Raw genomic sequence first — 54,154 nt, forward strand, 5'->3', positions numbered from 1 at the left:
TCCGCGAAAGGGCGCAGCATGTTGTCGATGTACAGGTCGGTCAGCGTGCGCACGTAGTCGAAGCGCACCTTCTCGACGTCGACACGGTGCGCCTCGTCGGGCTCATACGTGTAGACCGTGGTCGCGACGAACATCCCCGTCTGCCGGATGAGGAACGGCAGCCAGGGCGCGATGTCGTAGCCGCGGCGGGTGCGGAACTCGTCGGCGACCGTGTCTCCCCAGAACATGCCGCCCGCTCCCCAGAGGGTGAGCTCGAGCGAGTCCATGTACATCTGCGCGCGCGGGTTCTTCGCGATGTCGGCCTTCAGCTCGTCGGTGAGCACGACATCGCGCCAGTAGTCGATGACCGCGTCGACGCCGGCGCGGTCGAGGTAGTTCACGGTGTAGTTGACGGATGCCGAGGGCGACGCGGTCTGCCCGGTGCCGTGCGACCAGAACACGAAGAGGCGCCAGTCGCGGGTATCCGGAGCGGTCCAGTCGAGCGTCTCGCCCTCGACCTGCGCGGTGAGATCGACGATCGCGCCGGCGTCGATCGCGGCGCCGTCGTCGGTGAGCGCGGGTGCGGCGACGACCGCGACCAGGTGCTGCTCGCGCGGCGCCACGCGGTGCCCGGGGAGGTTCGACCCGCGGCGCTCCGCGTTCAGGTCGACGCGGGGGAGTGCGCCCTGGCGGCGGGCGCCGGGGCCGACCTCCTCGACCTCGACGTTGAGCTCCTTGGCGGCTGCGGGGTGATCGGGATCGATGGTGGGCAGGTTCGCGTTCGACCAGTTCGTGCCGGAGGTGAAGCTCACCGACATGTTCCGTGCGGTCGTCTCGGCCACCACGATGGCGGAGTCGTGCACCCATTCCTCCGAGCCCCAGCCGTAACGAGCGTGGTCGATGTCGCCCTCGTCCATGGCGAGGAACTCCATCCCGCCGAAGCCGAGACGGTGCGCGGTGTCGATCTCGTCGCGCAGCGTGGCGTCGGTGTGCAGGCCTTCGGCCAGCCACCAGCGCAGCTCCGGACGGTACTCGATCGGGGGATGCGCGAGAGCGTCACGGTGGTCGTCGAGCGATGTCATGGGTTCTCCTTCGAACGGAACGGCGGGGGGACGGGCCCCCGGCTCGATGAAGGACACCCTACGCGATTTAGTTAACTGGCGACACTAGATAGTGTCACCAGCTCCTATCGCGAGAGGGGGTTCCGTCTCGCGATACTCTCGGCGCATGCCTGAGTTCAAGGATCATTACGACGTCGCCGTGATCGGAGCGGGGCCTGCCGGCACGGCCGCCGCGCTGCGCGCATCCGAACTGGGTGCGACCGTGGTCGTGCTCGAGGCCGGACGCACCGGCGGAACCTGCGTCAATACCGGGTGCGTTCCGACCCGCGTGCTGGCAAAGACCGCGCGGCTTCTCCGCGAGTCCCGTCACGCCGACGACTACGGGGTGCGCGTCGGTGCCCCGGAGATCGACTGGGCCATCTCGGTCGCGCGCGTGCACGAACGTGTCGACCGGGTGCGATCGATCAAGCGGGAGGCGGCGCGCTTCGCGGCGGCCGGCGCCGACCTGATCCACGAGGGGCGAGCGCGCTTCGCCGACGACCACACGCTCGTGCTGGACAGCGGCCGACGTCTCACGGCTGATTCGATCCTCATCTGCGTCGGCGGTCACTCGAAGCGGCTGCCGGTCCCCGGGGCCGAGCTCGCCACGGTCCCCGAAGACGTGCTGTCGCTCCCGGCCCTGCCCCGCCGGGTCGCGGTGATCGGGGCGGGGAACACGGGCGCGCAGCTCGTCACCGTCTTCTCGTCCTTCGGCTCCGAGGTCACGCTCCTCGACGCCGCACCGCGGGTGCTGATGGCGTCGGATGCCGCGATCGCCGCGACCGTCGAGGCGGCGTTCTCCGAACAGGGCATCGATGTGCGCACCGGGATCGAGACCGTCACCCGTCTCGAGCGCGCGGACGACGACGCGATCCGGCTCGTGTGGGGCGAGGCGGGCGAGGAGCGCTCGTCGATCTTCGACGCGGTCATCATGGCGACGGGCTGGCCGGCCGACGTCGAGGATCTCGGCCTGGAGAACGCGGGGATCGAGATCGCGCGCTCCGCGATCCCCGCGGACCGGTACTTCCGCACCGTCGTGCCGCACATCTTCGCGGTCGGCGACGCGAACGGGCGGGACATGCTGGTGCAGGCCGCGCAGTTCGAGGGCGAGGCTGCGGCGGAGAACGCCGTGCTGGGTGCCAACCGTCGCACCCCCCACCATCTGCTCCCGGCCGGCGGGTTCACCGATCCCGACTACGCGGGAGTGGGGCTCACCGAGGATCAGGCGCGCGAGCGAGACACCGACTGCGTCGTCGTCTCGGTGCCGTATGCGAGCCTCGAGCGCGCGGTGATCGACGACCGGGAGATCGGCTTCCTGAAGCTCATCGCCGATCGACGCCGCCAGCTCATCCTCGGCGCCCATGCGGTGGGGGAGAACGCGATCGAGGTCATCCAGTCGGTCACGACGGCGATGGCTGCCGGGGTGGATGTGTCGACGCTCGCGGGTGTGCGGTTCGCCTATCCGACCTACAGCGCGATCATCGGACTCGCGGCCCGGGCTGTGCTCGCGGAGCCGGGATCCCCTCGCGAGTAGCGTTCCGCAGAGCGGCATCGCGTCGGGGCGGGGGGTCAGTTCGTCACGACGGGGATGACGAGGAACTCGCCGTTGTTTCCGGTGATGTCGTCGCCCGCGATCGTCACCGTCACCGTCGCGTCGTCGTCGCGATTGTAGATGGGAACCCACTCAGACGTCTCGAAGGCAGCATCCGGTTGTAGTGCGACGCCGAGATCGATCGTCAGCGAGGCTCCTGCCGTGATCGCCGGAAGCGTGAGGACGAGGCTGCCGGCCGTCCCGGACGCGGTGACACCGGTGCCGCTCGGGGTGAGCGCCCAGAGCCACCCGTCGTAAGCGAGGGTGGCGGTGGTGCCGGCGACGGAATCGATCGTCCCGTTGTTGGCGATGGTCAGCTGCGTCGGCATCGAGAACGTCAAGATCGGGCCGAACCCGGTGTCGAAGACGGTGTCCACCGGCGTGCCGAGGGTGGAGGCGAGGTCGGCGCCGCCGACGGACGCGGCGGCGAGGGGAGCGGCGGCGGCGACGGCGATCAGGGGGATCGACCAGGCCGCACTCGTCACGACGGTGCGTCGCGAGATCGGGGCGCGAGAGATGGTGGTGCGGTCATCGGTCATGGCCGAGAGGCTACTCGGAGATCGTAAGTCGAGCGATATTCTAGGGTCACTCGTGCTCCGGCAGCAGCGGAGCGGACCAGCCCGGATCGCGCCCGAGCTGCGCGGCGCGGGCGACCGAGGTCGCCCCGTAGCGGTCGCGGACCGCGTCGAGCACCGTGTCGAGGCGCTCGCCGTCGCTGAATCCGAGTTCATCGAGCGGTAGCTCCGGCTGCACCCGGTCGGCACGGTCGAGCTGCGACAGCGAGACGCCGATGAGGGTGATGCCGCGCTCGGCGATCTCGGACTGCGCCGCGACGAGGAGCATCCGTGCCACGGTGAGCAATCGGTTCGTGCGATCGGTCGGCGCACCGAGTGAGCGCGATCGGGTCGCCTTCGTGAAGTCGCCGAAGCGCAGACGCAGCACCACGGTGCGGCAGACACGGTCGCCGTCGCGCAGGCGGCGGCCGAGCCGATCGATGATCTGGGTGAGGATGACGTCGAGCTCCTCGGCCGATCGCGGGCGGGTGCCCAGGGCGCGCTGCGAGCCGATGGAGCCGCGGCGTCGGGTCGCGTCGACCGGGCGGGGGTCTCGCAGCCGGGCCAGCGCATGCACATGGGCGCCGGTCGCCTTGCCGAGGAGTCTCTCGGCCGCGGACGCCTCGAGCTCGGCGAGCTGTCCGACCGTGCGGATGCCGAGCCGGTGCAGCTTTTCGGCGGTCACGGCGCCGACTCCCCAGAGCCGCTCGACCGGCAGGGGGAGCAGGAACTCCTCCTCGCGGTCGGGCTCGACCACGAGGAGTCCGTCGGGTTTGCTGACCGCGCTCGCGACCTTGGCCAGGAACTTGGTCCTCGCGACGCCGACCGAGATGGCCAGGCCGACCTCGGCGCGCACGCGCTCCCTGAGCTGCTCGGCGATCTGCTCGGGTGTGCCCGCGATGCGCCGGAGCCCGCCGACCTCGAGGAACGCCTCGTCGATCGAGAGGCCCTCGACGAGCGGGGTCGTGTCGCGGAAGATCGCGAACACGTCCTTGCTCGCCGTGGAGTAGGCGTCCATCCGCGGCGGGACGACGACGGCATCCGGACAGAGCCGCAGCGCCTGCCGTCCGCCCATCGCGGTGCGCACGCCGCGGGCCTTCGCCTCGTAGCTCGCCGCCAGGACCACGCCGCCCCCGACGATCACCGGCCTCCCGCGCAGGGCCGGTGCGTCTCGCTGCTCGACCGACGCGAAGAAGGCGTCGAGATCGGCGTGCAGCACGGTGGCTTCGTCCCGCATCCCGTCTCCTGTCGACGGGGAGATCGTCGCACGCACCGGGGACATCGGCGCCTCTCGGCATCCGGTCGATCGTTGCCCCAGGTCGATAGTTGCACTTTCGCAACTAAGAGGCGTATAGTTGACCCTTGTCAACTTTCAATTCAGGAGCATTCACCCCGTGACAAACGCCTCACCTTCCTCCGCAGCCGAGGCCGTGCGCTCACCGCGCGAGGTCTTCACCGCGATATCCGGCCTCGTCGTCGGCATGTTCGTCGCCGTGCTCTCGGGCACCGTGGTGTCGACCTCGATGCCGGTGATCATCGCCGACCTCGGCGGCACCCAGTCCCAGTACACCTGGGTCATCACCGCGAGCCTGCTGGCGACCGCCGTCTCCACGCCCATCTGGGGCAAGCTCGCCGACCTGGTCGACCGCAAGATCCTCGTCCAGATCTCCCTGATCCTCTTCACCGTGGGCACCGTGATCGCCGGATTCTCCACCGACACGAACATGCTCATCGCCGTCCGCGTCGTGCAGGGCATCGGCGTCGGCGGCCTCATGTCGCTGGTCATGATCGCCGTCGCGCTGATCATCTCCCCGCGTGAACGCGGCAAGTACATGGGCGTCGTCGGCGGCATCATGGCCCTCGGCACCATCGGCGGCCCGCTGCTCGGCGGACTCCTCACGGACGTCTGGGGGTGGCGCTCCAACTTCTTCGTCGGTGTGCCGTTCGCGATCCTGGCGCTCGTGCTGCTGCAGTTCACGCTGCATCTGCCGAAGCCCCAGCGCGACACCAAGGTGTCGATCGACTACTTCGGCATCGTGCTTCTCGCAGTCGGCGTCTCGACGCTCCTCATCTGGGTGTCGATGGGCGGCAGCCAGTTCGACTGGGACTCCTCGACGAGCATCATGCTCGCCGTGACCGCCGGTGTCGCGATCGCCGCGTTCATCACGGTCGAGTTCTTCGTCAAGGAGCCGATCGTGCCGATGTCGCTGTTCCGCAACCGCACCTTCACGCTCTCGGTCATCGCGTCGATCGCCATCGGCGTCTCGATGTTCGCGACGTCCGTGTTCCTCGCGCAGTACTTCCAGCTCGCCCGCGGCGCCACGCCCACCGAGTCCGGCCTCATGACCATCCCGATGATCATCGGCCAGATGGGTGCGTCGATCGTCATCGGCCAGCTCGTGAGCCGCTTCGGCAAGTGGAAGGGCTGGATGCTGACCGGCTCGGTCCTGACCACGGTCGGCGTGAGCCTCATGGCGACCCTGCGCTACGACACCCCGTTCCCGCTCGTGGCCGTCTACATGTTCGTCCTCGGCGCCGGTCTCGGCATGGTCATGCAGAACCTCACCCTGATCGTGCAGAACGACACCGCCCCGCAGCAGCTGGGTGCCGCCTCGTCGAACGTCAACTTCTTCCGCACGATCGCCGGCACCATCGGTGTGACCGTGATGGGCTCGCTCCTGTCGACCAGCGTCGCCAGCTACATCACCGACGGCCTCGACGGCTTCGTGCCGACGACGCCCGACGAGGTCAGCGCGCTGGAGCACCTCGCTTCGGGCGACGTCCCGAAGGTCGGCCAGCTCCCTGACACGATCCGCGCGATCGTCGAAGGCGCCTACGGTCACGGCATCGCCGATGCGTTCATCATCGCGATCCCGCTCGCCGTGATCGCCGTCATCGCGATCGCGTTCATCAGGAACAAGCCGCTCTCGACGAAGAACGCCGCCGAGCAGCTCCGCGACCAGGCCGAGGAATCGGTCATCGAGGTCGCCGAGGCCGAGGTGGGCGCATCGCTCTCGACCGGAACCATCCGGATCGCGAGCGCCGAGCCCACGTCGCCGAGCACTGCGCCGGTGACCGTGCTCGAGCGCGAGGATCGGGAGCAGAGGCGCTGACGTGGTCACCTCGGTCACCTCGGAAGCGACGGCGTCTCGCGACGTGGACAGTGCGCTCGGAGACCTCCAGACGCATCTGAGCCTCATCTTCGCGAGGACCCGGACGCTCTGGAAGGAATCCGCAGCGCGCATCGACCCGGAGCTGCAGGTCGGCGGCTACAAGCTGCTGACGTTCATCGAGCGGGCCGAGACGGCGAACGCGCACGAGCTCGCCGAGCGCTTCGAGATGGACAAGTCGGTGATCAGCCGTCAGGTGCGGATGCTGGAGGATCTCGGTCTGATCGAGTCCCGCCCCGACGAGCGCGATGGGCGGCTGCGGGTCCTGACGGCGACGCCGTCGGCCCGCGCCGCTCTCGCCGAGCTGCGCCGTGACCATGCCACACGCCTGCGCACGGTCGTGGCGGAGCTGACGCAGGACGAGGTCGATGCGGCATCCAAGGTCTTCCGGCTGCTCGCCGAGATCTGACGCCCGCAGGATCAGGCGATCACGGGGGATCAGGCCGAAACGGGGCGGACTCGCCTGATCCCTCGGGTTCGCCTGATCTCGCGAGGCGGGGCCGCGCCGTAAGCTGGCGGTCATGAGCGCCTCGCCCGACGAACCCGCCGGAACCGGTGCATCCGCGGCCGCTCCTGACGACGCGGGAAGCAGCGAGGTCGGAAGCGCCGAGCTCGATCAGGCCATCTCGCGCGTGGAGCACGAGCTCGGGCGGCTCTTCGCCCGCATCCGCGTGAGCTGGCGTGAAGCCGCGACGACCGTGCATCCGGATCTGCAGCCGCTCGGCTACCAGGTGCTGACGTCGATCGCGACGGGCAAGGCCACATCGGCCGGCGCCATCATCGAGCGCCTGCAGACCGACAAATCGGCCGTGAGCCGACAGGTGCGTCAGCTCGAGGAGCTGGGGCTCGTGGAGAGCGTCCGCGACCCGGATGACCGCCGGGCGCGCGTGCTCGTCGCGACCGACCTCGCCCAGGAGCGTGTGGCGCTGGCCCGCTCGCGGTACGAGGCGCGCCTGGGGGAGCGGCTGCGCCGCTGGTCGGCCGAGGACCTCGACCACTTCACCGAACTGCTCGCCGCGTTCGGCGACTGATCCGGGGCTTCGACACTCAGGCTTCGAGCTGCGCCCGTATCCGCAGGTGCGGTTCCGAGTCCGCGTGCTCCACGATGCGCCCGCCCGCGATGCGGTAGATGCCGAACTCGGCGACGTTCACGTGACGACGGGTCGCTGAGAGGCCGTGGAAGACCCCGGAGTGCGTGCCGCTGCCGCGCAGATGGGCGGCGATGCGATCATCCTCGATGACGAGCTGGATGCGCCGCCAGCGCCAGTCCGGGAACGCATGGAACAGGTCGGCCATGTCGTCGATCCACGCGTCCGCCCCGCCGGGCAGGTGCGCACGTCGCACCTGCGGATCGACGAACTCGCGGAGGGCATCCAGATCGTGGGCGTTGCAGACGTCCAGGTACTCGGCGAACCACTCTCTCGACTCCCACGGCTCCACCCGTCCATTATTCCGGGTGCCGGGTTCGGTCGAGGGCATAGCCTGAACCTCATGACGCTCGAGAACGCCCGCGCCGCCGCCGAGGTCGTCGACTGGCGACGCCGGGTCTTCGCCCTGTACGCCGCCGTCCGCGATGCCGAGTCCCCCGAGGATGCGCACGAGCTCTGGCGGATCGAGCGCGACGAGCTGCTGCTGCACCACCCGGCGACTCCGCTGCTGTCGGAGGATCGGCTGCTGTTCGACGGGCTGCCGATCGCCTCCTACGACCCGCAGTGGCGCTTCGAGCTGCCCATCCTCCCCGCCGAGCCCGGCGGCTTCGAGTTCGCGACCGGTACCGACGGCGTCGTGCCGTTCGAGCGGATCGGCATGGTCGAGATCCCCGACACCGGGACGCTCGACATCTGGCGTCTGACCTCGTACGGCGGGGGACTCTTCATCCCCGTGCGCGACGCCCTCGCCGGTCGTCCCGGCGGCACATACGGCGGCGGGCGCTACCTGATCGACACGATCAAGGGCGCCGATCTCGGCTCGGATGCGGCGCGCGGCACGATCGTGCTGGACTTCAACTTCGCGTACAACCCGTCGTGCGCGTACGACCCCGCGTGGGCCTGCCCGCTCGCCCAGCCGGGCAACGTGCTCTCCGTCGCGGTCCCGGTCGGCGAGATGTACGCCGGCGCGCCGAGCTGACGCTCGAGGGACGCGGCATCCGTCAGCGGCGCGTCCGCGCCCGCGCCCTGCTCACGCTCCCGAGCGTCGCCCGCACCGGAGTGCCCAAGTAGAGCCCCAACGAGGCGCCCGACGCGAGCCCGACCCCGATCACGGCGGCGTAGATCAGCGAGCTTCCGGCCACGACGACATCCGATGCCGAGCCCCCGGTGTGGACCATCTCGAGCAGCCCCTGGAACACCGCCACACCCGGGACGAGCGGCACGATCGCGGCGGTCGTCACCGCCACCGATGGCACGTGCAGGTTGTGCGCGATCATCACCCCGACGAAGCTCGCGAGCAGGGCGCCGAGGGCGCTCGCCGCGGCGGGATGCAGCTGCACCGCGGACGCGAGTGTGTAGCCCGCGATCGTGATGGCGCTGAGCAGAGCGCTCACGAGGATGATCCGGATGCCGGCGCCGTTGAAGACCGCCACCGCGACCGCGATGATGATCGCGCCCGCGAACACGCTCGGCAGCGGGCCGAAGGGTGCAGGGTCGTCGGGAAGGTCCATCGTGAACCCGAGCACGCTGCCGAGCTCGAGGCCCACCAGGATGCCGATCACCACGCCGAGCGTCTGCATCGTGAGGTCGAGGATGCGTCCGCCCGCGGTGAGCGCGAAGCCGTCGATGGCATCCTGCGCCGCACCGACCACGGTGAGGCCGGCGAGCATGAGCACGATGCCGGACGCCACGATGATCGACGGGCGGATGCCGACGAACGGCTCGATGCCCGCGGCTCCCAGCGCCGACACGGCCACGGCGACCACCGTCGTGACGAAGCCCCCGGCGATCTGATTGAAGAACAGCGGCACCTGCACGCGGGAGAGCCCTGCCTGGGTGATCGCCGCGGCCAGAGCCGCGAGGAACGTGAGACCGACGATGATCGGCGACGCGCCGAGGAGGATGCTGACGCCGACCGCGAGCATGGCGCGGGCGACCACGACGATCGGCTGCTGGTAGCGGAACGGCATCCGACGGATCGCGCGGAACGCGGTGCGGGCCGACTCCAGATCGAGCCCGCCTCGGATGTCGGAGACCAGCGCCTGCACCCGTTGGAGCTTCGCGTGATCGGGTGCTGCGACGCGCACCACGCGCACGAGGGTCTCGGGCCAGACCTCGCCGCTGAGGTGGAACGAGACCGTGATGGAGTTGTAGGTGACGTCGACCTGCACGCCGCGAAGCCCGTAGGCGTCGCAGACGCGCATGATGGCGAGCGTGACCTCGTGCGCGGAGGCTCCGATCGCGAACATGGACTCGCCGATGCGGGTCGAGAGGTCGAGGACCTTCGGCACCGTGCGCTCGTCGATCACCGGCATGACCTCGGTGGCCGCGACGCTCGCGGGGTCGGTGTGCACGAGTCTGCGCGCGGCGGCGAGCAGACGCCGAGGGGACTTCGGGGACATGCCTCCATTCTCCGGCGCCGGGTCGTCGGCGCAGGCGGCGCCGCGCCCTACCTCAGGTACGCGTCGACCATCAGCGCCCCGCGGATCTCGCGCAGCCTGTCGATCAGGAGCGCGACGCCGCGAGTCCCGACGGATGCCAGCTGCAGGTCGTACGGACCGAGCGGCTCGAGCTTCCCGGTGCGCACGCGCACGACCTCCCATCCGGCGCTCCGCACCGCGCGATCCTTCCGGCGATCGGTCTCCTCGCGTCTGCCGACATGCTCGAGGCCGTGTCGACCGACCGTGTCGTACTCGACGGCGATGCGCAGCTCGGGCAACAGGATGTCGGGCCACACCTCGGTGTGACGGAAGAACGGGCGCGTCACCTTGATCGCGTTGACCTCGCCGGTGAACACCAGGCGCGCGGTGAGCGCCGCGCGCAGCTTCTCCTCGGCAGCCGACGCCGGCTTCGGTGCGCACGCGCTGAGGAAGGCCGTCCCCTTCGGCAGATCCGGGGTCTTCGTGCACACGGCCGGAGCCGGTTTCCGCGGTCGTGCGGGGATCGCGCGGGCCTCGCCCAGCACGACGGGCTGCGGCCGGGCGAGGGCCGAGCACTCCGGGCACCACGCCGAGCGTCGGCGGACCCGCCCCGGCCGCTCGCGCTGCTCGGTCGGGGTCGCGGCGAAGCGATGGCCGACCGCGCACTCCCAGCAGAGCAGCACGTCGGCCGCCAGCGGCACCTGCGAGAGGGCGACGCCGTGGTTGAGCTCCGGGTGGTACTGCCGGATCAGCTCCGGGTACGCCGCCCACCCGCTGCGGAACGCGCCCACCTCATAGGGCACGGCGGCGCCGCGCGAGAACTGCCTCCTCGCCCACCACTGCTGCACTGGCTCCGGCACGAGGGCGACGATAGCCGTGCCGACCGACATCGAGATCCGCTTCGCGGGGATACTTGACCCTGACACTGTGGCAGACGGGAGAACAGAGACATGTTGTCCATCGGAGCCTTCGCGCAGATCGGCCAGGTGACCCATCGGATGCTGCGGCATTGGGACACCTCCGGCCTGCTCGAGCCCGCCCACGTGGACGAGTTCAGCGGCTACCGCTCGTACGATCCCTCGCAACTGGAGCGCCTGCACCGGATCGTCGCCCTGCGTCAGCTCGGCTTCGGGCTCGATGACATCGCGTCGATCCTCGATCAGGGGGTCGATGCGGATCGCATCGCGGCGCTGCTGCGGATCCGCCGCGCGGAGGTCGAGGAAGAGCATCGGGTGGCCGCGGGAAGACTCGTCGACGTGGAGCGGCGGCTCCACCTCATCGAAAGAGAGAACCACATGTCCCAGATCGAGATCATCGAGAAGCCCCTCCCGGCCCTCCGCCTCGCGGCGAGCCGCACGGTCGTCGCGGATCAGCCCGAAGTCGCAGGCGTCGTGGGACCGGCCTTCGACGCCATCGCCGAGATCATCGGGGACGAGAGCGGCGCACTCACGACGCCGATCGCGCAGTACGAGACGATCGACGACGGACTGGAGATCATCGTCGGCTACGCGTACAGCGGACCCGCTCGCGACGGCTTCGACATCATCGAGCTCCCCGCGGCGGAGACCGCCGTGTGCGGCATCCACCTCGGTGCGATGGAGCGCATCGCCGAGAGCTGGCAGGCGATCCACGCCGAGGTCTTCGCGCGCGGCCTGGTGCACGACGGCCCGTGCCGCGAGCTGTACGTGCGCGCGGTCTCGGACGACCAGTCCGACTGGGTGACCGAGCTGCAGCAGCCCGTCCGCCGCGGGTAGGCGCCGGCCGGCCCGGCGCAATGGCCGCGCGCGATCGTCGAATCGGACGATCATGCGCGGTCGTTCCTGTCCGAAGCGCCGATGCGGCGCCGATCGCAGACGATCAGAGTGATCCCATGCGGGCTGCGCGAGAGGATGTGGAATGAGAGTCTTCGTCTCTGTCGACATGGAGGGCGTCGCCGGGGTCTCCACCCCGGATCAGGCTTACCGCGGCGGTCACAATTACGCCGCGTCGCAGCGCCTCATGACCGAGGAGGCCAATGCGGCCATCGCGGGCGCGTTCGACGCCGGCGCGACGTCGGTCGTGGTGAACGACGCCCACGGGACGATGGACAATCTGCTCCCGGAGCAGCTGGACGAACGTGCCGAGCTCGTCAACGGACGACCCAAGGCGCAGTGCATGATCCAGGGGCTGACCCGCGAGCACGATGTCGCGCTCTTCGTCGGATTCCATGCCCCGGCCGGTTCCCCCGGGGTGTTCTCGCACACGCTGTCGTCTCTCGCGTTCACCCGATTCCGCGTGAACGGGGAGACGGCGTCGGAGACCGATCTCGGCGTTCTCCAGGCGGCGGCTCTCGGGGTGCCGGTGGGGCTGGTCACCGGCGACGACCAGATCTGCGGGCTCACGCGCACCGCGTACCCGTGGATCCGCACGGCCCAGGTGAAGCAGGCGGTCGGGCAGTTCTCCGCGCACTCGGTGCATCCGCTCCGCGCACGGGAGGCGATCCGCGCCGAGGCCCGCGCCGCGGTCGAGAACGCCGGGCGGATGCCGGTGCCCGCGGTGCCCGACCGGCTCGTGCTCACCGTCGACCTGAAGACCCCGTTGCACGCCGAGATCGGGGCGCTGATCCCGGGGATGCGGCAGATCGATCGTCTGCAGCTCTCGTTCGACGCGGAGTCCCCGCAGCAGCTGCTCGACGTCTGCGCGCTGCTCTGGGAGACCGCGGGCTGACGATCCGCGGTGCGGGCCGCGCCCGGCCGTCAGGCGGGGGCGAGGCGGGCGACGAACCCGCGGATGCGTCGGTGCAGGGTCTCGAGCGCGGCGTCGAACGCGGCGGCCGTCCCGATCCGAGCAGGGTCGCGGATCGACCAGTGCAGGTCGTCGCGGGTCAGGAGCCGCTCGTGCGCGTCGTCGCAGACAGTGATGACCAGGTCGCCCGGGGTGCGGACATCGTCGATGTGGCGGGGAGGGCGTCGCTCGTCGATCGCCAGGCCATGCCTCTCGGCCGAGGCGACGGCGCCGGGGTTCACCGCATCCGCCGGCCGGGTGCCCGCGGAAGCGACCGGGATGGCGCTCATGTCCTGCCAGACGACTTCCGCGAGCTGCGATCGCGCGGAGTTGGCCGTGCAGACGAACACGACGCGGTCCGGGGGCGGCACGCTGGGCGGAGCGAGCGTGTCGAAGACCTCGGGCCGCAGGCCGATGTAGCTGCGCCGCTGATCGAACTCCGAGCGCGCCCGCGCGATGATCTGGGCCGATTCGAGAACGCCGAGGTGGTGGGCGACGAGATTGGATCGGAGCCCGAGCTGCGCGCCGATCTCCGACGATGACAGGTCGCCGAGAGTGAGGAGATCGACCATGCGCAGGCGCGTCTGATCCGCGAGTGCGGCGAAGATGCCGGCGCGGCGTTCGAGATCGGTCATCGCCTTCATCCATACCACGGTCGCGAGGCTGTGTCCATGAGGGTTGACTCAACGGTCATTGACCCTATTCTCGTACTGCGCATCGCACGTGCGGTCGCAGAGAGGCATGGCAATCATGGGAATCGGAAGCGGTATCGCGCTCTTCGTCATCGGCATCATCCTCGCGTTCGCGGTCAACATCGACACCGGCGGATTCGTCGACCTCGACCTGATCGGCTACATCCTCATGGGTGCAGGCGTCGTGGTGTTCCTCATCAGCCTCGTCCTGACCATGCGGAGCCGTCGCACCGAGACCGTCGCACGCACCTCGGTCGACCCCGTCAGCGGCGAGCAGGTGACCCGGCGGAGCCGCCGCGACACCGACCCCGTCGTCTGAGTCGTGGCGTCGCCTCGCTCCGGTGACCTGACCGGCCGTCTCCTCGGTGATCGGTACGAGCTCGCAACCCGACTGGGTGAGGGCGGGATGGGGGTGGTCTATCGCGGTCACGACACCATGCTGCGCCGTGACGTCGCCGTGAAGGTGTTCCGTGAGGGAACCACGGAGATCGCGAGGACAGCCTCCGAGTCGCAGCTGCTGGCCGCACTCAACCACCCGTCCCTCGTGACCCTCTACGACGCCCATCTGGGCACGGAGGACCCGCGATATCTGGTGATGGAGTACGTCGAGGGCCCCACGCTCGACGAGCGGCTCCGCCGGGGACCTCTGCCGGAGGCCGCGGTGTCGCGGCTCGCCGAGGATCTCGCCGACGCGCTCGACGCCGTGCACCGGGCGGGCATCGTGCATCGAGACGTCAAGCCCGCGAACGTGCTGCTGCGTTCGCCCGGGGTCTCGGGGGAGGAGTTCTCCGCCAAGCTCGCCGATTTCGGGATCGCCTATCTAGTCGATGCCACGCGGCTGACGACGCCCGGAACGGTCATCGGGTCGGCCGCGTACCTGAGCCCGGAGCAGATCACCGGGGCGGATCCGCGGGCCTCGACGGATGTCTACTCCCTCGGCCTCGTGCTGCTCGAAGCGCTCACGGGACGACGGGCGTTCGCCCAGAACGACCTGCGAGAGGCCGTGCTCGCACGCCTCTCGCAGGACCCGGTCATCCCGTCCGAGGTCGGCCACGAGTGGGGTGCCCTGCTCACGGCCATGACCGCACGGGATCCTGCCGATCGACCCACCGCTCGGGAGGTCGTCGCCGCGGCGCGGAACCTGCGTGCGGGCGGCGGAGCCGCCGTCGCCTCGTCGGCCACCGTGGCTATCCCGCCCGATTCCGGGATGACCCGCACGGCTGTGCTGACGACGGAGACAGCGGCGCTTCCGCCGGACACCGCCGACGGGGCGCCGCGACGACGACGCCGATGGCTGGCCGGCGCGGCACTGGCCGCGGTCGTCGTCGCCGGGGTGATCACGGGGATCTCGCTCGGGGGTGCAGGCGATCAGCCCGGCCCTCCGCCCGAGCTTCCCGCGCTCGAGGAGCCGCTCGCTGCACACCTGCAGCAGCTGATGGACGCGGTGTCGCCGTGAACCGCCGTCTTCGCCTCGGCTGCGCGGCCGCCGTCATCGCCGCGGCCCTCGCGGTCGCCGGCTGCTCGGCCACGGCGTCGGGGCTCGACACGCAGACGAGTGCGGAGTGGCAGTCGCGCGTGCTGGCGATCGCCGAGAGCGCCGAGGCCGGCGACATCCCGACGGCTCTGCTCGACCTCGATGCCCTCGAGACGGAGACGACGCAGGCCCGCGCGGACGGGGAGATCAGCGCCGAGCGGGCGGCGATCATCCAGCAGTCCATCGCCGTGGTGCGCTCGGACCTCGAAGCGGATGTCGCCGTCACGCCCTCACCCGAGGAGACCACCACCGACGACACCACGGACACCGACAAGGGCGACAAGGGCAACAGCGAGAACAAGAGCGACAACGGCAAGAAGAACGACGACAACGGCAACGGGAACAACGGCAAGGACGACGATGACTGAGGATGCCGCGTGAACCCTGACCGCGTCTCCCGGCCGAGAGATCGCGCCGTCGCGCTCATCGTGGGCGTCTCGGCCACCGTCGCCTTCGTCGTGCTCCGCGTCTTCGTTGCGGCGGGCGGCCACGAACCCCTGGATGTCGACATCCGCTGGCACGATCTGATGACCGCGTCGCGGAGCGACGTGGGCGTGATCATCGCGTGGGTGCCGGCCATCGTCGGCGGCACGGTCGGCATGATCGTCGTCGGAGCCCTCCTGGTCGCGCTGTTCGTGTGGCGTCGGAGAAGGGCGGATGCCGCGACCCTGGCGACCGCGATGATCGTGGTCGTCGCCGTGGGCGCGACGATGGCCGCCGTCATCGGACGCACTCGGCCCGCCGACTCTCTCGCGGAGCGCATGGCCACGTCGTTCCCGTCCGGCCACACGGCGGTCGCGACGACCGTGGTGGTGATCCTCGCCCTCGCGCTCCGACGCTGGTACGTCTGGCTGCTCGGCGCCGGGTGGGTGTTCACGATGATGTGGAGTCGCACCTACCTCAACGCCCATTGGCTCAGCGACGTCGTCGCGGGCATGCTCGAGGGCGTCGCCGTGGCCTCGCTCGTCTGGATCGCCGCCGAAGCGGTACGGGACCGCCGTGCCCTGCGTCGAACCGAGAGCTCCATCGCACCACCGATCGAAGGACCTCGACCCCATGAACTCCACTGATTCCGCCGCCTCAGCGGCTCGGGCCGCACAGGACTCCACCGTCTTCCGCACCCTCGCCCGCGTCGGCTACGTGGTCCTCGGCATCCTCCATCTCCTGATCGGCGGCATCGCGATCTCGATCGCGACCGGCGGCGGCGGCGAAGCGGACCAGGGCGGGGCGATGCAGCAGATCCAGCAGGCCCCGGCGGGCATGGTCCTGCTGTGGGTCATCGCGCTGGGACTCGTGGCGCTGGCGATCTGGCAGATCGCCGAGGCCGTCCTCGAACGCGATCCCGACGCCAAGAAGAAGTGGGGCCATCGGGTCAAGTTCCTCGGCACCGCCGCCGCGTACGTCGCGATCGCCGGGACGGCGCTCGTGTACGCGTTGGGCGGCCGGTCGCAGTCGTCCGACTCCTCGCAGTCGCTCAGCGCCCGTCTGCTGGCGGCACCGGCGGGCGTCGTGCTGCTCGTGCTGGTCGGGCTGATCGTCGTCGCCGTCGGTGCGGCGTTCGTCGTGCGCGGCATCACCCGCGCCTTCACGAAGCGCCTCGATCTGCCTGCGGGACCGGCACGAAAGGGAATCACCGCCTTCGGCATCGTCGGCTACATCGCGAAGGGCATCGCCGTCGGAGTGGCCGGCGTCCTGTTCGTGGTCGCCGCGCTCACCCACGATCCGGAGACAGCCGGGGGACTGGATGCCGCGCTCCACGCGCTGGCAGGGCTTCCCTTCGGCGTCGTCATCCTCTGGACCGTCGGCGCCGGACTCATCCTCTACGGCCTGTTCTGCTTCGCCCGGGCGCGGTACGCGAGGATGTGACGCAGGGCGCCACTCAGTGCGTCCGCAGGTGCCCCGGCTACCCTCGGGGCATGCGCCGTCTCGTCGTCCTCCCCCTTCTGCTCGTCGCCGGTCTTCTCGCGGGATGCTCGCAGGTGACCCAGTTCGCCGGAGACGTCGTCGGCGTCCCTGTCGAGGAGACCTGCGCGACCATCGACGACGCCTACGGCCAGTACCAGTCGGTCATCGACCAGGGCGGTGCCACGGAGGAGCAGCTCGATGCGGCGCGCGACGAACTCGTCGCGACGCTCGACGGACTCGCCGACGACGTCGACGGACAGCTGGGCGATCTCATCCGCTCCGGTGCCCAGCAGCTCGGCGAGGTCACCGACCTGCAGGCGCCCGAGACCATCGAGGCGATCGAGCAGCTCAAGGAATCGGCCTCGGCCTTCTGCGGCTGAGGCCGGGTCCTGCTCACCGCCCCGGTGCTCGGGGCCCGTCATAGGCTGGATGCATGAGCGCGCGTGCCGTGGATCCTCGGGTCTGTCCTACCTGCGGCGACGCCCTGACGTTCGAGATCCTCGACGACGAGCGGTTCCTCGTCGTGTGGTCGTGCGTCGAATGCGGTCTGGTCCGCGCCACCGAACCGGTGTGACCGCGGGCTCTCACGTGCTCGCCCGCACGACCAGCGAGGGCGTGAGGTCGACCCGGCGCACGGGGCCGGCGTTGCCCGCCGCGATGCCGAGCAGCAGGTCGAGCGCGACGCGGCCCGACTCCTCGAACGGCTGACGCACCGTCGTGAGGCCGAGTCCGTCGGCGAGCGGACCGTCGTCGAAGCCGACGATCGCGACGTCGTCCGGCACCGACAGGCCGCTCTGCCTCAACCCGCGCCATGCCCGCGAAGCCAGCTCGTCGTGGTTCGCCATGACCGCCGTCGGCGCATCCGGTCCCGAGAGGGCGCGCAGCAGGGCGGGCGTCGGGTCGGTGTCGAGGGGGGAGCGGACCTGCTCGATCGTCACGTACTCCGCGAGTCCCTGCATGCGCAGCATCCCGGCGGAGATGTAGTCCTGTGAGAGCTGAGGCTCCCCGAGGTAGATCACGCGACGGTGTCCGCGCTCGCGCAGGTGCTCGCCCACCATGCGTCCGCCGGCCTCGTCGTCGAGCAGCACGACCGGCGCATCGTCGCCGACGGGACGGGCGCGGCGCACGTCGATGAGCACCAGGGGGAGCGCGGCTTCGCGGCTCGCGCGCATCGCCGCGCTGCCGAGCGGCACGCCCATCACGATGAGCCCCTCGATCCCGCGGCGCACGGGCAGCGCATCCAGCAGCGGGGCGTCGACGCTGGCTGCGGACTCGAGGTCGTGGGCGGTCAGCTCGATCGCGGTCTCGCGCGCCCGCACGAGCATCCCGGAGAAGCGACGGAAGTACGTGGAGTAGGTGCTGAACGGCGCGGCGACGGCGATCCGCGTGCCGCCTGCCGAGCGTCCGCCCGCCGGGCCCGCGCGGTAGCCGAGGGCGCCGGCGGCGGCGATGACCCTGGCGCGGGTCTGCTCGCTGACCCGATGGGGTGCGTTGATAACGAGGGAGACCGTGGAGATGCTCACCCCCGCCCGCTCGGCGACCGTGTAGATCGTGACCTTGCTCGCGTCCGGCATCCGATTCGCCTCCTCGTCAAAAAGTACTTCATCGAAGTGCTTCGATGCGCCCACAATGATCCTGACACCAAAGGAGGGGTCGCATGAGGTTCACCAAAGCGCAGCTCGATTCGTCCGTCGTCGCCGTCGAGGCGCGGCTCGCCCCGCTGCAGAAGCCGCGCGGCAGGACCGCGCAGGACCGCCGCCGCGACGCGGAGGCGTTCGATGTGGTGATGACGAGAGAGCTCGGCATCGGCCCCGTCGACGTCGCGACCGAGGAGCACACCGTCCCCGTCGCGGGCCACCCCGACGCCCGGTTGCGCGTCTACTGGCCCACGCCCGATCGACCCGATCCCGTGATCGCCGACCGACTCCCCGTGCTCGTCTACTTCTTCGGCGGCGGGTTCGAGATCGCCGGCATCGACTGGGTCTGGTGGGATGCGGCGTTCAGAGAGCGCGCCCGCGACGCCGGGATCATCGTGGTCGCCGGCGAGTACTCGCATGCGCCGGAGGTGAAGTATCCTGCGCAGCCGGAGCAATGCTGGTCGGTGTTCGAGTGGGCGGCCGCCCATGCCGCCGAGCTCGGCGGCGATCCCGAGAAGCTGGCGCTCGGCGGAGCATCCGCCGGCGGCAATCTCGCCGCCGCGACGGCGCTCATGAACCGCGATCGTGCCGACCGGCCCGTGCGCCTGCAGCTGCTCGAGATGCCGCTCCTCGACATGACCATGAAGCACCTCGACCTCGAGGACCAGTCCGCCATCGTGCCCAAGCCGTTCTTCCGTCGGATGGCGGGCATGATCGTCGACCAGTACCTGGGTCGACGCAGGGCGACGCGGCTCGAGCCCTACGCCTCGCCCCTGCTCGCCCCGTCGCTCGCGGGGCTGCCGCCCGCGGTCATCTACACCGCGGAGCTCGATGCGCTCCGCGGCGACGGCGAGGCCTATGCGCGCGCGCTGAGCGCGGCCGGTGTTCCCGTGACGTGCCTGCGGCTCATCGGGCAGAACCACGGCTCGGGCAGCTACCGCGGCCACGTGCCGGCGGCAGACCACCTTCACCGCGACATCGTCGCCACCCTGCGGACGCTCCACGACGAACCGGCGCACTCTGCGCGGAAGGCGGCATCATGACCACGCTCACGGACATCGATCTCGACGCCGGCATCCGGCGGTGGATCGCCCGCCTCGAAGAGCTCTCGCCCGGGATCCCCGGCATCGACAGCCCCGACCCGACGGTGCAGCGCGCGGCGGCGCGAGTGCTGTCCGACCTGCTCGCCGTCGACTTCACCCTCCCGATCCCCGAGGGCGTCTCGATCGACGACGTCGAGATCGCGGGTCCCGCCGGGCCGCTGCGGATGCGACGCTATCGCCCGGATGCCGTGCCGGATGCCGCGCCCACGCAGCTCTGGCTGCACGGCGGCGGCTTCTACGCCGGCACGATCGACGAGATCCTCAACGACCGGCTCTGCGCGCGCCGCGCCCTCGAGAGCGGCGTGCAGCTCCTCTCCCTCGAATACCGGCTCGCCCCCGAGCATCCGTATCCCGCCCCTGTGCTCGACGCCGTCGCCGCGCTCGACGCGCTCGCCGCCGACCCGCAGAGGTTCGCCGTCGACCCCGAGCGCCTCGGCGTCGGCGGCAACTCCGCCGGCGCGGCGATCGCGGCGAGCACGGCTCTGCGTCTGCGCGATCTGGGCGGTGTCCGCCTCGTGCACGTCGACCTGGAGGTGCCGCCGCTCGCGATGCACCGGGTGGGGCGATCGGCGGAGGACTATGCGATCGGGTTCGGCCTCGATCAGCTCGAGCAGATCGTCGGCATGTACACCGGGCCCGACGGCCCCGCCGACGCACGCATCTCGCCGCTCGATGCGGACGATCTGCGGGGTCTCCCGTCGACCCTCGTCATGGCCGGCGAGCACGACCCGTTGCGCGACTCCGGCGTCCTCTACGCCGAGCGTCTGCAGGAGGCCGGCGTGCCCGTCGAGCTCCACATCGGCGCCGGCCACCTGCACGGCACACCCGGTCTCACCGCCGCATTCGACGGCGCGCGCGCGTGGCAGGAGCTCCACGCCCGCCACCTCGCATCCGCCTATGGCACCATTCCCGTCCGGTCCGCCGGCTGAACGACCCACCCTCGAGGAGACGATGATGTCCCAGACCACACTCGACCCGATCGGCGCCCTCGGCCCCGATGCCGTTCCCGGATCGACGCAGCCGCGCGGCTTCCTGTTCACCTTCGTCGCCGCATGGTTCGGGCTGAGTCTGGTGCTCAGCACGCTCATGGGCGCGTCGATCCCGAAGGTGTTCGCCTTCCTGGACGACGCGACCAAGGGGGTGAACCTGTCGATCGTCGCCGCGGTCGGCGGTGTCGTGGTGATCGTCATCACGCCCCTGTTCGGCCGACTCAGCGACCGCACGATGTCGCGGCTCGGCAAGCGCCGCCCGTGGATCCTCGGCGGAGCCCTGGGCGGCATGGTCGGCGTCGTCCTCCTCGCGTTCTCGACCGAGCTCTGGCAGGTCATCGTCGGCTGGGCGATCGTGCAGACCGGGTTCGGGGCGACGAACGCCGCGGTGCACGCGCTGCTCGCGGACCAGATCCGGATGAGCATCCGCGCGCGGGTCTCCGCCGCCGCCAGTGCCGCCAACGCGATCGCCCTGATCTTCGGGTCGCTGCTGATCGCGGGGCTGCCCAACGAGCAGCAGTGGACGTGGTTCCTCGTGCCCGGCGCGATCGGCGCGATCTTCAGCGTGCTCCTCTTCTTCCGCCTGCACGACATCGTGCGCACCGAGAAGCCGGCGCCCTGGAGCTGGGCGGACGTGGTGTCGACCTACTGGCTCAACCCGCTGCGGTACCGCGACTTCTTCTGGGCCTGGGCCTGCCGCCTGTTCGTGACGATGTCGATCCTCACGGTGTCGACCTATCTGCTGTTCTTCATCATCGATCGGCTCGGCGTGCCGAAGGAGCAGGCATCCGGCGTCTTCGCCACGGTGCTCATCGCCTTCACGCTCACCAGCATCCTCACCACCGTCGTGTTCGGCTGGATCTCCGACCGGACGGGCCGGCGCAAGGCGATCGTCTGGGTGTCGGCGCTGCTGTCCGCCGGAGGGCTCATCATCGCCGCACTGTCTCCGGATCTCACGACCTTCCTGATCGCGATGGCTCTCGTCGGCGGGGCGCAGGGCGCGTTCGTCTCGGTCGACATCGCGATGATGACCGAGGTGCTGCCGACCTTCGATGAGGCGGGCAAAGACCTCGGCATCGTCTCGCTGTCGTTCCAGGTGCCGCAGGTGCTGGTCCCGGTGCTCGCGATCCCCCTGCTGGCGATCGGCGGGTCGGGGGAGAACTACGCGGCCCTCTTCATCGCCGCGATCGTGTTCGGCGTGCTCGGCGGGCTGTCGGTGCTGCCGATCAGGAGCGTCAAGTAGGAGTCGAGAGCCGCGGGCCCGCCGATCCGGTGGGTTCGCGGCTTTTCCCGACCCATCGAAAGCAATTTCCGCGCACCTCTCGACAAAACAGAAATTTCCGGTAGAGTCGCCACGTCGGTAATCATTTCTCACTTTTCGTGTCGAGAGGAAATCATGCACGCACGAACTCGCAGCATCGTCGCTGCGGCAGCGGCCGGAGCGATGGCGCTCGTCGGCCTCAGCGGCTGCGCCGCCTCCGCAGGATCCGACGAACCCCTCGTGGGGCTCGTCATCAAGACGCAGGACAACCCCTTCTACGTCAAGATGACGGAAGGGGCCAAGGACGAGGCGGAAGCCCTCGGACTCAATCTGCAGGTCGCCAGCGGCGACGGGCAGAGCGACGTCGACTCGCAGATCAAGGCCATCGAGAACTTCACGGCGCAGGGCGCCAAGGCGATCCTCGTCACACCCGCCGGCGACGGGATCATCCCCGCCGTCAAGAAGGCGCAGGAGGCTGGCGTCGTCGTGTTCGCGATGGACTCGCCGCTCGGTGCGGACTCCGGCATCGACGGCACGTTCGCGACCGACAACTACCTCGCGGGCGTGCTCGTCGGCGAGTGGGCCAAGGCCGCACTCGGCGACACCGAGCCCCGGGTCGCCACGCTCGACCTCAGCACCGATCAGATCCCCGTCGACGTGGCCCGCAACCAGGGCTTCCTCGAGGGCTTCGGCATCGAGCTCGGCGATCCGTCGAAGATGTGGGACGAGACCGATCCGCGACTGATCGGGCACGAGGTGACCGACGCCAACGAAGCGGGCGGGCGCACCGGCATGGAGAAGCTCCTGCAGAAGGATCCGACCATCAACCTCGTCTACACGATCAACGAGCCCACGGCCGCAGGCGCCTATCAGGCCGTCGTCGCCGCGGGGCTCGAGGACCAGATCACGATCGTCTCGGTCGACGGCGGATGCCCCGGCGTGACCAACGTGCAGAAGGGCATCATCGCCGCGACCTCGATGCAGTTCCCGCTCGAGATGGCGAAGCAGGCCCTGCAGGCCGTCGAGGACTACCTGGCCGACGGCACCAAGCCGAAGAACAGCGACGGCCTCGACTTCACCAACACCGGAGTCACGCTCGTGACCGACCAGCCGCAGGACGGCGTCGAATCCGAGGACACGACGTTCGGACTGGAGCAGTGCTGGGGCTGAGTCGCCCCGCTGCCTCCCTACCGGGTGAGGGTCGGCTCTTGCCGACCGGCCCTCACCCTCCTCCTCCATACAACGACGTAGGAAAGCCCATCATGAACCGAAGCGCCACCGATCTCCCGGATGACGAGCGACCGAGCACCGTCACCGCCGGATTCTCGATGGGACTGGTCGAGATCGACCAGGGAGCCCGTCTCAGCCCTCTCCAGTGGATCGAACGACGGATGCTGTCGCGCCCGCTGATCGGTCCCGTCGCGGTGCTCATCATCGCGCTGATCGTCTTCTCGATCGTGTCGCCGAACTTCGGCACGCTCCAGAACTTCTCCCTGATCCTGCAGCAGGTGCAGGTGATCGCGATGCTCGGCATCGCGCAGACCCTCATCATCCTCACCGCAGGGATCGACCTCTCCGTCGCGGCGGTCATGCTGCTGTCGCAGGTCGCCATGGGTCGTTTCGCCGTCTCGGTCGGACTCCCTGTCGAGATCTCGCTCGTGCTCGGCATCGTCGTCGGCATCGCCTGCGGGGCGATCAACGGCTTCATCGTGACGAAGCTCAACATCCCGCCGTTCATCGCGACCCTCGGCACCCTGAGCATCTTCTACGCGCTGAACATCTTCATCTCCGACGGGGAGAGCGTGCCGTACGCCGACGTGCCCCCGCTGTTCAACTGGCTCGGAACGGGCTTCCGCGTGTTCGGCACGACGTTCACCTTCGGCCAGGTGCTCACGATCCTCATGTTCATCCTGTTCGCCTACATCCTGCGCAACACCGCCTGGGGCACGCACATCTACGCCGTGGGCGACAACCTCGAGGCCGCGCGCCTCAGCGGCATCCGCGTCAACCGCGTGCTCATGTCGGTGTACGTGGTGGCCGGTCTCATCATCGGCGTCACCGCCTGGCTGCTCATCGGGCGCATCGGCTCGATCTCGCCCACCGCGGGCGCCGCCTACAACCTCGCGTCGATCACCGCGGTGGTCATCGGCGGCACGAGCCTCTTCGGCGGGCGCGGACGGATCATGGGCACGCTGCTCGGATCCCTCATCGTCGGCGTCTTCTCCAGCGGACTGTCCCTCGCAGGATTCGACAGCCTCTGGCAGGAGTTCACCATCGGCCTCCTCATCATCGGCGCGGTCGCCGTCGACCAGCGCCTCCGCAAGATCGGACGTTGACCATGACCACCGGAACCCAGACCCCGCGCTCCACCGACCTGGTGCTCGAAGCGCGCGGCATCGTGAAGCGCTACGGACGCGTCGTCGCCCTCGACCAGACGGACTTCGAGATCCGTCAGGGGGAGGTGCTCGCCGTGATCGGCGACAACGGCGCCGGCAAGTCCTCACTGATCCAATGCCTGTCGGGCGCCGTGCAGCCCGACGAGGGCGAGCTGCTGGTGAGCGGGGAGCCCACGACGCTGAGGACGCCGGTCGACGCTCGCCGGCTCGGAATCGAGACCGTCTTCCAGAGCCTCGCCGTCTCGCCGGCGCTCGACATCGCCAGCAACATCTTCCTCGGCCGGGAGCTGCGCCGCCCCGGCATCGCCGGCTCCGTGTTCCGCATGCTCGACAAGAAGCGGATGCGGGCGGAGTCGCTCGAGGTGATGTCGCAGCTCGGGCTGCAGACGCTCCAGAACATCGGCCAGTCGGTCGAGACCCTCTCCGGCGGTCAGCGTCAGGGCGTCGCTGTGGCGCGTGCCGCGGCCTTCGGCTCGAAGGTCGTCATCCTCGACGAGCCGACCGCGGCCCTCGGCGTCAAGGAGTCGGGGCGCGTCGTCAAGCTCATCAAGGACATCAACGCCCGCGGCATCCCGGTCATCCTGATCAGCCACAACATGCCGCAGATCTTCGAGGTCGCCGACCGCATCCACATCCAGCGTCTCGGAAAGCGCATCGCGCTCGTCGAGACGTCGCAGATCGACATGGCGGGTGCCGTGGCGCTGATGGTCGGTGCGAAGACCCCCGAGCAGCTCGGGCTCGCCTCATGAGCCCGCAGCAGGACCCCGCAGACAATCTTCAAGAAAGGAGCACCCGCATGGTGCCCAACTACCTCCCCGCGCCCGGCACGGCCCTCGACGGCAAGGTGGCGCTCATCACCGGCGCCGCCTCCGGGATCGGCGAAGCGGTCGCCCGCATCTACGCCGCCAACGGATGTCGCGTCGCCCTGATCGACATCGACGCGGCCCGCCTCGAAGAGGTCGCCGCCGACATCGCGGAACGCGGCGGCGAGGTGCTCTCCCTCGTCGGGAACGTCGTGGAGGAGGACGAGGTGCGCGCGTTCTTCGCCGCGACCGTGGCCCGCTGGGGCCGGATCGACCTCGTCATCAACAGCGCCGGCCGGGACTCCCTCGCACCGCCCGTCACCCAGGTGACGCTCGAGGAGTGGAACAAGACGATCGGGCCGAACCTCACCGGCGTCTTCCTCTGCTGCCGCGAGGCCTTCCTCGTCATGGATGGCCAGGAGACGGGCGGGCGCATCATCAACATGGGCTCCTCCTCGACCAAGGTCGCCTCGGGGCCGGGGCACAGCCCGTACCGCGCCTCGAAGCACGGCATGCTCGGATTCTCGAAGAACATCCTGATCGAGGGCATGCACAAGAACATCGGCGTCACGGTCCTGAACCCCTCGCACGTGCGCACGCCGATGACCGAGATCATCGACAAGGGCCTGTACGACGGCGACCTGCCCGCCTACACCGACGGGTGGCTCGACGAGAAGGAGATCGAGGAGGGCCTCTCGGCCAGCTGCATCGATGTCGGGAACGTCGCGGAGGCCGCGCTCTACATCGGGACGCGCACGCCGGACGTGACCATCCCCACCTTCTCGCTGTACCCGACGCACAAGGTGCTGCGGTACGGCATGGAGGTCTAGGCGATCGTGAAGGCTGCAGTTCTGCGCGGCATCCGCGACATCGCCGTCCTCGATGTGCCCGTGCCGGAGCCCGTCGGCGTCGACTCGGTCCTCGTGCGGATCGGGGCGGTGGGCGTCTGCGGGTCCGACGTCCTCCGCTTCGGCATCGGCAAGGGATACGGCTTCCCGCGGGTGCTCGGCCACGAGATGTCGGGCACCCTGGTCGAGGACTCCCCGTCGGGAGTGCTCAAGGCCGGCGATCGCGTCGCGATCTTCCCGTGCATCCCCGAGCCCTCGGACCCGATGAGCGAGATCGGCGAGTACGCGCTCGCCGATCGCTACGACTACTTCGGCTCCCGGCGCGACGGCGGACTCGAGGAGTATCTGCGGGTGCCCGAGCGCAACCTGATCCCACTGCGTCCCGGCACCTCTCTGATCGACGGTGCGATGGTGGAGCCGGCGGGGGTGGCCCTGCATGCCGTCCGCAAGGCCGTGGTCCCCCCGAACGCGACGGCGCTCGTCATCGGCGCAGGGCCGATCGGCATCCTCGCCGCGCAGTGGCTGCGCATCCTCGGCGTCGTGCGCGTGCTCGTGGCGGATGTCGATGCGCGCAAGCGCGAGATCGCCGAGAGCCTCGGCTTCGAGACGCTCGACGCGTCGACGGCGCCGTCCGACGAGCTCGCGACGGCGGCGACCGCCGGCCGCGGCGTCGACATCGCCGTCGAGGCCTCCGGTATCTCCGTGACGTTCCTCCAGGCGATCCGCGCGGCGGCGCACCGCGGACAGGTCGTCCTGCTCGGCGACCTCGCCGACGACGTCGCACTGCCGAAGGAGCTCGTCTCCCGCGTGCTGCGCCGGGAGCTCGTGCTGCGCGGAACATGGAACGCCGTCATCACGCCCCGGGTGACGAACGACTGGGAGATGGTGGTGGCCTGCCTCGGCCGGTCGCTCATCGTCGACGGGCTCGTGAGCCACGTCGAGCGCATCGACGACGCGCAGGAGGTCTTCACCCGCCTCGCCGACCGCGGAGCATGGTCGAACAAGACGATCTTCGCGGTCTCCGACGAGGCCGTCGCCGAGGCGGACGCCGCACTCAGCGGATCCCTCTCCGCACGATTGGCGCGGCGATGAAGGCCGCGGTGTTCCTGGGACCGGGACGCATCGAGGTCACGGACATCCCGGTGCCCGAGGTGGGCCCCGGCGACGTGCTGGTCGAGGTGAGGGCGGCCAGCATCTGCGGCACCGACCTGCGCATCATGAAGCACGGGCACTTCCGCATCCCCGAGGGCACGCGCCGCGTGCTCGGGCACGAGCTCACGGGTCGGATCGTCGAGGCGGGGGCGGATGTCCGCGGCTTCGCGGTCGGCGACCGGGTCAGCGTCGCTCCGAACGTCGGCTGCGGCGTCTGCGCCATGTGCCGCCGCGGGCTGAACCAGCTGTGCCCGACGTACGACGCGTTCGGCATCACGCTGAACGGCGGGTTCGAGGAGTACATGCTCGTCCCGGCGGTGGCGATCGAACGCGGGAACCTCTTCCACGTCCCGGATGCCGTGGGCGACGAGATCGCCGCGATCATGGAGCCGATGTCCTGCTGCCTCCACGGTCAGCGCAAGGTCGAGGTCTCACCCGAGGACTCGGTGCTCATCATCGGCGCGGGCCCCATCGGATGCTTCCACACCGTGCTCGCGAAGCGGGCCGGCGCCCGTCAGGTGATCGTGGCCAACACCCGACAGCCGCGGCTCGACATCGCCGGCCGGCTGGGAGCCGACCATCTCATCAACGTGTCGGAACAGGACCTGCACGAGGAGGTCATGGCGCTGACCGGAGGCGAGGGCGTGGATGTCGTCATCACCTGCGTCTCCAAGCCCGACGTGATCGCCTCGACGACCGACCTCGCCGGACGCCTCGGACGGATCAACGTGTTCTCCGGACTCGGCGATCAGGCCAGGCCCGCGATCGACGTGAACGCGCTCCACTACCAGGAGCAGACCCTCACCGGGACGACGGGGTCGAGCGTGACCGACTACGGCGACGTCATCGGCATCATCGCGGAGAGCGATGTGGATCTCACGCCGATCATCACCGCGCGATTCGCCCTCGACGACATCGAGGCGGCGATGGAGCACTCGCGCTCCGGAGTCGGCATGAAGTCGCTGATCACCTTCGACCGAGGAGACGCGCGATGACCGCGGAGGTCTACACCCCCGACACGCTCGTGCCCGCGACGGAGCCGACGTTCGCCTTCGTCGGCGTCACGACCGGGGCGTCGTCGATCATGGAGGTCTTCCCGCGGTGGGCCGCGCATCTCGGCATCCCGTCGCGCATCGTCGGCATCGATGTGCCGCTGGATGCCGACCCCGAGACGTACCGCCGCGTCGTCCGGTTCTTCACGGACGACCCGCTCTCGCTCGGCGCCCTGGTCACGACGCACAAGCTGAACCTGTTCCAGGCGAGCCGTGACCTGTTCGACGAGATCGGGGAGTCGGCCGCGCAGCTCGACGAGATCAGCAGCATCTCGAAGCGCGACGGGCGCCTCCTCGGCCACGCGATGGACGACGTCACGAGCGGTCTGGCGTACGACGCCATCGTCGGCGAGGCCGACGAAGAGGTGCTCCTGCTCGGCGCCGGCGGGTCCTCGCTCGCCCTCACGCTGCACCTGCACCGGAAGCACCGGGCGGGCGGCGGGGCACCGCGTCGGATCGTCGTGACCAACCGGCGCCCCGGACGCATCGACGAGATGCGCGCGTTCCACGAGCGGATCGGGTTCGCGCTGCCGATCGAGTACGTGGTGGCGCCGGAGCCGACGGTCAACGACGCCGCTCTCGCGACCATGGCCCCGCGTTCCACGGTCATCAACGCGACCGGACTGGGCAAGGATCGGCCGGGCTCCCCTCTCACGGACGCGGCGCGGTTCCCCGACGGCGCCGTCGCCTGGGACTTCAACTACCGCGGCGACCTCGTGTTCCTCGACCAGGCGCGGTCGCAGGCCGATCGCGGCATCCGCGCCGTCGACGGGTGGTTCTACTTCCTCCACGGGTGGACGCGCGTGATCGCGCAGGTCTTCGACATCGCCATCCCGACATCCGGTCCCGCATTCGACGAGCTCTCCCGCATCGCGCGCGCCTAGCGGCGCCACGCCCGAAGAAGACACAGACAAGAAACGACACAGAGAAGGACCACGCATGAGCACCGCATCCCTCACTCCCACCACCCGATCCGTCGTCACCCGGTTCGACCTGACCACCGGACTCGCCGACGGCACCCCGTCGCTGCGTCGCCCGCTGTCGGCGATGGCCGGCATGTACGCGGACGCGGCGGCGTTCGAGGCCGCCGTCGCCGCGGACGACGTGCTCAGCTACGAGTTCTACGACATGGGCGTTCCCGCGCTCGAGACCGAGATCGCCTACGGGACGAGCATCACCTACCCCGGTCGCGTCGGCGACGAGTACTTCATGACCAAGGGGCACTTCCACACCCGCCTCGAGGCCGCGGAGATCTATCTGTGCCTCTCGGGCGAGGGCCTCATGCTGATGGAGAGTCCCGAGGGTGACGTGCAGGTCGAGGAGTTCCGGGCCGGTCGTTCGGTGTACGTGCCCGGCCGCTACGCGCATCGCAGCATCAACACCTCGGCCACCGAGCCGCTGATCACCTTCTTCGCGTTCCCCGGGGACGCGGGGCACGACTACGGCACGATCGAGACGAAGGGCTTCCGCAAGATCGTCGTCGATCGCGACGGGGTGCCCACGCTGCAGGACAACCCGCGCTGGCAGAGCTGACGCCCGGAGCCCCGGAGCGCTGCCATGGGAACGGCCGGACGACCGTCTAGACTCCACACGTGACTGACCAGGACACGGGAGGGAATCTCCTCCACCAGATCTCCCGTCGCGCCGGAGCGATGAGCCCGGCCCTGCGCGGCGTCGCCGATGTGATCCTCGCGGATCCCGAAGAGGCGCAGGCCCTGTCGATCACCGAGCTCGCCGGGCGAGCGGGCGTCGCGGACTCCACGGTGTCGCGGTTCCTCCGCGAGCTCCAGCTCGACGGGTACAACCAGCTGCGGCTCGGCATCGCGCAGGCGATCTACTCGCGTCCCGTCTCGACTGAGCAGCGCACCAACTGGGTGTACGAGGGCGTGCTCAAGGGTGACAGCAGCGAGCAGATCGTCGAGAAGGTGCTGCACGGCAGCTTCGAGTCGCTGACGCGCACGACGGAGCGGCTCGACCCTGAGATCATGAGCGCCGCGGTCGACCGCATCCACGACGCGTCGGCCGTCTACTTCGCCGCGATGGGGTCGTCGGCGACCGCGGCCGAGAGTGCGATGATGCGCTTCGTCCGCGCGGGCAAGCGCTGCCACTTCTTCCGCGATCAGAGCGTGCAGACCATGGGCAGCGCGACGCTGCGCGAAGGAGATGTGCTGATCGCGATCAGCGACTCCGGCGACTCGACCTCGGTCGTCTCGTCGGCCCAGATCGCGAAGTTCCACGGCGCCTACGTGCTCGGGGTCACCTCGAACGTGGACTCCGCGCTGGCGTCGGTGGTCGACGATGTGCTCCTCACCGCCGGCACCGTCGCGAGCTCCGACGTCTACGGCGAGTCGGTCACCGCGAAGTGGGGTCAGCTGCTGGCGATCGATGTGCTGTACGCGACATACGCCACGCGCTTCTTCGAGGAGACGGCCGACTATCTGCAGGAGAGCTACCTGTCGGCGATCAAGCCGACGCGGGGGAGCGGCGGCGACTGACACCGCCCGCCCCGTTCCGGGATCGTGGGGCGCTCAGTGGTCGGTCCAGTCGAGCGACCGCGACACGGCCTTCGTCCACCCGGCGTAGAGGCGCTCGCGCGTCTCGGCATCCATCTGCGGCTCGAACGTGCGCTCGATCTCGATCGAGGCGCGCAGCTCGTCCTGCGAGGCCCAGAATCCCACCGCGAGGCCCGCGAGGAACGCGGCGCCGCGGGCGGTCGACTCGGTCACACGCGGACGGTGCACCGGCACGCCGAGCTGATCGGCCTGGAACTGCAGGTGGAAGTCGTTGGCCACCGCGCCGCCGTCGACCCGCAGCTCGGGGAGCGGCGTGCCCGACTCCGCGGTCATGGCGTCGATGACGTCGCGATAGGAGTAGCTCATCGACTCCAGTGCCGCGCGCACCAGCTGCGCGCGACCCGTGCCGGGGGTGATGCCGAACACGGCGGCACGCGCGTACTGATCCCAATAGGGTGAGGCGAGACCCGTGAAGGCGGGCACGAGATAGACCCCGCCGGTGTCGGGGACGGATGCCGCGATCGCCGCGGTCTCCTCGACGTCGTCGATGATGCGGAGTTCGTCGCGGAGCCATTTGATGGTCACCCCGACGCCGAAGAACACGCCCTCCAGCGCGTACTCGACGCGGCCGTCGAGTCCCCACGCGATCGTCGTGATCAGACCCGCCTCGGAGTGGACCGGCGTCGTTCCGGTGTTCATCATCACCGAGCCGCCCGTGCCGTACGTGGCCTTCACGGCCCCGGGCGTGAAGCACGCCTGTCCGAAGAGGGCGCCCTGCTGATCGCCGGTGGCGGAGGCGACCGGGATGGCCGTTCCGAATCCCGCCGTCGCGCCCGTCGTGCCGTACACCTCGCTCGAGGGACGTACCTCGGGCAGGATGCCGCGCGGGATGTCGAGAATGTCGAGGATCTTCTGGTCCCACGTGAGCTCCCGGATGTTGAAGCACATCGTGCGGGAGGCGTTGGAGTAGTCGGTCACGTGCGCGGCGCCGTCGGTCAGCTTCCAGATGAGCCAGGAGTCGATGGTCCCGCACAGCAGGTCGCCGGCCTCGGCCCGTTCGCGCACGCCGGGGACGTTCTCGAGGAGCCAGCGGATCTTCGTGCCGGAGAAGTAGGTGTCGATCGGCAGCCCGGTCGATTCGCGGATGTACTCGGCATGACCGTCCGCGCGCAGCACGTCGCAGAACTCGGCGGTGCGGCCGTCCTGCCACACGAGGGCGTTGTGGACGGGCTCTCCTGTCACGCGGTCCCAGATGACGCAGGTCTCGCGCTGATTGGTGATGCCGATCGCCGCGACGGCCTCGGCCGGCACTCCCGAGTCGGACAGCACCCGGTGCGCGACCCGGAGCTGGGACTCCCAGATCACCTCGGCGTCGTGCTCCGCCCAGCCGGGGGCGGGGTAGTGCTGCTCGAACTCCTCCTGCGCGATGTGCTCGATGGACCCGTCATCTCTGAAGAGAATCGCGCGAACGCTGCCGGTGCCGGCGTCGAGCGCCATCACGTGTGTCTTGTTCATCCTCGAACCGGTTCCACTTCGTCGTGTGTTGACCGGGCATCATGCCCGTGACTAGAGTGACCGAAGTTTATTCTGAAAGCAAGTGAATCAGAGAAATATTTACCGAATGGAGCATCCATGCGCGCCGCCGTCCTGTTCAGCCCCCATGAGCCGCTGCGGATCGAGGATGTCGAGACGCCTGCCGTCCTCGAGCCGCACGAGGTGCGCGTCGCGACGGCCGCCGTCGGGCTCTGTCACTCCGACCTCCATGTGATCGACGGTCGCGTCGCGCGGCCCATGCCGATCGTGCTCGGCCACGAGGCCTCCGGCATCGTCAGCGAGGTGGGGTCCGCCGTGGCGGACGTGGCTGTCGGAGATCACGTCATCGCGTGCTTCGTCGTGTTCTGCGGCGCGTGCCGCATGTGCCGTGCGGGGAAGCCGGCCATGTGCCAGGACCGGGAGGCGACGATGCGCGGTCGCGGTGCGGAGCCGCGGCTGTCGCAGCACGGGGCCGAGGTGCAGCAGTGGACCAACATCGCCGGATTCGCGGAGGAGATGGTCCTGCACCGGAACGCGGTGACGGTCATCGACCGCCGGATGCCGCTCGACCTCGCGGCGATGCTCGGGTGCGCCGTCGCGACGGGGGTCGGCTCGGCGCGGAAGGTCGCCGGAGTCTCCGAGGGCGACCACGTGGTCGTGATCGGCGCCGGCGGTGTCGGGCTGAACGTCTGCCAGGGCGCGGCGCTCGCCGGGGCGGCGACCGTGATCGCGATCGACCGCAGCGATGAGCGCCTGCGTCTCGCCCAGGAGCGGTTCGGCGCGACCCACGGGATCAACACCTCGGTGGTGGCGGATGCCGCGGCCGCTGTGCGCGCACTGACGGACGGCGGTGCCGATCACGTGTTCGAGGCGGTCGGCGTTCCGGGCCTGATCGGGCTCGCCCTCGACGCGACGGCCCGCGGCGGGTCGGTCTGGGCGGTCGGCGTGTTCGGCGACGAGGCCGAGATCGCCTTCCCGGCCGGGCATCTGCACGCGGGCAAGGGCGTGCAGGGCGTGCGCGCGGGATCCCTCGAGCCGCAGAAGGATCTGCCGCGGCTCGTCGAGGAGTACCTCGCCGGGCGGCTCGAGCTCGACGCGCTCGCCGGTCGGCGGATCCCGCTCGACGAGATCAACGACGGGATCGCCGACCTCGAGGCCGGGGTCGGCGCCCGCACGCTGGTGGTGTTTCAGCCGATCGAGTAGCCGCCGTCGACGTTGAGGACCGTGCCGGTGATGTAGGCGGCGTCGCGGGAGACGAGGAAGCCGATCGCGCGCGCCACGTCGTCGGCCTCGCCCCAGCGCGCGAGCGGGATGCGCGCGCTGATGCGCTCGAAGCGCTCGGCGTCGTCGCGTGCGCGACGCGACATCGGCGTCGCGATCCAGCCCGGAGCCACGGCGTTCACGCGGATGCCCTCCGGAGCGTAAGCCACAGCCTGCGAGCGGGTGAGCGCGACGACGGCACCCTTCGACGCCGCGTAGGCGGGGGAGTTCGCCGAGCCGAAGTAGCTCCACATCGAGGCGAAGTTCACGATCGATCCGCCGGCATCCGCGAGGCGTGAGCGGAGCAGCTCGCCGACCGCGAGCACACCCGTGACGTTCACTCCGAGCACCGCGTCGAACTGGTCGGGCTGCCACTCGTCGTCGCGCAGTACGGCCGCGCAGGTCACCAGGGCGCTGACCGGCCCGACGTCGGCGAGCGACTCCTCGAGCGCCGCGCCGTCGCTGACGTCGCAGCGGCGGAACGTGATGCCGTCGGGGAGGTCTGCGTCGGCGTCGAGGCCCAGCGCCACGATGCGCCAGCCGCGCTCCACCAACAGGTCTGCGACTGCCCGGCCGATGCCGGTGCCTCCTCCGGTGATCACGGCGAGCGGTTCGGTGAGGGGCGTGCTGGACATATCTTCTCCTGACGTATCGAAATTTATTCGACCGTAGCTTGACACCGGGGGAAATTTCAATGAGCATGTCTCCCGTGCCCTCATCGACGACGCTCACACCCGACCGACCCACCGCCGACGCCGCTCTCCTGGCCGATCGAGCCGCCTTCGTGCGGACCGAGACGATCCGCCTCATCGAGATCGCGAAGGTCGGACACTACAGCTCTGTCTTCTCGGCCGCCGAGATCTTCGCCGCGCTCTACTACGGCGTGATGCGCACGGATGCCGCTCGCCCCGACTGGCCCGACCGCGACCGATTCCTGATGGGCAAGGGGCATGCCGCCGTCGGTCTCTTCCCGATCCTGGCCGACCTCGGGTACTTCCCGACCGAGGTCCTCGACGGCTACACGCGCCTCGGCAGCCCGCTGGGCGACCACCCGGACATGACCAAGGTGCCCGGGATCGACTTCAGCTCGGGGTCGATCGGCCACGCGCTGTCGAACGGGCTCGGCATGGCGCTCGGCGGCCGGATGGCAGGGCGCGACTTCAGCGTCTTCGTCATGCTCGGCGACGGCGAGATGCAGGAGGGCCAGGTCTGGGAGGCCGCGCTCGGCGCCGCCCACCACCGGCTCGGAAAGCTCGTCGCCATCGTCGACCGCAACGGCTTCCAGCTCGACGGCAGCGTCGATGACGTGATCGGCATCGAACCGCTCGCCGACAAGTGGCGCGCGTTCGGCTGGAACGTCCACGAGGTCGACGGCCACGACGCGGCCGCCGTGCGCGATCTGCTGCTCGCGCTGGCGGAGCGCCCCGACGGTGCAGCGCCCAGCTGCGTCATCGCGCAGACGAAGAAGGGAAAGGGAGTGTCGTACATGGAGGAGGAGCCCGGATGGCACCTCGGATACCTCATGCCCGCCGATGCCGAGAGAGCCGTCGCCGAGATCCTGGAAGGGGGTCGGGCATGAGCGCGCCGCAGTTGGCCCAGGGCTCCTGGCAGTACCGGAGCATCAACGCGCAGAACCCGGGCCTCGACCACCTCTCCGACGGTCTGCTCGACCTCGTCGAGGCGGGAGTGCCCGTCGTCGCCGGCACCGCCGACCTGCAGTACTCGAACGGGCTCGTCAAGTTCGCGCAGCGGCATCCGGATCGCTTCGTCCAGTTCGGGATCTCCGAGCAGAACATGGTCTCGGCCGCGGCGGGGCTCGCCACGACCGGCGCCGTGCCGTTCGTGGCGACCTTCGCGTCGTTCCTCGCGCTGCTGTGCTGCGAGCAGATCCGCATGGACGTCGCCTACACCCAGCTCCCCGTGCGCCTCATCGGGCATCACACCGGCATCGCGCTCGGCTTCTACGGAACCAGCCATCACGCCACCGAGGACATCTCGGCGCTGCGCGCCATCGCCGGGCTCACGATCGTCTCGCCCGCCGACGGACCGCAGCTCCGCGCGGCGATCAGGGCGTCGGCGGACTGGCCGGAGCCGATCTACTTCCGCACCAGCCGCGGCCGCGATCCGCAGGTGTACGGCGATGACGTGGTCTTCGAGTTCGGGAAGGGCATCGAGCACGCGACCGGGACCGACCTCACGATCATCGCGTGCGGCACGCAGGTGCACCCGGCGCTCGCCGCGGCCGAGGAACTCCGGGCCGAGGGGCTCTCGGTGGGAGTCATCGACATGCCGACGATCAAGCCGCTCGACGACGAGCTCGTCCGCGCCGCCGCCGGGCGCAGCGGGGTCGTGCTCACCGTGGAGGAGCACAACGTCCTCGGGGGCCTGGGTGCCGCGGTCGCCGAGGTCATGGCGGAGACGCCCTCACGTGCCCGGCTCGTACGCCACGGCATCCACGATGAGTACAGTCTCATCGCGCCGCCGACGCATCTCTACGCCCACTACCGGCTGGACGCGCCCGGCATCGCCGCCGTCGCGCGGGAGGCTCTCGCATGACCGCCGCGACCCTCCCGCACGCGCACTGGCATGCCGCCACCGAGGTGCGCCCCGGCCCGGCGGTCGTCTTCGATCTCGACGGTGTGCTCGCGGATGCGATGCACCGGCAGCACTTCCTGCACCGTGAGACGCCCGACTGGGAGTCGTTCTATCGCGATGTCCACGCGGATGCCGTGATCGAGGCGGGGAGCGCCCTGCTGTCGTGCATGCGCGACGATGTGACGATCATCATCCTCACCGCCCGGGTCGACGAGGTCGCGATCGTGACCCGGGAGTGGCTCGCCGCGCAGGGGCTCCGCTTCGACCTGCTCGTGTGCCGGCCGCCGCAGGAGGACGACGACGCCACCGTCGCCGTTGACTACAAGCGGATCGAGATCGGGCGGATGCTCGCGTGGGGCATCGAGCCGATCCTCGGCATCGACGACAACCGCAAGATCATCGACATGTACGGGGAGTTCGGCATCCCGAGCCTGTACTTCCCGAGCGGCTACTACGACAGCACCTCGCGCTACGACGGCGGCGTGTAGGCGCACGGGAGCACACGAGGCCCGGAGGAGGGGCGGCGGGATCCCGCCGCCCCTCCTCTTATGCGATCGTGGAGCGGGCGATCTGCGAGAGGCGATCGAAGAGCTCGCCGCGGGCGGGGATGTCGATCCCGTGCACCTCCGCGACCACCGAGGTCCAGGAGTGGACGAAGTAGTCCCAGCCGTCCTCGACGATGAGTTCGCGCTCCGTCCGTCGGGCTTCGGCCTGGGTGAGGAACAGCCTCGGTCCGCGGTAGTTCATGTCCCAGATGATCGAACCGAGCGGGTAGTCGACGTCGTCGGTGAGCGGAGAGCCCGGTCGATCCTTGCCCATGCCCGTCGCATTGACGAGGACGGATGCCGGGGGCAGGGCGGCGACGACGGCATCCGCCTCGCTGGGGTCGGCCGTGACAAGCGGGACGACGGGGATGGGGAAGCCGATCTGCTCGTGCAGCGCGCGCATCTCCTCGAGCCGCTGCGGGGAGCGCGCGGTGACGTGGATGCGCGACGGGACCGGCAGGCCTTCGGCGGCCGCCCGGTGCAGGCCCAGCGTCGTCGCGATCGACGCGCCTCCCGCGCCGAGGAGTAGGAGCTCTCCGCCGCGGTCCCAGTGGCCGTCGGGGATCAGCGCCTCGAGGGCGCGTCGGCTCGTGCGGTCGTCGAGGGCCGCGCCATGAAGCTCGCCGTCGCGCATCGCCAGGCAGCTCACCTCGTGCAGCAGGCGGGCCGAGTCGTCGAGGTCCGCGAACAGATCGCGGGCCGCCGCGAGCACGTTGAGCTTGTGCGTCGTGATGAGTCCGCCGATCGAACCGGGCTCCGCGATCACGCGCTCGACGGCGGCCCGATACTCGGCGGCAGGAGCATCGAGGGGGAAGTCGACGCCGACGAGCGTGGATCGGATGCCGAGCTCGTCCATCCACAGCGGATAAATCCGCTGCATCGCGGACTCGGCCGTGGAGACGCCGAAGAACCAGAAGGTGGAGGTCATGCTGACGCTCCCACCGCGATGAACGGCACGCCGAGTTCGGGGATGCGCCAGGCGATGTCATCCACGTCGGACAGCCGCTGGGCGAGGTCGACGGGGTCGGCGGAGTTGAACTCGAACAGACCCCAGTGGTGGCAGACCAGGGAGGGGATGCCGGCGTCGCGGCAGAGCGCCACCGCCTCCTCCAGCGTGAAGTTCCCCGGAACGCCGTGGTCGCGGCGATGCGGATCGCGGCCGTTCACGGGCAGGAGGGCGACGTCGACGTCCAGGGCGCGGACGATGTCGGCCTGGCCGCGGTACGGGGCGCAGTCGCCGGAGTGGTAGATCCGCACGGAGCCGACCTCGATGACGTAGCCGAGGAACAGGTTCTGCGCGTGGTCGTCGGCCGTGAGCTCCTCGTGCGCGGCGGGGACGGCGGTCACCGTGATGCCGCCGCGGCTGCGGAACGACTCACCGGCGTCGAGACCCAGCAGCCGCTGTGCCGGGATGCCGCGCGCGACGCCCTTCACCGCTTCGGAGCGGGGGACGACGAAGAGCGGGTCGCTCGCGCTCTGCAGGTAGGGGATGGACCCGAGATCCATGTGGTCCGTGTGCCCGTGCGTGCACAGCACCAGGGAGAGTCCGGTGACGTCTGAGGGGTTCACGGGGCTCGGATGCATCCGGCTGTGCGGGAAGATCCGGCCGCGGTACTTGTCGGCGAGCACGTCGCTCAGATACGGATCGATGAACAGGAGCTCGTCGCCGGAGCGGATCGCGAACCCCGCCTGGCCGAGCCACCAGAGGACGACGGCATCCTCCTGGTCGGCGGGTGCAGGGAATCGGGGGTCCAGTGGGAATCGGGCGGGCGTCATCGCAGCTCCTTCGAAAGAATTTCTCTAACGATAGCTAGCCCAGAAATATCCTGCAAGATCGAGTGGGTGGCGAGCATGGGTTCCGCGGTCTGTTGCGCGCCGTCGCAGGCGGGGTCGGGGTGAGGCGCTCTCGCCGGTGCAACGTATGCCGGAATATCAGATTTAGCCGTTGAGCTGGTGATTCTCGGGGTCTGAATGTCGGTGGCCCCGGGTTGACTGGGGGTATGAACAGCACCAAGGAACTCCTGGATCGGGTCATCGCCGACCTCGATGCGGTGCTGTCCGCGGACGTGCTGGCGGGGTTGCCGGATGAAAAGCGGATGGACGTGCTGCGCGTCGCGGGAGACGCATTCCGGCGGGTCGAGGCCGTGGTGGTGGAGACGACCGCGTCCGCACACGCGGACTTCTCGCACACGTTCGGATGCCGTGGGCAGAACGAGCTGCTGCAGCGGGTGCTGCGGACGGATGTGGCGGGCGCGACGCGGGTCGGGAAGACCGCGGATGCCGTGCGGCGGCAGATCAGCGTCAGTTCCGGGGAGCGGCTGCAGGCGAGGTTTCCGGCGTTGCGAGAGGCGATGCTCGACGGGGTGATCGGTGTCGCAGGTCTCCTGGCGGCGGTGGGGCCGATCGACAAGGCGGCGCACAAGGTCGGGCGGGAGACGGTCCTCGAGGCGGATGCCCTGTTGGCGGCCTGCGCCCGCGGGTACCGCACGATGTTCGATGACCCGGTTGACCCCGTTGACGTGGATGCGGGCGCCGAAGCCGAGGCGGCCGAGGGCACTGACGAGCCAGGTCCGCCGGCGACACCGGAGGACCTGCGACAGTACGCGCAGATGATCGCCGCGGCGATGGACCCCGACGGGCCGGAGCCTTCGGATCGGAGTGCGCAGAACCAGCGGTTCTTCACGATCGGCCGCCTTCGCAACGGCCTCCACGCGATCCGCGGGAACATCCTCCCGGATGTCGCAGCCCAGATGCAGGCGGTGTTCGACGCGCAGTGCAACCCGAAGACCGACGGACCCCCGAAGCCCGGAGTGCAGTTCGAAGACAGCGAAAGCGCAAGTGGTAGCGACAGCGGCGGCGACAGCGACGCCGAATGCGGCGGCGAATGCGGCGGCGACAGCGAAAGCGCCGGCGCGGGCGCGGGCGCGGATGCGGATGCGCCTGACGGCGACGAGCCGTTCGATCGGCGCAGTTCCGCGCAGAAGCGGCACGATGCCCTCGCCGCCGCGCTGGGCATCGCCGCGCGCCACGCCGACACGCCCACGCTGGGTGGAGCATCCCCGACCCTGGTCGTCCACGTCGACGCGAAAGACCTCGCCGCAGGGCGCGGGTGGGCGACGATGGCCGGGTCGGAGTCCCCGGTCCCGCTGCATGTGGCCGCGCACACCGCCTGCACCGGCGCGATCCAGCGGGTGCTGTTCGACGAGGGCAGGATCGTGGGCATCAGCGTGACCGATCGGGTGTTCACCGTGCATCAACGGCGAGCGATCATCGCCCGTGACAGGGAGTGCCTCATCCCCGGCTGCCACGTGCCCGCGTCGTGGTGCGAGATCCACCATGTCACCGAGCACGCCCGCGGCGGTCCGACACATACCGACAACGGTGTCCCGCTGTGCTGGTGGCACCACCGATCGCTGGACTGGTCCGGGTGGGAGATCAGGATGAACGACGGCGTCCCCGAGATCCGTGGACCCGCCTGGTGGGACCCTCTCGGGCGCTGGCGCGCACCGCGTCCGCGCGCCCTGAGACACCTCGCCACCGCCTGACGCAGCCGCCTGACGAAGCCGCCTGACGGAGCCGCCTGACGGGGCCGCCTGACGGAGCCGTCTGACGGAGCCGGCCCGGCGTCGAGAGGATCAGTCGTCGGTCCGGAACCCCGCGGCCTTGTGCGTGCCGTCGCAGAACGGCTTGATGACCGACAGTCCGCACCGGCACAGCGCCATCGTGCGGCGATGCGGGCGGATGAGCTCGCCCTCCGGCGTGCGCAGCTCGATCTCGCCCCGAACCAGCAGCGGGCCGTCGGGGTACGGGGTGATCGTCGTCGGTTCGACGTCAGCGCTCATGACGTCGCCGCTCTCCGCAGAGAGGACTCGCCGGCCGACCACGCGTCCAGCATGTGCGCGCCCGACCAGCCGTCGACCGTGAGGCATGCGGCGGCGCCGAACATGATGTCGGCGAGCAGCTCCGGCCGGTCCTCGGCCAGACCGCCCGCCAGGTCGCGCGCGGCGATCTGCTCGTGCACGGCATCCGCTTCGATGTGCTCGTCGAAGTACTCCACGACGTCCTGGTCGAAGCCGAGTCGGCGCAGGCCGTCGGCGTAGAGCCGGCAGGGGATCGACGAGGTCATCTCGAACGCGGCGAGGTGACCGACGACCGCGCCGACCAGGCGGCGGTTGAGCCCGAACATCGACATCATGTTGAACGACGCGAGGGTGAGCGCCGGGACCTCGTCGACATAGGCGCCGTAGGCGGCATCGAGACCCGCCGCCCGCATCGCGTTCGCGAAGAGCACCGCGTGCACGCGATGGGGGCGCCCGCCGCCGTACTCGTCGGACTGGATCTCGACGAGCGCGGCCTTGGCTCGGCCCTCGAGCCGCGGGATCGCCCAGGAGTGCGGGTCTGCTTCGCGCAGCGTGTAGATCGAGCGCTGCCGGAGCATCTCCTCGGCCTGCTGCGTGGTCGCCTTCCTCGCGAAGTAGCGCGACAGGCTGGGGCCCGTGTCGGCCGCGGCGAGGGCGAACAGCGCCCGCCCGACGGCATCCACCGTCGGCTCCGGGATCTCCGGCATCGGGACCATCTCACGCAGTGCGCGCTCGAACGCGTCCTCCAGGATGCGACGGGTCGTGAGGAGTGCCGGATCCCACTCCAGGTCGGCATCGAGCTCGGGAAGAGAGCCGTACGCGGAGGAGTAGAGGAGGAAGAGGGCGAGCTGGATGTCGTCGTCGTGCACGATATCGGCGGTCGCGGCGACGGCATCCATCGCGAGGGCGGAGGTGTCGAAGCCGCCCGAGTCCTCGCCGCCGGTGAGCCGCGACAGGATCGCGTGGCTGAGCGGCCCGCGGTCCGCGAAGGCGAGAGCGGTGTCGGGGGAGAGGGTGGAAAGGGTCATGATCAGGCTCCTGGGGGTTCGAACGTTCCGAGCCTGACGCGAAAGCGACGTGCGTCCAAGGGACTTGACGCGCGGCCATCGGTCAGGCATGCGGAGCGTCTGTTCCGACACGCGACGACATGTGTCGTCACGGTGCGGAACCTCCCTTCGCCGTCTGCGGCGGTGGCGCTTATATGGGCGTACCCACGAACGACGAAGGAGCATCCATGTCCCTCACCACCGCCGAGAGCACGCACCGCGTCACCACGGAACCCGCCGCTCACCGGGTGCGCGTCACCGCCAGCGACCAGGTGATCGCGGACTCGACACGCGCCATCGTGCTGCACGAGACGAAGCATGCCGATCGCTACTACCTGCCTCGTGAAGACGTCATCTGGGATCTGCTGCAGCCGACCGAGTCCCGCAGCCACTGTCCGGTCAAGGGCGATGCGGACGACTACTGGGCCCTCCGGACCGACCCGGCCACCGACATCGCCTGGTCGTACCCGACCCCGTTCGACTACCTGGAGTCCATCGCCGGGTACGTCGCCTTCTACTCCGAGCGCGTCCAGGTGGACGTCGCGGAACTCCTGCCGCAGTGACAGCACCCGTACAGATACCCGAGGACACCGCACATGACCCTTCTCACCTCTCCGCCCGCCCGACGACGAGGCGCGCTCGCGCTCGTCGCGACGGTCAGCGCGACCCTGCTGGCCCTCACCGGCTGCGCGACCTCCTCGGCCTCGGGTGACGGCGCCGACGGAGCCGCAGAAGCCGTCTATCGCATCGGCATCACCGAGCCCGGAGCCGAGATCGATCCGCTCACCGTCGCTGACAGCGACGCGCAGCTGATCGCCGGCCTCGTCACCGAGCAGCTCGTCAGCTTCACGGCCGACGGCGAGGCGCTGCCCCGCCTCGCCACGGAATGGTCGGCATCAGAGGACGGTCTCACCTGGACCTTCACGCTCCGCGACGGTGCGCTGTTCAACGACGGCTCCCCGGTCACGGCCGCCGACGTGGTGGCGACGTTCGACGCGATCATCGGCGACGACAGCATCTCGCCGGCGAAGAGCGCGTTCGCCGGCATCCTCGATTCCGCGTCGGATGCCGGGGAGGGCCAGGTCGCGTTCACGCTCGCCCGTCCGTTCTCCGACTTCCCCCGTCTGCTCGCCGGCAACAACACCGGCATCCTCCCCGCCGACTACGAGCCCGGCACATGGCTCGACGCGCCGGTCGGAGCCGGGCAGTTCCTGCTCGAGGACTACGAGGTGGGGCAGAGCGTCACCTACGTGAAGAACCCCGACTACTGGAACGCCGACGAGATTCAGCTCGACGGCATCGAGCTGAAGATCTACAAGGATCCGCAGGCGTCGGTGCTCGCGTTCCAGGCCGGCGACATCGATCGCATCTCGGTCACCCCCGATGTGCTCGCGACCGTCGACGTCGACGACTACGACACCCTCTCCAGCGGCTACAGCTACTTCTACGGCATCCATCTCGATGTCACGAAGGCGCCCTTCGACGACCCCACGATCCGCGAGGCGCTCGCGTGGGCCGTCGACCGACAGGGCATCGTCGACAACGTCTACGGCGGAACCGCCGCGGTCGGCAACGACTACCCCGTGCTGCCGGACTACCTGCCGCAGCCGGAGGGCATCCCGCAGCGCGAGCAGGATCTCGAGAAGGTCGCCGACCTGCTCGACGGGCGCACGGTGTCGTTCACGATCACGACCTCGTTCCAGCTGTTCGGCGAGGTGCTGCAGCAGCAGCTCAACGCGGTCGACGGGTTCGACGTCGAGCTCGAGATCCTCTCGGACGAGCAGTACTACGCCGAGGGCGCCGACTCCCCGTGGCTCAATGCGCCGCTCACGGTGACCAGCTGGGGCAAGCGCGTGCCGTCGCAGTACTACGGTCTGTTCTACGCCGAGGGTGCCGCCTGGAACGCGGCGCACTACGCCAACCCGGAGCTGGCCCGACTCGTCACCGCGTTCGACGCGACGACCGATGAGACCGAGCGGCAGGAGCTCCTCACCGAGATCTCCGAGATCCAGTGGACCGATGTGCCGACCATCATCCCCGCCCTGGTGCGCTCCGAGGTGCTGGAGAGCAAGCGGGTGACGGGCGAGTTCATCGCCCCGATCGACTTCTGGTCCGGCTACAACTTCGCCGGCATCTCCGTCGAAGGGAAGTGAGTGCGATGACCGTCGGCTTCTCGTCGGATGCGCCTGCCTCGGCGCAGGCGAACGCCCGACGAGGGCTGGCGGTCCTCCGCTCCCGGCACAGCCAGGTGCCGCGCCTGATCGGCCAGCGTCTCCTCCAGGTGCCCCTCGTGCTGCTGGTGGTGTCGGTGCTGGTGTTCTGGCTCATCAAGATCGTGCCCGGCGACCCCGGTCGCAATGCCCTCGGGCAGTACGCCACGGCCGAGCAGGTGCAGGCCTGGAACGAGGCGCACGGCCTGACCGGACCGGTCATCGAGCGCTACTTCTCCTGGCTGATCGGCTTCGTCACCGGCGACTGGGGGACGAGCCTCATCTACGGCGCCCCCGTGCGGGAGCTCGTGCTCGAGCGGCTCGGCAACTCCCTCTTCCTGGGGGCGGTGGCGTTCATGATCCTCGTGCCGGTGGCGTTCGCGCTCGGCGCGCTCCAGGCGCGGCGGGAGGGCTCGCGCACCGACCGTGCCCTCACGGTCGGGCTGATGTCGCTCGCCTCGGTGCCGGAGTTCGTCGTCGGCGTGCTGCTGCTGATCGTGTTCAGCCTGACGCTCGGGTGGTTCCCCATCCAGTCGTCGATCAGTCTCGACGGCCCTCCCGGCGACGTGCTCCGCGCGCTCGTGCTGCCGGCGGTCACGCTCGCGCTCGGCTACCTCTCCGTGCTGGCGCGGATGACTCGCACCGGCGTCCTCGAGACGCTCGATTCGCAGTACTACCGCACGGCCGTCATCAAGGGACTGCACGGCCCGCAGCTCACGCTGGGACACGTCGCGCGCAACGCCGTGATCCCGACGGTCTCGCTGCTCGGTATCTACCTCGGCAGCCTCCTCGGAGGCAGCGCGATCGTCGAGACGCTCTTCGGGTATCCGGGGCTCGGTGCGCTGCTCGTCTCCGCCACGGTCGAGAAGGACATCTTCCTTCTCGAATCCGGCGTGATGGTGACGGGCGTGATCTCGCTGCTCGCCCTGCTCCTGACCGACATCGCGCTCGTGCTGATCGACCCCCGTGTCCGCTTCGAAGAGGGGGAATGACGATGACCATCGCCGCATCGCGTCCGGATGCCGAGATCGCCGAGCTCGTGGTGACGCCGAAGGCGGGATCATCGCGACTCCGTCGCTGGCGCCTGCTCATCGCGCGACCGAGCTTCACGATCAGCGCCGTCATCGTGCTGTTCTGGGTCTTCGCCGCCGTCGGCTGGCGACTGCTCGGCCTGGACCCGTTCGGCGACACCGGCGAACGGCTCTCCCCGCCGAGCGCCGCGCACCTGTTCGGCACCGACCGGATCGGACGCGACGTGTTCGCGCGCGTGCTGGCGGGCGCGGAACCCGCTCTGCTGGTCGGACCGTTCGGCGCCGCCCTCGCCACCGCGCTGGGATCCACCCTCGGACTCATCGCCGGCTTCCGCCGCGGCTGGGTCGACCAGCTGTTCATGCGCGGCTTCGACATCTTCCTGACGCTGCCGACCCTGATCTTCCTGCTCGTCATCGTCGGCGCGTTCGGCGGGAGCCCTCTCACGATCATCATCGCCGTCGGCATCCTCTTCGCTCCCGGCATCGCCCGGATCGTGCGGGCGGCCGTGCTCGTCGAGATGGGCAAGCAGTACGTTCCGAGCGCACGCATCCAGGGCGAGAGCGCGGTCCGGCTGGTCTTCCGCGAGCTGCTGCCGAACGTGTGGCCCCAGATCCTCGTGCAGGCGACGCTGAGCATCGCCGGTGCGATCTTCATCTCGTCGTCGCTGTCGTTCCTCGGACTCGCCTCCGCGCCCCCGTCGCCGGACTGGGGGCTCGCGGTCAACGAGAACCGCACCTACCTGCAGGCCGCGTGGTGGACACTCGCGTTCCCCACGCTCGCGATCGCCTCGCTCGTGGTCTCCCTCAACCTGATCGCCGACAACTTCCGAGAGGTCTTCCGACGATGACTGAACCCCTGGTGAGCGTCCGCGGGCTGACCGTGGACTACGAGGTCGACGGTCAGCGGCACCGCGCGGTCGACGGCGTCGACTTCGACGTGGCACCCCACGGAGCGCTGGGGCTGGTCGGCGAGTCCGGCTCCGGGAAGAGCACGATCGCGTTCGCGCTGGCACGCTTCCTCCCCGCGGGAGCGGTGATCGCCGCGGATCGCCTCACGGTCGACGGCGTCGATGTGCTGAGCCTGGGCCCGCGCGCCCTGCGCGACTACCGGCGCACGCGGATCGGCTTCGTGTACCAGGAGCCGTCCCGGGCGCTGAACCCCACCCGCACGGTCGGCAGCCAGGTCGCCGAGACCTACCGACTGCAGGGGCTGCGGGCGGCGGACGCCCGGAAGGCGACCCTCGCGGCCTTCGACGACGTCGGTCTGCCCGACCCCGGGCAGCTCGTGCACCGCTTCCCGCACGAGCTCTCCGGAGGGCAGCAGCAGCGCGTCGTGATCGCGATGGCGCTCGCTGCGGACCCGCGGCTGCTGATCCTCGATGAGCCGACGACCGGCCTCGACAGTCGCGTCGAGGCCGAGGTGATCGCGCTCGTGGGCCGGCTCCGTCGCGAGCGCGGTTTCGCGACCCTGCTCATCAGCCATGACCTCCCGCTCGTCGCGAGCCATGCGGAGCGCATCGGCGTGCTCGAGCGCGGGAAGCTCGTCGAGTACGGCGAGGCGGGCGACGTGGTCGAGCGACCGCAGCATGCCTACTCGCGGCTGCTCGTCGACGCGGTCCCGCCTCTCGATGCGCCCTCACGACCGGGGGTCTCGTCGCACGCCGAGACCCTGCTCTCGGTGCGCGGGGGGACCAAGCGCTACGGCTCGGCCCTCGCGCTCGACGGCGTCGACCTCGACATCGGCCGCGGAGAGGTCCTCGGTCTGGTCGGCGAGTCCGGGAGCGGCAAGACGACGCTCGGCCGCGTGATCGCCGGCCTCGCTCGCGCGGAAGGGACCGTGACGCTCGAGAAGACGGATGCCGCGTCGAGGGTGCCCGTGCAGTTCGTGTTCCAGAGCCCCGACGCTTCGCTGAACCCGCGCCGGACGGTGCGCCAGACTCTCGCCCGCTCGATCCAGCTGCTGCACGGCGAGACCGATCCGGAGGAGCTCGCGCTGTCCACCGGCCTCCGGCCGGACGTGCTCGACAAGCTCCCCGACGAGCTCTCCGGCGGCCAGAAGCAGCGCGTCGCGATCGCCCGGGCGTTCGCGGGACGCAGCCCGCTCGTGATCTGCGACGAGCCGACCTCCGCACTGGACGTGAGCGTGCAGGCGAAGGTGCTCGACCTGCTCATCGAGCTGCAGGAGCGCACCGGCGTCTCGTACCTGTTCATCACGCACGATCTCGCGGTGGTGCGACGCATCGCCCACCGTGTCGCGGTGCTGCACCACGGCCGCATCGTCGAGACCGGCGCGGTCGACGACGTGCTCGGCGACCCCCGGCATCCCTACTCGGCATCCCTCGTGGATGCCGCTCGCAGCCTGCGCGGCGACACTGCGCGAAGCGTCCCGGAGATCGTCGCCGCGTGAGGCCCCGCTGACCGCGCGCGAATCGGGAGGCTCCGCGCGCGGTCAGCGAACGGCTTGCACCTGCGAGCGGATCTCCGCACCCTCCGCGGCATCGATGCGATCCCAGAAAAGCAGCGCGCGCTCGCGGATCGCCGGATCGACGATCTCGGCGAGCTGTGAGACCACGGTCGCGCGCAGCCGCTCGCGCCCCGCGTCGTCGAGCACCCGGCGCACGAGGTCGCCGGCCTGGCGGAAGTCGTCGTCGGGATCCCAGCTCCGGGCGCGTCGGGCGAGATCCTCGTCCCAACCGGCGTCGACCGGCGCGAACGGCACGGCCGCCCGCCTCGCGTATCCCTCTTTGACGCGGTGCTGGTGGAAGCGCCAATAGGCGTCGATGCGGGAGAGCAGCATCGGGTCGGGGCTCGGCCCGATCCCGGGCACGAAGCTCGAGGGCGCGAACGCGGCCTGCTCGATCTCGGCCAGCTCGTCGTCGGGGTTGCGATCGAGCACGAGCGTCCCGACCTCGATCAGCGGGTACTCGGCCCGGGGCCAGACCTTCGTCAGGTCGAAGGCGTTGAACGCGTCGGTGCGCGCATCCTCGTAGGGCATCACCTGCACCGACACCGTCCAGGACGGATTCTCGCCGCGGTCGATCGCCGCGCGCAGATCGGCGCGCTGGTGGTCGACCTCGGTGTCGGCGATCGCGTCGGCCTGCTCGTCGGTCAGGTACGCGATGCCCTGATCCGTGCGCAGATGGTACTTGACCCAGAAGCGCTCGCCTGCAGCGTTCACCCACTGATAGGTGTGCGAGCCGAAGCCGTCCTGGTGTCGCCAGGAGCGGGGGATGCCGCGGTCGCTCAGCAGCCAGGCGACCTGATGCGCCGTCTCGGGGTGGGTCGTCCAGAAGTCCCACAGCCGGTCGTAGTCGAAGACCGTCCCGTCGCGGTACATCTTGTGCGCCACGACGAGCGAGGCGAACGTGGCCTCGTCGCGGAGGAAGAACACGGGGGAGTTGTTGCCGACCAGGTCGTACTCGCCGTCGTCGGTGAGGAACTTCACGGCGAAGCCCCGCAGGTCCCGCCATGCCTCCCGGCTGCCGCGGAACCCCACCGTGGCGGAGAACCGCACGACCACGTCGACACGGGTGTCGGGCTGGAACAGAGATGCGGCGGTGAAGGCGCTCACATCCCCGGTCGTCTGGAAGAAGCCGAGGCCGCCGCCGCCCTTCGAGTGCCGGATGCGCACGGGGACCGGGCCGGGATCGGCGGCCGGATGGTCGGCACGTCGCGGCGCGGTCCCCGTGCTGGTCATCGCGTCACGCCCGCTCGCCGACGGCGCGGATGTCGAGCGAGTCGTAGAACGCGATGTGCCCGGCGATGGGCGCGAACGCGCTGATCGGCTCCGGGTACGACCACGCCGCGGGGGCGTCGTCGTCGGTGCCGGTCAGGGTCCAGTACTCACTCGCCACACCCTTGAACGGGCAGAACGTGGTGCCCTCGATCGCGCGCAGCTGCGCGAGGTCGACATCGGCGCGCGGGAAGTACAGTCGCGTCGGCACATCGACCTCGTGCAACTCGATCGCGCGGGCGCTCGAGGCGATGCGCCGGTCGCCGCTCCACACCTCCACGACGCCCTCATGGCGTTCGAGGTGCACCAGGCCGTCCGTGGCGATTCCGGGTGCATCCAGGACTCCGGCATCTGTCATGTCACTGCTCCTTCTCTCTGGGGTGCTGCTTCTCCGCGGGGATCCGCGAAGCCGACGGGCATCCGCTCGCTCACCGCGCGCCCCGGTCGGACCGATGGCGCGGGCAGGGCGGCGAGCAGGATGCCGAGGAAGGCGAGCGTGCCGCCCACGACCTTGATCGGCTCGGGAGGCTCGCCGAGCGCGACGGCGAACGCATAGCCGAGCGCGGGGACGGCCCCGGTGGCGGTGCCCGCGACGGCGGATGGCACGCGCTCGGCGCCGTAGTTGTAGAGCGCCATGGTGGGGCCGGTTACGATGAGCGACAGGAACAGGATGCTGACCCATCCCGGGCCGTCGGAGGGCCAGGCCGCCGAGCCGTTCGCCACCTCCCACGCGAACCACGGCAGCAGGAGCAGCGCGCCCCAGATCGCCGTCGCGGTCGCGAGCACGACGGCATCCGTCGGCGGTTCCGCCGGGGTGGGCGTGCGGTCGGATGCCGGCACGCCGGATCTCCGCAGCAGCACCGTGTAGAGCGCGTAGGAGGCGAGGCCCAGCACGAGCAGCAGGGCGCCGGGGCCGAACTCGACGGCGCCGGCCGACGCGACGACGATGCCGGCTGTGGTGATCGCGAGCCCCGCGAGCACCCGAGCGGTGATCCTCTCTCGGATCAGCCACCAGGCGATCAGCGCGGTCAGCACGGGGAGGGACGCCGACATCAGCGAAGCCGTGCCGGCGGTGGAGAGGACGAGCCCGAGGTTGCTCGGCAGGTAGAACAGGGCGACGCCGGTGAGAGCGAGCACCACGGTCGCCGGTCGGCGCAGCGCGCGCGTGACGGCAGGGAGTCCGAGCCGGGGGCGGAGGAGGATGACCAGTCCGAGCATGAGGGGGACGGCGAGCACGAGCCGCAGTTCCGAGAGCACGGCGGGAGAGGCGGTGACCAGCACGATCGCGCTCAACCCGTAGGTCGTCGACCACAGCACGACCGAGACGACAACGGCGACGACCGGCACCCACGGACGCGCTGCGGCGGTCACGGCCGACCCGCGCGACGGCCGGCGACCGCGACGCCGTCGACGGTGATGTCGAGCCGTTCCGAGTAGAAGGCGATGCGGCCGTCGATCGGCGCGATGACCGGAAGCGGAGCCGGGTACGACCACGCGATCTCACGGTCGGGGCGGTCGGCGGTGGCCCAGTACCTGCTCGCCTCGCCCTTGTACGGGCACTCGCTCCAGCCGTCGATCTCCGTCAGCGCGGACAAGTCGACGTCCTCGGCCGGCAGATAGTAGCGGGCCGGGAGCCCGGTCTCGTAGACGATGACCGGATGCCGCGAATCGGCGAGCACGCGGTCGCCGTCACGGACCACCACGTGCCGCGTGGAGGACAGCGCGTCGACGCGGTTGCGCGGGTCGCGCGGATGCGCGAACACGCGGTCCTCCTCCTCGGTCCATCGATCCAGCACGCCCGGGAACCAGGTGACGGCGAGGAAGCCGTCGAGCTCGTCGACGTCCCAGGTCCATGCGGCCGACGGAATACGTCGGCCGCTCACGACGAGGTCGAACCAGCGCCGGGCGGGCAGACGCGGTCGGTAGTACGCGGCGGCGGGCGGCTCTCCGGGGACGAGCAGGTCGGTGCGGACGTCGGCGAGCGGGAACCCGTACTCGGGCACCTTGGCGTCGGGTTCCCAGACGAGGATCGGGCGACGGGAGTCGACGACGGCGAGCTCACCGACCCAGCCGCGCAGCCATCTCTCGCTCGGCTCCCAGCGCCAGGTCGGCGCCGTGAGCGGAACGCGCCGCACCAGCCGAGCGCTCTCGCGCGGTGCCAGGGCGAGCGTCGCAGCGGTCTCCGACATCGGTCCTCCTCGGGTGACGACAGACCCGTCTCCGGGCAGACCCATCCAAGAGCAGAACGTGCTCCTGCGCCCCGCCGGTTGCCGCCCGTGACATCACATGACTCCGGATGACGCGCGCTGACGTCTCGTGACCGCGCTCTCCGCGCCCGACGCACGGAGCTCTAGCGTGGCGCCATGTCTTCCCCTGCCGCGTCTTCTTCCGTCGCGCCCGTCGGCGCATCCGCCCCGCTCCGTATCGGACTGTTCGCCCACCTGGCCGATCATCGCGGCGCGGTCGAGCAGACCTACCTCGATCATCTCGACCTGTTCGTGCATGCGGAGGCCCTCGGCGTGGACTCGGCCTGGGTGCGGCAGTTCCATCTGGCCAAGCCGGATGCCGGTCGGCTCGGCGGCCTGCCGTCGCCGTTCGTCTTCCTCGGGGTGCTCGCCGCGCAGACGAGCCGGCTGCGTCTCGGCACGGCGGCGATCACCCTTCCGCTCGAACAGGAGCTGCGCGTGGCGGAGGACGCTGCCGTGCTCGACGCCCTCAGCGGCGGACGTGTGGAGCTCGGACTCGCGAACGGCGGCCAGCCGCAGACCGCGGCGGCGTTCGGCGTCACACCGATCGACGATCGGGAGAAGAGCAGGAGGGCGTACCTCGGGTCGGTCGACAGGCTCACGGCCGCGCTGCGCGGGCACCCGGTCACGGTCGACGGGGAGGTGCTCTCGCCGGCCCGTCCGGGACTCGCGGATCGCGTGTGGCACGCGACCCTCACGGAGCGCAGCGCGTTCGAGACAGGGCGGCGCGGCGAAGGCGTGCTGATCGGCACGACGCAGGTGGTGCCGGCGGAGGTCTCGGCCGCGGCGTACCATCAGGGCCTCGCCGACGGAGCGACTCCTCGACTGGGGTTGTCGACCTGGATCTTCCCCGGCCGCAGCCGAGAAGAGGCGCTCGCTCGCGCCGAGGACGGACTCCGCGCCAAGTGGGAGTGGGCGAGGGACTTCCTTCCGGAAGCCCACTCCACGGCGCAGATCGCCGACCGTCTCACCCTGCACTACGGGACGGCGGACGACATCGCCGCGTCGATAGCGCGGCATCCGGCCTTCGCGTACACGACGCACGTGCAGCTGCAGCTCGACGGACTGTACCGCGACCTCGAGGAGCAGAAGGACGCGCTGGAGCTCTTCACGACCGAGGTCGCCCCCGCGCTCTCCGGTGCCACCCGTGCGGCGGTGGCGGCATGAGCCGCGCGCCGCTCGTCTTCGCCGCCGGCGTGTTCTATCCGGGTGGTGAGCACATCACCGGATGGCGCTCGCCGGGGGCCGAGCCGGACTCCTATCTCGGCCTCGACTACTGGACGCGCTTCGCGCAGACGGCGGAGGACGGGCGCTTCGCCACGCTGTTCCTGGCCGATGAGCTGTACGTCTGGGACCGCTTCCGCTCCGGCATCGAGCACGGCACCAACGTGCGCCTCGAGCCCTTCACGCTCCTCAGCGCGCTCTCGCAGCGCACGAAGAACATCGGTCTCGCGGCGACCGTGTCGACCACGTACAACGAGCCGTACCACGTGGCCCGCAAGCTCGCCTCGCTCGACCACCTCAGCGGCGGACGCGCGGCCTGGAACCTCGTCACGAGCGCGAGCGACGAGGAGGCCCGCAACTTCGGGCGCGACGCCCACCTCGAGCACGGCATCCGCTATGCCCGCGGCGAGGAGTTCGTCGATGTCGTGAACGGCCTCTGGGACGGATGGGACGACGACGCCTTCCTGTTCGACAAGGCTTCCGGACGCTACGCTGACCGGGCCAAGCTGCACGTCCTGCAGCACCGCGGCGAGCACTTCTCGGTGCGCGGACCGCTCAACATCCCGCGACCGGTGCAGGGGCATCCGCCGCTCTTCCAGGCCGGAGCATCGGAAGCAGGCCGTGCACTGGCGGGGAAGACCGCGGATGCCGTCTTCACGCTCGGCGGCGGATCGCTCGCCTCCGGGCAGGGGCTGTACGACGACTACCGGCGACGAGCGGTCGCCGCCGGACGCGAGGCGGACGACCTCAAGGTGCTGCCGTGGTTCTCGCCCATCATCGGCGACAGTCCCGCCGAGGCCGAGGAGAGGTTCCGCGAGCTCGCCGAGCTCACACCCGAACGCGTGCAGGTCGACCTGCTCGGGCACTACCTGGGCGTGGACCTCGGGGAACGCGACGTGGACGAGCCGTTCACATTCGACTTCGACGTCGAGAGCTTCAACCAGTCGAAGTCGGGATACCAGGCGATCGCCGACCTGCTCGCCCAGCGCCCCTACACGCTGCGCGAACTCGCCTGGGACGTGCTGCGGAAGCGGTTCACGGTCGGCACCCCCGACACGCTCGCCGCGCACCTCATCGAGCGCTACGAGCAGCGCGCCGCCGACGGCTTCATCCTGATGGCGCCGACCCTGCCCGACACCCTCGACCGCTTCGTCGAGCACATCGTGCCGCGGCTCACCGACCACGGCATCTACCCGAGCGAGTACGCGGGCAGCACGCTGCGGGAGAACCTCGGACTCGAGCGACCCGCCGGAAGGTACGCCGCATGACCCGTCGACTGCTCCTCGGAGCCTTCCTGTTCCACCCCGGCGGATCGCATGTCTCGGGCTGGCGCCACGAGACGGCGGAGCCGCATCGGCACGTCGACATCGACTACTACGCTGAGTTCGCGGAGACCGCCGAGCGGGGCGTGTTCGACACGATCTTCCTCGCGGACGGCCTGTACTTCTGGGACCGCTTCCCCTCGGGCGTCGACCATTACGGACAGACCCGGCTGGAGCCGCTGACCCTGCTGTCGGCGCTCGCCGCGCGCACCAGCCGCATCGGCCTCGCCGCCACCGTGTCGACCAGCTACAACGAGCCGTATCACGCGGCACGGGCGATCGCCTCGCTCGACCACATCAGCGAAGGCCGCGCGGCCTGGAACCTCGTCACGTCCCGCTACCCCGAGGAGGCGCGCAACTTCGGCGGCGACGCGCACCTCGATCATGCCCTGCGCTACGAGCGGGGTGCCGAGTTCGTCGACGTCGTGCAGCAGCTCTGGGACAGCTGGGCCGACGACGCGATCCTGGCCGACCGGGCGAGCGGGCTGTTCGCCGACCCCGACAGGCTGCAGACGGCCGAGCACCGCGGCGCGCATTTCGCGGTGCGCGGCCCGCTCAACGTGAGCCGTCCGCCGCAGGGGTACCCCGTCCTGTTCCAGGCGGGGGGATCGGAGGCAGGGCAGGAGCTCGCCGCGGCCACAGCGGATGCCGTCTTCGCCCGCTCCCTGCCCCTCGCCGAGGCGCAGCGCTTCTACGCGGGGCTCAAGGCACGCGTCGTCGCGCACGGTCGGGATGCCGACGACCTCGCGATCCTGCCACAGCTGCGACCGGTCGTCGCGGAGACCGGGGAGGAGGCTCGCGCGATCGCCGACGGCCTCCTCGCCTCGACGCCCGACGCGATCGTCGTCGAGGACGTGGCGCACTCCATCGGGCAGGCGCTGCCCGATGATCCGGATGCCGTGATCGCCGTCGCCCGCGACACCGACAGCGACATCGCGA

The 54,154-nt window shown here is 70.0% G+C and carries 57 protein-coding genes (2 of these 57 running past the window's edge); 39 read left to right on the forward strand and 18 right to left on the reverse strand.

Translation table 11 applies throughout. From position 1 onward, the window contains the following. A protein-coding gene (locus tag MRBLWH11_RS08805) for a glycosyl hydrolase (protein ID WP_341947585.1) crosses the window boundary here: on the reverse strand, positions 1-1,061 show its start. 1,888 nt of this gene lie to the left of the window's left edge; only the first 1,061 of its 2,949 coding nucleotides appear in the window; its start codon is at positions 1,059-1,061; the stop codon falls past the left edge of the window. 145 nt (positions 1,062-1,206) lie between these two features. Between MRBLWH11_RS08805 and MRBLWH11_RS08810 the strand changes: the two genes are divergently transcribed. Continuing rightward, on the forward strand, positions 1,207-2,613 hold the full coding sequence (locus tag MRBLWH11_RS08810; RefSeq protein WP_341947586.1) for an NAD(P)/FAD-dependent oxidoreductase: 1,407 nt from the start codon (positions 1,207-1,209) through the stop codon (positions 2,611-2,613). 35 nt (positions 2,614-2,648) lie between these two features. On the opposite strand, the gene MRBLWH11_RS08815 is transcribed toward MRBLWH11_RS08810, so the two are convergent. Both MRBLWH11_RS08815 and dinB read right to left on the reverse strand, forming a co-directional pair. Beyond that, a complete protein-coding gene (locus MRBLWH11_RS08815; RefSeq protein ID WP_341947587.1) occupies positions 2,649-3,209 on the reverse strand; it encodes a hypothetical protein in 561 nt (186 codons plus the stop codon). A gap of 46 nt (positions 3,210-3,255) precedes the next feature. After that, positions 3,256-4,461, reverse strand: a complete 1,206-nt coding sequence (gene dinB, locus MRBLWH11_RS08820) for a DNA polymerase IV (RefSeq protein WP_341947588.1) — start codon at positions 4,459-4,461, stop codon at positions 3,256-3,258. 157 nt (positions 4,462-4,618) lie between these two features. On the opposite strand from dinB, the gene MRBLWH11_RS08825 reads away from it, so the two are divergent. From MRBLWH11_RS08825 to MRBLWH11_RS08835, 3 genes are all read left to right on the forward strand, one after another. Further along, positions 4,619-6,337 carry a DHA2 family efflux MFS transporter permease subunit gene (locus tag MRBLWH11_RS08825; RefSeq protein WP_341947589.1) on the forward strand — a complete coding sequence of 573 codons (1,719 nt, stop codon included), beginning with the start codon at positions 4,619-4,621 and terminating at the stop codon, positions 6,335-6,337. A gap of 1 nt (position 6,338) precedes the next feature. Next, on the forward strand, positions 6,339-6,803 hold the full coding sequence (locus MRBLWH11_RS08830; RefSeq protein WP_116635499.1) for a MarR family transcriptional regulator: 465 nt from the start codon (positions 6,339-6,341) through the stop codon (positions 6,801-6,803). Positions 6,804-6,915: 112 nt separating this feature from the next. After that, positions 6,916-7,425, forward strand: coding sequence for a MarR family transcriptional regulator (locus tag MRBLWH11_RS08835; RefSeq protein ID WP_341947590.1), 510 nt, complete (start codon positions 6,916-6,918; stop codon positions 7,423-7,425). Positions 7,426-7,441: 16 nt separating this feature from the next. Here the strand turns inward: MRBLWH11_RS08835 and MRBLWH11_RS08840 are convergent, their stop codons facing one another. Further along, positions 7,442-7,873: an ester cyclase gene (locus MRBLWH11_RS08840; RefSeq protein ID WP_341947591.1), complete on the reverse strand. Its 432-nt coding sequence runs from the start codon at positions 7,871-7,873 to the stop codon at positions 7,442-7,444. Positions 7,874-7,885: 12 nt separating this feature from the next. On the opposite strand from MRBLWH11_RS08840, the gene MRBLWH11_RS08845 reads away from it, so the two are divergent. Continuing rightward, positions 7,886-8,521, forward strand: coding sequence for a DUF1684 domain-containing protein (locus MRBLWH11_RS08845; RefSeq protein ID WP_341947592.1), 636 nt, complete (start codon positions 7,886-7,888; stop codon positions 8,519-8,521). 22 nt (positions 8,522-8,543) lie between these two features. On the opposite strand, the gene MRBLWH11_RS08850 is transcribed toward MRBLWH11_RS08845, so the two are convergent. Then, positions 8,544-9,944 carry a threonine/serine exporter family protein gene (locus tag MRBLWH11_RS08850; protein WP_341947593.1) on the reverse strand — a complete coding sequence of 467 codons (1,401 nt, stop codon included), beginning with the start codon at positions 9,942-9,944 and terminating at the stop codon, positions 8,544-8,546. Between the two features lie 47 nt (positions 9,945-9,991). After that, entirely contained in the window at positions 9,992-10,852 is an 861-nt protein-coding gene (locus tag MRBLWH11_RS08855) for a zinc-ribbon domain-containing protein (RefSeq protein WP_341947594.1), read from the reverse strand. Between the two features lie 60 nt (positions 10,853-10,912). On the opposite strand from MRBLWH11_RS08855, the gene MRBLWH11_RS08860 reads away from it, so the two are divergent. Beyond that, positions 10,913-11,716, forward strand: coding sequence for a MerR family transcriptional regulator (locus MRBLWH11_RS08860; protein WP_341947595.1), 804 nt, complete (start codon positions 10,913-10,915; stop codon positions 11,714-11,716). A gap of 142 nt (positions 11,717-11,858) precedes the next feature. Continuing rightward, positions 11,859-12,668 (forward strand): M55 family metallopeptidase, encoded by an 810-nt coding sequence (locus tag MRBLWH11_RS08865; protein ID WP_341947596.1) that lies wholly within the window; start codon positions 11,859-11,861, stop codon positions 12,666-12,668. Between the two features lie 29 nt (positions 12,669-12,697). Here the strand turns inward: MRBLWH11_RS08865 and MRBLWH11_RS08870 are convergent, their stop codons facing one another. Continuing rightward, positions 12,698-13,360, reverse strand: coding sequence for an ArsR family transcriptional regulator (locus tag MRBLWH11_RS08870; RefSeq protein ID WP_341947598.1), 663 nt, complete (start codon positions 13,358-13,360; stop codon positions 12,698-12,700). Positions 13,361-13,475: 115 nt separating this feature from the next. Here MRBLWH11_RS08870 and MRBLWH11_RS08875 point away from each other — a divergent pair, with 115 nt between their 5' ends. The 7 genes from MRBLWH11_RS08875 to MRBLWH11_RS08905 are packed head-to-tail and all read left to right on the forward strand — an operon-like array spanning position 13,476 to position 17,430. Next, positions 13,476-13,736: a DUF6458 family protein gene (locus tag MRBLWH11_RS08875; protein WP_116635507.1), complete on the forward strand. Its 261-nt coding sequence runs from the start codon at positions 13,476-13,478 to the stop codon at positions 13,734-13,736. Positions 13,737-13,739: 3 nt separating this feature from the next. Further along, positions 13,740-14,873 (forward strand): serine/threonine-protein kinase, encoded by a 1,134-nt coding sequence (locus tag MRBLWH11_RS08880; protein ID WP_341947599.1) that lies wholly within the window; start codon positions 13,740-13,742, stop codon positions 14,871-14,873. Beyond that, positions 14,870-15,319 carry a hypothetical protein gene (locus MRBLWH11_RS08885; RefSeq protein ID WP_341947600.1) on the forward strand — a complete coding sequence of 150 codons (450 nt, stop codon included), beginning with the start codon at positions 14,870-14,872 and terminating at the stop codon, positions 15,317-15,319. The genes MRBLWH11_RS08880 and MRBLWH11_RS08885 overlap by 4 nt, the downstream gene beginning before the upstream one ends. A 9-nt stretch (positions 15,320-15,328) precedes the next feature. Further along, positions 15,329-16,021, forward strand: coding sequence for a phosphatase PAP2 family protein (locus MRBLWH11_RS08890; protein WP_341947602.1), 693 nt, complete (start codon positions 15,329-15,331; stop codon positions 16,019-16,021). Beyond that, entirely contained in the window at positions 16,008-16,817 is an 810-nt protein-coding gene (locus MRBLWH11_RS08895; RefSeq protein ID WP_341947603.1) for a DUF1206 domain-containing protein, read from the forward strand. The genes MRBLWH11_RS08890 and MRBLWH11_RS08895 overlap by 14 nt, the downstream gene beginning before the upstream one ends. 50 nt (positions 16,818-16,867) lie before the next feature. Then, a complete protein-coding gene (locus MRBLWH11_RS08900; protein ID WP_341947604.1) occupies positions 16,868-17,236 on the forward strand; it encodes a hypothetical protein in 369 nt (122 codons plus the stop codon). Positions 17,237-17,289: 53 nt separating this feature from the next. Continuing rightward, positions 17,290-17,430: a hypothetical protein gene (locus MRBLWH11_RS08905; RefSeq protein ID WP_282216059.1), complete on the forward strand. Its 141-nt coding sequence runs from the start codon at positions 17,290-17,292 to the stop codon at positions 17,428-17,430. 10 nt (positions 17,431-17,440) lie between these two features. On the opposite strand, the gene MRBLWH11_RS08910 is transcribed toward MRBLWH11_RS08905, so the two are convergent. Further along, the gene (locus MRBLWH11_RS08910) at positions 17,441-18,430 is read right to left on the reverse strand and encodes a LacI family DNA-binding transcriptional regulator (RefSeq protein ID WP_341947605.1); all 990 of its coding nucleotides are present in this window, start codon (positions 18,428-18,430) and stop codon (positions 17,441-17,443) included. Between the two features lie 83 nt (positions 18,431-18,513). Here MRBLWH11_RS08910 and MRBLWH11_RS08915 point away from each other — a divergent pair, with 83 nt between their 5' ends. From MRBLWH11_RS08915 to MRBLWH11_RS08970, 12 genes are all read left to right on the forward strand, one after another. Further along, a complete protein-coding gene (locus MRBLWH11_RS08915; protein ID WP_341947606.1) occupies positions 18,514-19,536 on the forward strand; it encodes an alpha/beta hydrolase in 1,023 nt (340 codons plus the stop codon). Then, complete coding sequence (locus MRBLWH11_RS08920) at positions 19,533-20,525, forward strand: alpha/beta hydrolase (protein ID WP_341947607.1); 993 nt, start codon at positions 19,533-19,535, stop codon at positions 20,523-20,525. The genes MRBLWH11_RS08915 and MRBLWH11_RS08920 overlap by 4 nt, the downstream gene beginning before the upstream one ends. Positions 20,526-20,550: 25 nt before the next feature. Next, positions 20,551-21,828: an MFS transporter gene (locus MRBLWH11_RS08925; protein WP_341947608.1), complete on the forward strand. Its 1,278-nt coding sequence runs from the start codon at positions 20,551-20,553 to the stop codon at positions 21,826-21,828. Between the two features lie 153 nt (positions 21,829-21,981). Then, positions 21,982-23,016, forward strand: a complete 1,035-nt coding sequence (locus tag MRBLWH11_RS08930; protein WP_341947609.1) for a substrate-binding domain-containing protein — start codon at positions 21,982-21,984, stop codon at positions 23,014-23,016. A 92-nt stretch (positions 23,017-23,108) separates the two neighbouring features. Beyond that, positions 23,109-24,182: an ABC transporter permease gene (locus tag MRBLWH11_RS08935; protein WP_116635515.1), complete on the forward strand. Its 1,074-nt coding sequence runs from the start codon at positions 23,109-23,111 to the stop codon at positions 24,180-24,182. A gap of 2 nt (positions 24,183-24,184) precedes the next feature. Beyond that, positions 24,185-24,991, forward strand: coding sequence for an ATP-binding cassette domain-containing protein (locus MRBLWH11_RS08940; protein ID WP_341947610.1), 807 nt, complete (start codon positions 24,185-24,187; stop codon positions 24,989-24,991). 47 nt (positions 24,992-25,038) lie between these two features. Further along, positions 25,039-25,875 carry an SDR family oxidoreductase gene (locus MRBLWH11_RS08945; protein ID WP_341947611.1) on the forward strand — a complete coding sequence of 279 codons (837 nt, stop codon included), beginning with the start codon at positions 25,039-25,041 and terminating at the stop codon, positions 25,873-25,875. Between the two features lie 6 nt (positions 25,876-25,881). Then, the gene (locus MRBLWH11_RS08950) at positions 25,882-26,985 is read left to right on the forward strand and encodes a galactitol-1-phosphate 5-dehydrogenase (RefSeq protein ID WP_341947612.1); all 1,104 of its coding nucleotides are present in this window, start codon (positions 25,882-25,884) and stop codon (positions 26,983-26,985) included. Beyond that, on the forward strand, positions 26,982-28,040 hold the full coding sequence (locus tag MRBLWH11_RS08955; RefSeq protein ID WP_341947613.1) for a zinc-dependent dehydrogenase: 1,059 nt from the start codon (positions 26,982-26,984) through the stop codon (positions 28,038-28,040). Before MRBLWH11_RS08950 ends, MRBLWH11_RS08955 begins: the two co-directional genes overlap by 4 nt. Then, the gene (locus tag MRBLWH11_RS08960; protein WP_341947614.1) at positions 28,037-28,981 is read left to right on the forward strand and encodes a shikimate dehydrogenase; all 945 of its coding nucleotides are present in this window, start codon (positions 28,037-28,039) and stop codon (positions 28,979-28,981) included. Before MRBLWH11_RS08955 ends, MRBLWH11_RS08960 begins: the two co-directional genes overlap by 4 nt. A 55-nt stretch (positions 28,982-29,036) precedes the next feature. Beyond that, positions 29,037-29,630, forward strand: a complete 594-nt coding sequence (locus tag MRBLWH11_RS08965; protein ID WP_116635521.1) for a glucose-6-phosphate isomerase family protein — start codon at positions 29,037-29,039, stop codon at positions 29,628-29,630. Positions 29,631-29,689: 59 nt separating this feature from the next. Then, the gene (locus tag MRBLWH11_RS08970) at positions 29,690-30,592 is read left to right on the forward strand and encodes a MurR/RpiR family transcriptional regulator (RefSeq protein WP_207769963.1); all 903 of its coding nucleotides are present in this window, start codon (positions 29,690-29,692) and stop codon (positions 30,590-30,592) included. A 33-nt stretch (positions 30,593-30,625) separates the two neighbouring features. Here MRBLWH11_RS08970 and glpK read toward each other — a convergent pair whose 3' ends face one another. Then, the gene (glpK, locus tag MRBLWH11_RS08975) at positions 30,626-32,125 is read right to left on the reverse strand and encodes a glycerol kinase GlpK (RefSeq protein WP_341947615.1); all 1,500 of its coding nucleotides are present in this window, start codon (positions 32,123-32,125) and stop codon (positions 30,626-30,628) included. Positions 32,126-32,242: 117 nt separating this feature from the next. Between glpK and MRBLWH11_RS08980 the strand changes: the two genes are divergently transcribed. Beyond that, positions 32,243-33,346 (forward strand): alcohol dehydrogenase catalytic domain-containing protein, encoded by a 1,104-nt coding sequence (locus MRBLWH11_RS08980; protein WP_341947616.1) that lies wholly within the window; start codon positions 32,243-32,245, stop codon positions 33,344-33,346. On the opposite strand, the gene MRBLWH11_RS08985 is transcribed toward MRBLWH11_RS08980, so the two are convergent. Further along, the gene (locus MRBLWH11_RS08985; RefSeq protein WP_341947617.1) at positions 33,331-34,038 is read right to left on the reverse strand and encodes an SDR family oxidoreductase; all 708 of its coding nucleotides are present in this window, start codon (positions 34,036-34,038) and stop codon (positions 33,331-33,333) included. The two genes, MRBLWH11_RS08980 and MRBLWH11_RS08985, sit on opposite strands and share 16 nt — an antisense overlap. A 74-nt stretch (positions 34,039-34,112) precedes the next feature. Here MRBLWH11_RS08985 and MRBLWH11_RS08990 point away from each other — a divergent pair, with 74 nt between their 5' ends. From MRBLWH11_RS08990 to MRBLWH11_RS09000, 3 genes are read left to right on the forward strand one after another with little or no spacing between them, the layout of a single operon-like run. Then, a complete protein-coding gene (locus tag MRBLWH11_RS08990) occupies positions 34,113-34,982 on the forward strand; it encodes a transketolase (protein WP_341947618.1) in 870 nt (289 codons plus the stop codon). Then, the gene (locus MRBLWH11_RS08995; protein WP_341947619.1) at positions 34,979-35,959 is read left to right on the forward strand and encodes a transketolase C-terminal domain-containing protein; all 981 of its coding nucleotides are present in this window, start codon (positions 34,979-34,981) and stop codon (positions 35,957-35,959) included. Before MRBLWH11_RS08990 ends, MRBLWH11_RS08995 begins: the two co-directional genes overlap by 4 nt. Then, the gene (locus tag MRBLWH11_RS09000) at positions 35,956-36,486 is read left to right on the forward strand and encodes a hypothetical protein (RefSeq protein WP_341947620.1); all 531 of its coding nucleotides are present in this window, start codon (positions 35,956-35,958) and stop codon (positions 36,484-36,486) included. The genes MRBLWH11_RS08995 and MRBLWH11_RS09000 overlap by 4 nt, the downstream gene beginning before the upstream one ends. A gap of 58 nt (positions 36,487-36,544) precedes the next feature. On the opposite strand, the gene MRBLWH11_RS09005 is transcribed toward MRBLWH11_RS09000, so the two are convergent. Together MRBLWH11_RS09005 and MRBLWH11_RS09010 are read right to left on the reverse strand one after the other, a co-directional pair. Beyond that, positions 36,545-37,471, reverse strand: coding sequence for a shikimate dehydrogenase (locus tag MRBLWH11_RS09005; RefSeq protein WP_341947621.1), 927 nt, complete (start codon positions 37,469-37,471; stop codon positions 36,545-36,547). After that, positions 37,468-38,319 carry an MBL fold metallo-hydrolase gene (locus MRBLWH11_RS09010; protein WP_341947622.1) on the reverse strand — a complete coding sequence of 284 codons (852 nt, stop codon included), beginning with the start codon at positions 38,317-38,319 and terminating at the stop codon, positions 37,468-37,470. The genes MRBLWH11_RS09005 and MRBLWH11_RS09010 overlap by 4 nt, the downstream gene beginning before the upstream one ends. A gap of 224 nt (positions 38,320-38,543) precedes the next feature. Between MRBLWH11_RS09010 and MRBLWH11_RS09015 the strand changes: the two genes are divergently transcribed. Further along, positions 38,544-40,088, forward strand: a complete 1,545-nt coding sequence (locus MRBLWH11_RS09015) for a DUF222 domain-containing protein (protein WP_341947623.1) — start codon at positions 38,544-38,546, stop codon at positions 40,086-40,088. 90 nt (positions 40,089-40,178) lie between these two features. Here MRBLWH11_RS09015 and MRBLWH11_RS09020 read toward each other — a convergent pair whose 3' ends face one another. Next, positions 40,179-40,385, reverse strand: coding sequence for a CDGSH iron-sulfur domain-containing protein (locus MRBLWH11_RS09020; protein WP_116635537.1), 207 nt, complete (start codon positions 40,383-40,385; stop codon positions 40,179-40,181). Further along, positions 40,382-41,431, reverse strand: a complete 1,050-nt coding sequence (locus tag MRBLWH11_RS09025; protein WP_341947624.1) for an iron-containing redox enzyme family protein — start codon at positions 41,429-41,431, stop codon at positions 40,382-40,384. Before MRBLWH11_RS09025 ends, MRBLWH11_RS09020 begins: the two co-directional genes overlap by 4 nt. Before the next feature lie 206 nt (positions 41,432-41,637). On the opposite strand from MRBLWH11_RS09025, the gene MRBLWH11_RS09030 reads away from it, so the two are divergent. From MRBLWH11_RS09030 to MRBLWH11_RS09050, 5 genes are read left to right on the forward strand one after another with little or no spacing between them, the layout of a single operon-like run. Next, a complete protein-coding gene (locus MRBLWH11_RS09030; protein ID WP_341947625.1) occupies positions 41,638-42,012 on the forward strand; it encodes a DUF427 domain-containing protein in 375 nt (124 codons plus the stop codon). Between the two features lie 33 nt (positions 42,013-42,045). Beyond that, a complete protein-coding gene (locus MRBLWH11_RS09035) occupies positions 42,046-43,602 on the forward strand; it encodes an ABC transporter substrate-binding protein (protein ID WP_341947626.1) in 1,557 nt (518 codons plus the stop codon). A gap of 5 nt (positions 43,603-43,607) precedes the next feature. After that, on the forward strand, positions 43,608-44,651 hold the full coding sequence (locus tag MRBLWH11_RS09040) for an ABC transporter permease (protein ID WP_341947627.1): 1,044 nt from the start codon (positions 43,608-43,610) through the stop codon (positions 44,649-44,651). A 2-nt stretch (positions 44,652-44,653) separates the two neighbouring features. Beyond that, positions 44,654-45,538: an ABC transporter permease gene (locus MRBLWH11_RS09045; protein ID WP_341947628.1), complete on the forward strand. Its 885-nt coding sequence runs from the start codon at positions 44,654-44,656 to the stop codon at positions 45,536-45,538. Further along, positions 45,535-47,097: an ABC transporter ATP-binding protein gene (locus MRBLWH11_RS09050; protein WP_341947629.1), complete on the forward strand. Its 1,563-nt coding sequence runs from the start codon at positions 45,535-45,537 to the stop codon at positions 47,095-47,097. Before MRBLWH11_RS09045 ends, MRBLWH11_RS09050 begins: the two co-directional genes overlap by 4 nt. A 42-nt stretch (positions 47,098-47,139) precedes the next feature. Here the strand turns inward: MRBLWH11_RS09050 and MRBLWH11_RS09055 are convergent, their stop codons facing one another. The 4 genes from MRBLWH11_RS09055 to MRBLWH11_RS09070 are packed head-to-tail and all read right to left on the reverse strand — an operon-like array spanning position 47,140 to position 50,612. Then, positions 47,140-48,387 (reverse strand): catalase, encoded by a 1,248-nt coding sequence (locus MRBLWH11_RS09055; RefSeq protein ID WP_341947630.1) that lies wholly within the window; start codon positions 48,385-48,387, stop codon positions 47,140-47,142. A gap of 4 nt (positions 48,388-48,391) precedes the next feature. After that, positions 48,392-48,781 (reverse strand): DUF427 domain-containing protein, encoded by a 390-nt coding sequence (locus MRBLWH11_RS09060; protein WP_341947631.1) that lies wholly within the window; start codon positions 48,779-48,781, stop codon positions 48,392-48,394. Then, the gene (locus tag MRBLWH11_RS09065; RefSeq protein ID WP_341947632.1) at positions 48,778-49,794 is read right to left on the reverse strand and encodes an EamA family transporter; all 1,017 of its coding nucleotides are present in this window, start codon (positions 49,792-49,794) and stop codon (positions 48,778-48,780) included. The genes MRBLWH11_RS09060 and MRBLWH11_RS09065 overlap by 4 nt, the downstream gene beginning before the upstream one ends. Next, positions 49,791-50,612, reverse strand: coding sequence for a DUF427 domain-containing protein (locus MRBLWH11_RS09070; RefSeq protein ID WP_341947633.1), 822 nt, complete (start codon positions 50,610-50,612; stop codon positions 49,791-49,793). The genes MRBLWH11_RS09065 and MRBLWH11_RS09070 overlap by 4 nt, the downstream gene beginning before the upstream one ends. A gap of 174 nt (positions 50,613-50,786) precedes the next feature. Here MRBLWH11_RS09070 and MRBLWH11_RS09075 point away from each other — a divergent pair, with 174 nt between their 5' ends. The 3 genes in view from MRBLWH11_RS09075 to MRBLWH11_RS09085 are tightly spaced (each overlapping or abutting the next) and all read left to right on the forward strand, a layout consistent with a single transcriptional unit that may run on beyond the window. After that, on the forward strand, positions 50,787-51,836 hold the full coding sequence (locus MRBLWH11_RS09075; protein WP_341947634.1) for an LLM class flavin-dependent oxidoreductase: 1,050 nt from the start codon (positions 50,787-50,789) through the stop codon (positions 51,834-51,836). After that, entirely contained in the window at positions 51,833-53,161 is a 1,329-nt protein-coding gene (locus tag MRBLWH11_RS09080; RefSeq protein WP_341947635.1) for an LLM class flavin-dependent oxidoreductase, read from the forward strand. The genes MRBLWH11_RS09075 and MRBLWH11_RS09080 overlap by 4 nt, the downstream gene beginning before the upstream one ends. Further along, on the forward strand, positions 53,158-54,154 hold the 5' portion of the coding sequence (locus MRBLWH11_RS09085) for an NtaA/DmoA family FMN-dependent monooxygenase (protein ID WP_341947636.1). The gene runs 338 nt beyond the window's last position; only the first 997 of its 1,335 coding nucleotides appear in the window; it begins with the start codon at positions 53,158-53,160; its stop codon lies off the right edge, out of view. The genes MRBLWH11_RS09080 and MRBLWH11_RS09085 overlap by 4 nt, the downstream gene beginning before the upstream one ends.

The organism is Microbacterium sp. LWH11-1.2, assembly GCF_038397745.1.
Lineage (GTDB): Bacteria > Actinomycetota > Actinomycetes > Actinomycetales > Microbacteriaceae > Microbacterium.

Excerpts from the sequence above, each read along its gene's own strand:
- MRBLWH11_RS09020 (WP_116635537.1), bottom strand. The coding sequence starts at position 40,385 with ATGAGCGCTGACGTCGAACCGACGACGATCACCCCGTACCCCGACGGC.
- MRBLWH11_RS08945 (WP_341947611.1), top strand. The coding sequence starts at position 25,039 with ATGGTGCCCAACTACCTCCCCGCGCCCGGCACGGCCCTCGACGGCAAG.
- MRBLWH11_RS09075 (WP_341947634.1), top strand. The coding sequence starts at position 50,787 with ATGTCTTCCCCTGCCGCGTCTTCTTCCGTCGCGCCCGTCGGCGCATCC.
- glpK (WP_341947615.1), bottom strand. The coding sequence starts at position 32,125 with ATGAACAAGACACACGTGATGGCGCTCGACGCCGGCACCGGCAGCGTT.
- MRBLWH11_RS08965 (WP_116635521.1), top strand. The coding sequence starts at position 29,037 with ATGAGCACCGCATCCCTCACTCCCACCACCCGATCCGTCGTCACCCGG.
- MRBLWH11_RS09015 (WP_341947623.1), top strand. The coding sequence starts at position 38,544 with ATGAACAGCACCAAGGAACTCCTGGATCGGGTCATCGCCGACCTCGAT.
- MRBLWH11_RS08935 (WP_116635515.1), top strand. The coding sequence starts at position 23,109 with ATGAACCGAAGCGCCACCGATCTCCCGGATGACGAGCGACCGAGCACC.
- MRBLWH11_RS09025 (WP_341947624.1), bottom strand. The coding sequence starts at position 41,431 with ATGACCCTTTCCACCCTCTCCCCCGACACCGCTCTCGCCTTCGCGGAC.
- MRBLWH11_RS08980 (WP_341947616.1), top strand. The coding sequence starts at position 32,243 with ATGCGCGCCGCCGTCCTGTTCAGCCCCCATGAGCCGCTGCGGATCGAG.
- MRBLWH11_RS09000 (WP_341947620.1), top strand. The coding sequence starts at position 35,956 with ATGACCGCCGCGACCCTCCCGCACGCGCACTGGCATGCCGCCACCGAG.
- MRBLWH11_RS08875 (WP_116635507.1), top strand. The coding sequence starts at position 13,476 with ATGGGAATCGGAAGCGGTATCGCGCTCTTCGTCATCGGCATCATCCTC.
- MRBLWH11_RS08850 (WP_341947593.1), bottom strand. The coding sequence starts at position 9,944 with ATGTCCCCGAAGTCCCCTCGGCGTCTGCTCGCCGCCGCGCGCAGACTC.
- MRBLWH11_RS09080 (WP_341947635.1), top strand. The coding sequence starts at position 51,833 with ATGAGCCGCGCGCCGCTCGTCTTCGCCGCCGGCGTGTTCTATCCGGGT.
- MRBLWH11_RS08870 (WP_341947598.1), bottom strand. The coding sequence starts at position 13,360 with ATGACCGATCTCGAACGCCGCGCCGGCATCTTCGCCGCACTCGCGGAT.
- MRBLWH11_RS09050 (WP_341947629.1), top strand. The coding sequence starts at position 45,535 with ATGACTGAACCCCTGGTGAGCGTCCGCGGGCTGACCGTGGACTACGAG.
- MRBLWH11_RS09055 (WP_341947630.1), bottom strand. The coding sequence starts at position 48,387 with ATGACCAGCACGGGGACCGCGCCGCGACGTGCCGACCATCCGGCCGCC.
- MRBLWH11_RS09060 (WP_341947631.1), bottom strand. The coding sequence starts at position 48,781 with ATGACAGATGCCGGAGTCCTGGATGCACCCGGAATCGCCACGGACGGC.
- MRBLWH11_RS08925 (WP_341947608.1), top strand. The coding sequence starts at position 20,551 with ATGTCCCAGACCACACTCGACCCGATCGGCGCCCTCGGCCCCGATGCC.
- MRBLWH11_RS08815 (WP_341947587.1), bottom strand. The coding sequence starts at position 3,209 with ATGACCGATGACCGCACCACCATCTCTCGCGCCCCGATCTCGCGACGC.
- MRBLWH11_RS08985 (WP_341947617.1), bottom strand. The coding sequence starts at position 34,038 with ATGTCCAGCACGCCCCTCACCGAACCGCTCGCCGTGATCACCGGAGGA.
- MRBLWH11_RS08810 (WP_341947586.1), top strand. The coding sequence starts at position 1,207 with ATGCCTGAGTTCAAGGATCATTACGACGTCGCCGTGATCGGAGCGGGG.
- MRBLWH11_RS08905 (WP_282216059.1), top strand. The coding sequence starts at position 17,290 with ATGAGCGCGCGTGCCGTGGATCCTCGGGTCTGTCCTACCTGCGGCGAC.
- MRBLWH11_RS08895 (WP_341947603.1), top strand. The coding sequence starts at position 16,008 with ATGAACTCCACTGATTCCGCCGCCTCAGCGGCTCGGGCCGCACAGGAC.
- MRBLWH11_RS09045 (WP_341947628.1), top strand. The coding sequence starts at position 44,654 with ATGACCATCGCCGCATCGCGTCCGGATGCCGAGATCGCCGAGCTCGTG.
- MRBLWH11_RS08835 (WP_341947590.1), top strand. The coding sequence starts at position 6,916 with ATGAGCGCCTCGCCCGACGAACCCGCCGGAACCGGTGCATCCGCGGCC.
- MRBLWH11_RS08930 (WP_341947609.1), top strand. The coding sequence starts at position 21,982 with ATGCACGCACGAACTCGCAGCATCGTCGCTGCGGCAGCGGCCGGAGCG.
- MRBLWH11_RS08940 (WP_341947610.1), top strand. The coding sequence starts at position 24,185 with ATGACCACCGGAACCCAGACCCCGCGCTCCACCGACCTGGTGCTCGAA.
- MRBLWH11_RS08860 (WP_341947595.1), top strand. The coding sequence starts at position 10,913 with ATGTTGTCCATCGGAGCCTTCGCGCAGATCGGCCAGGTGACCCATCGG.
- MRBLWH11_RS09070 (WP_341947633.1), bottom strand. The coding sequence starts at position 50,612 with ATGTCGGAGACCGCTGCGACGCTCGCCCTGGCACCGCGCGAGAGCGCT.
- MRBLWH11_RS09005 (WP_341947621.1), bottom strand. The coding sequence starts at position 37,471 with ATGACCTCCACCTTCTGGTTCTTCGGCGTCTCCACGGCCGAGTCCGCG.
- MRBLWH11_RS08855 (WP_341947594.1), bottom strand. The coding sequence starts at position 10,852 with ATGTCGGTCGGCACGGCTATCGTCGCCCTCGTGCCGGAGCCAGTGCAG.
- MRBLWH11_RS08955 (WP_341947613.1), top strand. The coding sequence starts at position 26,982 with ATGAAGGCCGCGGTGTTCCTGGGACCGGGACGCATCGAGGTCACGGAC.
- dinB (WP_341947588.1), bottom strand. The coding sequence starts at position 4,461 with ATGCGGGACGAAGCCACCGTGCTGCACGCCGATCTCGACGCCTTCTTC.
- MRBLWH11_RS08840 (WP_341947591.1), bottom strand. The coding sequence starts at position 7,873 with ATGCCCTCGACCGAACCCGGCACCCGGAATAATGGACGGGTGGAGCCG.
- MRBLWH11_RS09010 (WP_341947622.1), bottom strand. The coding sequence starts at position 38,319 with ATGACGCCCGCCCGATTCCCACTGGACCCCCGATTCCCTGCACCCGCC.
- MRBLWH11_RS08915 (WP_341947606.1), top strand. The coding sequence starts at position 18,514 with ATGAGGTTCACCAAAGCGCAGCTCGATTCGTCCGTCGTCGCCGTCGAG.
- MRBLWH11_RS09030 (WP_341947625.1), top strand. The coding sequence starts at position 41,638 with ATGTCCCTCACCACCGCCGAGAGCACGCACCGCGTCACCACGGAACCC.
- MRBLWH11_RS08910 (WP_341947605.1), bottom strand. The coding sequence starts at position 18,430 with ATGCCGGACGCGAGCAAGGTCACGATCTACACGGTCGCCGAGCGGGCG.
- MRBLWH11_RS08995 (WP_341947619.1), top strand. The coding sequence starts at position 34,979 with ATGAGCGCGCCGCAGTTGGCCCAGGGCTCCTGGCAGTACCGGAGCATC.
- MRBLWH11_RS08845 (WP_341947592.1), top strand. The coding sequence starts at position 7,886 with ATGACGCTCGAGAACGCCCGCGCCGCCGCCGAGGTCGTCGACTGGCGA.
- MRBLWH11_RS09040 (WP_341947627.1), top strand. The coding sequence starts at position 43,608 with ATGACCGTCGGCTTCTCGTCGGATGCGCCTGCCTCGGCGCAGGCGAAC.
- MRBLWH11_RS08960 (WP_341947614.1), top strand. The coding sequence starts at position 28,037 with ATGACCGCGGAGGTCTACACCCCCGACACGCTCGTGCCCGCGACGGAG.
- MRBLWH11_RS08920 (WP_341947607.1), top strand. The coding sequence starts at position 19,533 with ATGACCACGCTCACGGACATCGATCTCGACGCCGGCATCCGGCGGTGG.
- MRBLWH11_RS08865 (WP_341947596.1), top strand. The coding sequence starts at position 11,859 with ATGAGAGTCTTCGTCTCTGTCGACATGGAGGGCGTCGCCGGGGTCTCC.
- MRBLWH11_RS08900 (WP_341947604.1), top strand. The coding sequence starts at position 16,868 with ATGCGCCGTCTCGTCGTCCTCCCCCTTCTGCTCGTCGCCGGTCTTCTC.
- MRBLWH11_RS09035 (WP_341947626.1), top strand. The coding sequence starts at position 42,046 with ATGACCCTTCTCACCTCTCCGCCCGCCCGACGACGAGGCGCGCTCGCG.